The organism is Faecalibacterium hattorii (assembly GCF_003287455.1).
GTDB lineage: Bacteria > Bacillota > Clostridia > Oscillospirales > Ruminococcaceae > Faecalibacterium > Faecalibacterium hattorii.
This window is the reverse complement of record NZ_PRLC01000012.1, coordinates 1-53438: the sequence shown is the minus strand read 5'-3', so window position 1 is coordinate 53438 and position 53438 is coordinate 1. Positions and strand designations below refer to the sequence as shown.

Genomic DNA, 53438 nt, shown 5'->3' with positions numbered 1-53438 from the left:
TTCGAACTGCGCCCGCAGCTTCGAGCGTCTGCCCTGCGTGGAGGACGTGGACCTGCTGCGAAACATCCTGTATTCGGGCGTGTGGCTCAAATACAACTGCAAAAACGAGAAGCAGAAGCACAAAACCGCCTGAATTGGGCGGTTTCTCTTGATTTTTCAGGCGCAGTCCTGTACACTTAATCTTGTTTGTGTGCCCCCAGCCCGGCGGCACAAAGCCTAGTAGAGACGTGAGGAAGTTGATCCATGAAAGACCCCTATGAGGTGCTGGGCATCCAGCGCGGAGCCAGCGACGAAGAAATCAAAAAAGCGTACCGTGCCAAGTGCAAGCGCTGGCACCCCGACCTGAACCCCAACGACCCCACGGCCGAGGAACACTTCAAGGAAGTTCAGGCCGCCTACGACGCCATCACCAAGGGCGAGACCGGCCCCCAGAGCGGCGGCTATGGCAACCCCTACGGCCAGCAGAGCTATGGCGGCAGCTATTACGGCGGTTTCCAGCAGAATTACGGCCAGCAGGGCTATACCCAGCAGGACGGCGACTGGGACTTCGGCTTTGACCCCTTCGGCTTTGGCTTCGGGTTCGGCGGCTACCAGCAGCAGAGCGGCGCCAGCTATAACAGCACCGACACTCCGGAGCTGCAGGCCGCCCGCAACTTCATCGCGAACCGGCGCTACGCCGAGGCCCGCCGCGTGCTGGACGGCGTTTCGAACCGCACAGCCCGGTGGTATTACCTCTCCTCGCTGGCGAATCAGGGCCTTGGCAACAGCATCGGGGCGCTGCAGGACGCCCGCCGCGCCGCTCAGATGGAGCCGGGCAACACCGAATATCAGGTGCATCTGCGCAACCTGCAAAGCTCCGGCCAGACCTACCGCACCCAGACGACCTACGCCCAGCCGGGCGGCCTGATGCGCTGGTGCTGGAGCATGATCCTGCTGAACCTGCTGTGCAACTGTTGCTGCGGCGGCTGGGGCTGGGGCTGGCGGTTCCGGGGGATCTGAGCGACCACGCTCCCAAAACTCTTGACAACACGTCCAAAACGGATATAATGGAAATAGAAAAGGCGCTGGTCGGCAAACGGCTACCCGTTACCGGCAGTCGCTCGTTTCATGTTATGCACAAAGAAAGCAAGCAACCGTCAGTGTAGGAAGCTGAGGCGGTTACTTGCTTTTCTTGTTGTCATCGTTTGATCTGTCGTGTGCGACTTTCCACGCGATGGCGAACCCGGCTTTTGCCACTTCGACCATCAGCGCGGCTGCTGCGACCAGAAGGGTCAGCAGCGCCAGCAATTCAGACAATGTCATCCGACATTCCCCCTTTCCCGTTATACCACGAGTCCGGGGTTCGACTTCAAAAATAAGCTCGCCCCTCGGTATAACGTTCCTTCCATGATTTTTCATGAAACGAGCGTCCTACCAGTAAGAGCAGCCGCCTGTGTTTTCGACACAGCACCTTATCCACCGCCTTTTCGGCGGCATTTTTATTGTAGCATATCATTCGACGAATTACAACACAAAACGCCGCCGCACAGCATCCAAAACTGTGCGGCGGCGCGTTCTTTTTTATGGAGCGTTTACCGGATCACGATGGTCCGGCTGATCTTATCGCAGGAGTAGTTGCCCCCCACGGCGGCGGTCTGGACGTACTCGCCGGGTTCGGCGGGGAGGGTATCGTAGGTGCGGCCGAAAAGGCCGGGCTTTTTGTAAGTGTAAGTCACCTTGCCCTCCGGCACCACCTGCCCGTCCGACTCCACCACGGCGGCGAGATTGTAGTTCTGCACCTCTTCCGCGGTCATACTGGCGGGAAGCTCCTGCGCCCAGTAGGCGCGGACGCCCTCGCTCTTGGGCTTGATGCGGAACATGGCCATGCCGGCGGTGTTCATATCGCCGGACTCCAGCGCCACCGCGCCCGCGATGTAGCGGCCGGAATCGGTGGGCTGCTCATCGACGTAGATGCGGCTGAAGGCGCCCTCCGGCAGATACTTGCGGATCAACTCCAGCGCCAGCTTCAGGCCGGTGGAGAAGTCCTTGATGGTGGGCATATAGAACTGCAATACGTCCATCACGGACACCACCTCGTCCGCCACGCGGAGCAGCACGCTGACGTCGTTGCCGTCGATCAACTGCTTGAGGTAGGCGTAGAGGTTGAACTCCTCTTCCTGATCCGGGGTCGCCGACATCTTGCGCGGCAGCGGGATCATCTTGAGCAGGGTGCGGATCTTATCCGAGAGCACCAAGGTCACATAGCCCTTGGCCTCGCCCTTGATGCCAATGATCACGCCGATATACTGGGTGTCGGCGGGGCGCGTCTGCACGCTGAGGGTGAAGGGGGAACCATAAACCAGATCGCCCGACGTAGTCAGACGGATGGAAACGACATCGTTGGTTTCTTCGACGTTTGCGCTTTTTCCGGCGGCGAGCTCGCTGCCCGCCGATGCTGCAAACGCCGGGGTAACGGCCACGCTCAGCGTCAGAACAACGGCAAGCAGCAGCGAAATCATCCTTTTGGTCTTCATTTTTGCAGACCTCCTGTTTGCATCCAAAATTTGCGGTCGTGCGGCGAAGCGCCGCCGGGCCCGATCTTGCTTCGAGCCACCCTAATTTTACCGCATCCTGCGCTTTCGGTCAATAACGGGATTCAAGTGATTCAAGATTTTTACATAAAAACTGCCGCGCAGACGCGCGGCAGTTCGCTCAGCTCGTTAGATCTTGCTCAACTGCGGGCCCTGTGCCGTATCCTTGACGGCCCAGCCCATTTCGGTCAGCTGGGCGCGGATGGCATCAGCGGCGGCCCAGTCCTTCGCCTTCTTGGCGGCGGCGCGCTTCTCGACCAGTTCGGTCACTTCGGCGGGCACCTCGTCCTTCTTGCGGTTGTACATCAGGCCCAGCACATCGGTGATCTCGTCGAAGGCCTTGGCAGCAGCCTCCAGCGCTTCCTTGCTGGAAGCGGCGGACAACGTGTTGATCTCCTTGACCAGATCGAACACGGCAGCCAGCGCATCGGGGGTGTTCAGGTCGTCGTCCATGGCCTTGCAGAACTTGGTGCGGGCCTCATCGGCCTTGGCTTTCAGGGTCTCGTCGGCGCCGAACTCGCTCTTGCTCAGGGCAAAGTCGAGGTTCTCGCGGCAGGTGTACAGGCGCTCCAAGCTGTTCTTGCAGCTCTCAATGAGATCCACGGTGTAGTTCAGCGGCATCCGATAGCCCGCGGTCAGCATGAAGTAGCGGATGGGCTCGTAGCCGTAGAGGTTGGCGACATCGCGGACCGTGAAGAAGTTGTGCAGACTCTTGGACATCTTCTGGTTATCCACATTGATGAAACCGTTGTGCATCCAGTAGCGGGCGAACTCGCAGCCGTTGGCACACTCGCTCTGTGCGATCTCGTTCTCGTGGTGGGGGAAGATCAAGTCCTGACCGCCGCAGTGCAGGTCGATGGTCTTGCCCAGATGGGTGCGGCTCATGGCGCTGCACTCGATGTGCCAGCCGGGGCGGCCCATACCGTAGGGGCTTTCCCATGCGGGCTCGCCGGGCTTAGCGGCCTTCCAGACGGCGAAGTCGGCGGGGTCTTCCTTCAGGCCATCGTCCATCTGGCTGCGCAGCTCGCGGTTGCCGCTCTCCAGATCGTCCAGCTTCAGGTGGCTCAGCTTGCCGTACTCCGGGTCGCTCTTGACGCGGAAGTAGACATCGCCGTTCTTGGCGACGTAGGCGTGGCCGGTGTCGATCAGATCCTTAACGATATCGAGGATCTGCTGGATGTGCTCGGTAGCGCGGGGCTGGACGGTGGGCTTCTTGCAGTTCAGGCCGGCGGCATCCTTGAGGTACTCAGCCTCAAAATGCTGGGCAACTTTCTTCATGGAAGTGCCCTCTTCCTGCCCCTTTTTGATGAGCTTATCATCGATATCGGTGATGTTGGACACATAGATGACCTTGTTGCCGCGGTATTCCAGATAGCGGCGCAGGGTGTCGAAGACGATCAGCGGGCGGGCATTGCCGATGTGGATATAATTGTAAACGGTCGGGCCGCAGACGTAGATGCGATACTCGCCGGGCACCTGCGGGACGAACTCTTCTTTCTGACGGGTCAGGGTGTTGAAAATCTGCATAAAAACCTCTCCTTTTGTGTGGCAGACAGAAGCCGCGACCCTCACAGCCTCGCTCCGCGAAAACCGATAAGCAAAAAACCTCCGGAATCCTTACTGCTGTAAGGACTCCGAAGGCGGTTTTCGTTCAAAATCGCGGTTCCACTTCTGTTTGTCGCTCAAAGCCGGTAACGGCGGCGGCCGCACTGCGATACTATCCTTCCCGCAGTGTGCTCTCCGGGCGCACTTCACGCACCCCTCTGCAAACAGGCTCCCAGCCAACGGCCCATTCTCTCTGTGCAGACGTTCCCTGCGCTACTCTGCCCGGATCAACGCATTTGTTCTGATACAGATTTATTATAATGGCCGCCGCACCGGAAGTCAAGCAGTTTGACACTGCTCTACAGCCTGAGCGCGGCTTTTTTCTTTCCGCCCCTTTACATCTCCCCGAAGTTGTGTCATAATTTACTGTAATAAAGGGAAAGCCGTTCCGGTGCCGTGATTCGGCGGCGGGGAGCGGCAAGAGAGGGGTAAACTGCCATGAGTAAAACCATCATTCCGGCAAACTACACACCCGCGCTGAACCTGTACGACACCCAGCGCGCCATCGGCACGGTGAAGCGGCTGTTCGCAGACACGCTCTGCGCCACGCTGAACCTCTACCGCGTGTCCGCGCCGCTGTTTCTGGAGGCGTCCACCGGCCTGAACGACGACCTGAACGGCGTCGAGCGGAAAGTCACCTTCGACATCAAGGACAGCGGCACCGAAGCACAGGTGGTGCAGTCGCTGGCCAAGTGGAAGCGCAAGGCCCTGAAGGACTACGGCTTCCGGGTGGGCAAGGGCCTGTACTGCGACATGAACGCCATCCGCCGCGACGAGGAGCTGGATAACCTCCACTCCGTCTATGTGGACCAGTGGGACTGGGAAAAGGTCATCCGGGAGGAGGACCGCAACGAGGCTTACCTGAAGAATGTGGTGCGGTCCATCGTGTCGGCGGTCTGCGCCACCGAGATGAACCTCCACGCTATGTTCCCCCAGCTGCAGGACCTGCCCCTGCACACCCCCAACGTGACCTTCATCACCACGCAGGAGCTGGAGGACAAGTACCCGGACCTGACCCCGAAGGAGCGCGAGAACGCCATCGTCAAGGAGAACGGCACCACCTTCCTGATGAAGATCGGTGCCCCGCTGAAGAGCGGCAAGCCCCACGACGGCCGCGCCCCCGACTACGACGACTGGGATCTGAACGGCGATCTGCTGTTCTGGAACGAGCCGCTGCAGTGCAGCTACGAGCTGAGCAGCATGGGCATCCGCGTCAGCCCCGAAAGCATGGACAAGCAACTGACCATGGCGGGCTGCGATGACCGCCGGGTCCTGCCCTTCCACAAGGCCGTGCTGAACGGCGAGCTGCCTTACACCATCGGCGGCGGCATCGGCCAGAGCCGCCTGTGTATGCTGCTGCTGGGCAGCGCCCACATCGGCGAAGTTCAGGCAAGCGTCTGGGACGAAGCCACCCGCGAAGCCTGCGCCAAGGCTGGCATCCCGCTGTTGTAACAGCCAGCATTCTTTTCAAGGCCGCCCCATGGGTCTTCCCGTGGGGCGGCCTTTTTGCGCTGTGAAAAAATCCCCAAAAATTTTTTGCTTTTCCCTTGACAGAACGTTGTGTTCCGTCTATAATGAACGCAGTTCATTTTGAGGTGATCACATGAATCTTACCGCAACCTCCAAAGAGGATATCTTAAAAGCCAGTCGTACCCTCATCCAGCAAAATGGATGGGCTGCGGTCAACATCCGCGCCGTGGCTGCGGCCTGCGGTGTGTCGGTGGGCTGCATCTACAACTATTTTGGCTCCAAGACCGAGCTGGTGAGCGCCACGGTGGAAAGCATCTGGAACGATATCTTCCACCGCCCGGAGGACGAAGCCGTCTTCCGGGACACGCTGGCCTGTGTCCGCTGGATGTACCGGCAGTTGGAATACGGCTGCGCCCAGTATCCCGGCTTTTTCACGCACCACTCCCTTGGCTTTATGCACCAAGGCACGGCAGATGGAAAACAGCAGATGCAGCAGGCGTGGCAGCACATCCTGCGGCAGCTGCATCTCGTCCTGCAGCAGGACCCCAACGTCCGGCCGGATGCCTTCAATGACCAGTTCACCGCCGAACGGTTTGCCGGGGTCCTGTTCTCCCAGATGCTGTCCGCACTGGTGCAGCAGGATTTCGACCCGTCCATGGTGCTGGAGATCGTCCGACGAACCCTCTATTAAAAAACTTCCCACGGATGCGTGGGGATTTTTTATCCGTCAAAGTGAACATTGTTCAATCAAGGAGGTGATGTTCCGGACCCTCAGGCAGGACCCCGCTGCATTCCCCCATTCCACCCATTTCACACAACAAAGGAGATTTTTACGATGCGTGCGATCTTTGAAACGCTTTTTGACATTTTTTATCTGCTCACCGTCCTTTCCGTGGGCATCCGCATGATCCGGAACAGCAAAGGCTCCGCCCAGTTCCAGCTGTTTGGCTGGATGGCTGTGGTGCTGGGTGCCGGTGACTCTTTCCATCTGGTGCCCCGCGCACTGGCTCTGTGCACCACCGGTCTTGACAGCTATGCCTTCCAGCTGGGTCTGGGCAAGTGGATCACCTCGGTCACCATGACGGTGTTCTATGTGCTGCTGTACTACGTCTGGCGTCAGCGCTACCACATCCACGGCCAGAAGGCCGTGACCTTGGCCGTCTACACTCTGTCGGCTGCCCGTGTGATCCTCTGCATGATGCCCCAGAACCAGTGGCTCACCAACCATTCTCCCCTGTCTTGGGGCATCTACCGCAACCTCCCCTTCGCGCTGCTGGGTCTGCTGGTCATCGTGCTGTTCTACCGCAGCGCCAAAGAGAACCACGATACCGCATTCCGCTGGATGTGGCTCACCATCGTGCTGAGCTTTGGCTTCTATATCCCGGTGGTGCTGTGGGGCGATGTGATCCCGGTCATCGGTCTGCTGATGATCCCCAAGACCTGCGCCTATGTGTGGACCGTGCTCATCGGCTATGCTGCAATGAAGGCGGAATACAAGAAAGAAAACTGATTCGTCTCCCCCTGCTTCACACAAAAAAGGCCCTGTTTCCCGGCGGCATCCACCGTCAGAAAACAGGGCCTTTTTGTTGCAGTTTATCGGCGATTTCCGCCCGCCAGCCAGACGAGCCACGCATAGAACAGATTCATCAGCAGGATGCCCACGCTCCACAGCACGGTCTGCCGGGTGGTCTGCTCATAGACCAGCAGGAAGGGATACGGCCCGGTCCAGAGCCGCTGGTAGTTGGCCCAGAGCGCAATGGCTCCGTACACCGCCGTCGGCACCAGTGCCAGCGGGATGTTCCGGGCACTCAGCCGCGGTTCCCGCTCCAAGAAAACGAAGGAGACGAAGACGCACAGCGGGTTGAGCAGGTGGTGGTAGAGCATGGAACTCTCGGTCAGCAGGAAGCGGACGCCGCCCTCGTTGGGGTAGTAGGGGGCCAGCACGAAGACCACGGTCAGGAAGGTCATGGTCAGGCAGCACGCAGCCAGAAATTTCAGCCGCTTGACCCACCGGGGCAGCTCCCGCCCGGAGATCAACGCCCACACCTGACACACCGCCACCAACAGACAGACCCCCGCCGAAAAAATGTTGGAGTTCTCGGTATAGAAGGTCAGGGTCTGGTCACCCACAGCCTCCCAGCTCATTCGGATGGCGGTGGGCTCCATGTACACGACAGCCAAGTTCAGCAGGATGGAAAGCACCCGGCGCAGCTTGTCCAAAAGCGAATGTTGTTTCATGTTTCTCCAATTTGTAATCAAATTACCGCAAAAAGCTCCCCCTTTGGGAAAGACTCTCTCCGGTCGGAGGGAGATGCCGCGTATGCGACAGAGGGTGGACAGCTGGCATTGCGAAGCAATGACTGAGAGGGCTTACTTTGCGGTATTGATAAAGCTACGGTTATCCCACAGATACTTGATGCCGGAAATGGCGGTAGCCGCGGCCACCAGCCAGCACAGCCAGTGGGAGATCAGCCAGACGTCCAGATTGCCGATCATGGTGTGGCCATAGGTCAGCGAGACGCCGAAGAAGTAGAAGATGATGGTCAGCATCTGGAGCACGGTCTTCACCTTGCCCCACATGTTTGCGGCGATCACCTTGCCGTCCTTGGCACCGGCGGCCACCATCCGCAGACCGGACACCGCGAACTCGCGGGCCAGAATGATGCAGAGCACCACCGGGCTGCACACACCGTCCCGCATCATGTAGATGAAGGCGACCGTCGTCAGCAGCTTGTCGGCCAAGGGGTCAGCAAACTTGCCGAAATCGGTGACCATGTGCCACTTGCGGGCCAGATGACCGTCCAGATAGTCGGTAAAGCTGGCGATGGCGAAGACGATGCCCGCGGCCAGATACCACGAAGCGTTGAAGTTGTCGGTGCCGAGCTGGGTCATAGAGGCAAAGATCATGAAGACCGGCACCAGAATCATGCGGCTCAGAGTCAGCTTATTGGGCAGATTCATACAAAATATCCTCCTGTTTGTTATTTTGCAACCGTACCATACAGATCGTAAAGGTCGCTGTCGTCCACCAGAATGTCATAGAACTCGCCGGGGTAGAGCGGCTCCTCGCTGGAAACGCAGACGTTGCCGTCCACTTCCGGCGCGTCGCCCGCCGTGCGGCAGAGGTACAGGCCGCTCTCGTCATCGATGCCGTCGCAGATGACCCGGACGGTCTGGCCGACCTTGGCCGCCTGTTTCTGGGCCATGATGCCGGTCTGGATCTGCATCACCAGCTCGGTGCGCTTATCCTTGACCTCCTGCTCGATCTGGCCGTCCATCTTGGCGGCCACGGTGTTCTCTTCCGCCGAGTAGGCAAAGCAGCCCAAACGGTCGAACTGGACCTCCTTGACGAAGTTGCACAGATCCTCGAACTGCTCCTCGGTCTCGCCGGGGAAGCCCGCGATCAGGGTGGTGCGCAGGGTGATGCCGGGGATCTGACGGCGGAGCCTGCCGATAACGTCCAGCAGCTCGGCGCGGTTGGAGCGGCGGTTCATGTTCTTGAGGATGGTGTCGTTGCAGTGCTGGATGGGCAGGTCGAGGTAAGGCACGACCTTCTCGTTCCGCTGCATCGCCGCGATGAACTCATCGGTGATCCGCTCCGGGTAAGCGTACATGATGCGGATCCACTCGATGCCCTGCACCTTGTTCAGCTTGTCCAGCAGCTCGCAGATGCTGCCCGGCTTGCCCCAGTCCTCGCCGTAGGCGGTGGGGTCCTGCGCCACGATGATGAGCTCCTTGACGCCCTCACCGGCCAGCCAGCGGGCCTCGGCCACACAGTCGGCCATGTCACGGCTGCGCAGCGGGCCGCGGATGGCGGGGATGGCGCAGTAGTGGCAGCGGTTGTTGCAGCCCTCGGCGATCTTTAAGTACGCATAGTGGGCGGGCGTGCCGATGACGCGCTTGCCGCCCAGCGGGAAATCTTTCTTCAGGCCGTAGCTTTCGAGGTGCTCCTCACCGTTGAAGAGCCGGGCCACGATGGAGTCGATGGCCTTGTTGGAGGCGCAGCCCACCACGGCGTCCACTTCGGGGATCTCCTCCTCGATCTGGCTGCGGTAGCGCTCGGCCAAGCACCCGGTAACCACGACCTTCAGGTTCGGGTTCTGCTGCTTGTAGGAGCACGCCTCAAGGATGTTCTCGATGGCCTCGGTCTTGGCGCTCTCGATGAAGCCGCAGGTGTTGACGAGGATGACATCGGCTTCGCCCAGCTCCGCCACCGTCTCGTGGCCGGCGGACAGCAGGATGTGGACCATGCCGTCCAGATCGACCTGATTCTTCGGGCATCCAAGGGAAATACATGCAATTTTCATAAAGGGGATATACTCTCTTTCTATTCTTCTTCCACTCTTTTGATGGCTTCTTTGATCACCGCATACGCGAACCCGCGCCGCATCAGGGCGGCCACCACAAGGTCGCGGCGGCCCGCTTCCAGCTTTTTGCGGTAGCGGCCCTCCACCAGCGCGGCGGCGGCTTCCAGCTCCGGGTCCTCACCGCCTTCCTCCGGAGTGTAGACCACTTCCAGCGCCTGTTCGATCTGCTGGGTGCTCAGGCCCTTCTGCCGCAGATTCTGCGCGGCGGCGCGGCGGCTCTTTTTCGCCGCCAGCAGCCCGTGGGCGCGGGCCTCGGCGTAGCGCTCGTCGTTGACGTACTCCCGCTCCACCATCTCGGCCACCACCGCCGCCGAGGTCTGCTCGGTGAAGCGGCGGTTCAGCCGCTCGTACAGGATGCCGGAGGACAGTTCCTGCCCCGCCAGAAGCTCCATCGCGCGGGCGCGGGCCTTGGCGGCGTCGGTGGATTTTTCCTCCTCCGCCAGCGGGCGGCGGTTGTGCGTAAAGGCCATTTACTCTTCCACCATGATGTCCAGCTCGCTCTCGCTGCTGCGGGTGGGAGCCTTGACCACCGGCTCCTTGGCCGGGGCCTTTTCGCCGGATGCTTCGGCGGCAGGGGCAGCAGCCTTGGCGGTGCGGCGGCTGGCATAGAGCTTGTCGGCGTTGGCGCGGATCTGGCCCTCGATGTCGTTGGCCAGCTCCGGGTTATCGCGCAGGAACTGTTTGGCGTTGTCGCGGCCCTGACCCAGACGGATATCGCCGTAGTTGAACCATGCGCCGCTCTTCTGCACAATGCCCAGCTTCACGCCGAGGTCGATGAGCTCGCTCATCTTGGAAATGCCCTCGCCGAACATGATGTCGAATTCGGCCTCACGGAACGGAGGCGCCACCTTGTTCTTGACGATCTTGGCGCGGGTGTGGTTGCCGATGAATTGGCCGGAGGAGTCCTTCAGGCCCTCCACGCGGCGGATGTCGATCCGGACGGAGGAATAATACTTCAGTGCGCGGCCGCCGGTGGTGACTTCGGGGTTGCCGTAGACGACGCCGACCTTCTCACGCAGCTGGTTGATGAAGACGCAGACCGTATTGGTCTTGCCGATGACGCTGGTGAGCTTGCGCATGGCCTGACTCATCAGGCGGGCCTGCAAGCCCACATGGCTGTCGCCCATCTCGCCCTCGATCTCGGCGCGGGGGACCATAGCGGCCACCGAGTCCACCACGATGGCGTCGATGGCACCGGAGCGCACCAGCGCCTCACAGATCTCCATGGCCTGTTCGCCGGTGTCCGGCTGGCTGACGAGGAGGTTGTTGATGTCCACGCCCAGCGCCTCGGCATAGACGGGGTCCAGCGCGTGCTCGACGTCGATGAAAGCAACTTCGCCGCCCTGCTTCTGGGCTTCGGCCAGAATGTGCAGCGCCAGCGTGGTCTTACCGCTGGATTCCGGGCCGTACACCTCGATGATGCGGCCGCGGGGCACGCCGCCCACGCCCAGCGCCATATCCAGACCCAAGCTGCCGGTGGAGATGGCGTCCACCTGCATGGCGGTGTTGTCGCCCAGCTTCATGACGGCGCCCTTGCCGAACTGCTTTTCGATCTGGGCCAGCGCGGTCGCCAGCGCATCTTTTTTTGCGCCGGGCTCGATCTTCTGGGTGGCCGAAACCACCGTGTTCTGATTCTTTGCTGCCATAGTCTTCTCCTTTGCTGTCCATCCCGGCGCAGCCTGTCCGGCCTTGGCGCGGGTCAATTCTGATTCTTTCCCTAATAGTATATCACAAATTCAGAACATTACAACAGGAAGTTGTTCTATTTTTCAATTATTTTTATGCCGCGTTCCGCTGTTACTTGCAGCTTCTGCGGGCAGTCACAGCTCTATCATTCCCGCCGTAGTCTTTTTGACAGGCAATGTCCACCCAGCCGTTTTCTGCCAGCAGGGCGGTGACAGCTTCCCGCTGCTGCCAGCCGATCTCCAAAGCGAGGGCACCGCCGGGGCGGAGGGCTTGTTGGTAGTCTTCCGCGATGGTGCGGTAAAATGCAAGGCCGTCCTCCCCTGCTGCCAGCGCCATGGCGGGTTCCTTGGCCACTTCGGGCTGGAGCTGAGCCATCTCGGCGGCGGTCAGGTAGGGCGGGTTCGACACGATGAGGTCCAGCTGCCCCTCCGGCAGGGTCTGCCAGTAAGTGAACAGATCTCCCTCCACCGGCGTGATCTCCAGCCCGCCGGGAAGGCGGGCGTTCCGCTTCAGGTAGACCAGCGCATCCGGGCTTTTTTCAAGGCTCGTGACAGCGGCATCGGGGCAGAACCGCTTGACGCCGAGGCCGAGGCAGCCTGTTCCGGCGCAGAGGTCCAGCACCTTCGGGTGGGGGACCTCCTTCAGCAGCCCGGCTGCCGTTTCGGCCACCACCTCGGTGTCCGCCCGCGGGCAGAGCACACCGGGGCCGACGGCCAGTTCAAAGTCGAGGAAGGGCCAGCTCCCGCAGAGGTATTGCAGCGGCTCCCGGTCTGCCCGCCGGGCCGTCAGCTCTTCCAGCCGGGCGGCCTGTTCCGCCGTCAGCGGGGCAAAGGCCAGCCGGACGTCCACGCCGAGGACCAGCCGCAGCAGCTCTGCCGCGTCGAAATCGGCGTCGGGGCAGCCCGCAGCTGTCAGCCGCTGTTCCACCTGCCGCAGTGCGTCGCGGGGCAGGGTGCCTTCCGTTACCATTTGCCATCCTCCGGTTTTTCGGGCAGAACGGGGGTCACCGCCGCAATGGCGACTTCGATCATGCTGTCGTCCGGCTCAAAAACGGTCAGGTGCTGCACCCAGATGCCGGGCTGGCGGATGATCCGGGTGGCGATGTTGTCCGACCGGCCGCACCACTTCAGCAGCTCATAGCTGATGCCCATGACCACCGGGAGCAGCAGCAGCTTGAACACCACCCGCAGCCCGGTGCTGGACCACGGCAGGACGCTGTACAAAAACACGCTGACGATGACCACCAAGATCAAAAAGCTGGTGCCGCAGCGGGGGTGGAACCGGGTATATTTGCGGACATTCTCCACGGTCAGCTCGTCCCCCGCCTCGTAACAGGCAATGGTCTTGTGCTCGGCACCGTGGTACTCGAAGACGCGGTGGATCTCCTTCATCTTCGAGATGGCGGCCATGTAGCTCAGGAAAATGGCGACCTTGAGCAGCGCTTCCAGAATGACCTTGCTCCAGCGGCCCAGCGGCACCAGATGGTTCACACCGCCCACCAGAACCGTGGGCAGCACCGTGAAGAGCAGGATCGCGAACAGGCCGCCGATGAGGGCAGCCGCCCCCAGCAGCACGTCCTCCGCCTTTTTGCCGAGGTGGTCTCCCACCCATTTTTCAAAGGCGGTCTCCTCCTCTTCGGGGTCGTAGTCGTCGCCCATGCTCACCTGTGCGGAGTACATCATGTACCGGTAGCCCATGATGAGACTTTCCACCATTGAGATAGCACCCCGCACGAGGGGAATCTTGGTCCAGATGCCATGCTTGGGGGTAGGCTCGATCTTGGTCTCGATGGTGCCGTCCGGCTTGCGCACCGCGCAGCAGATCTTCTCCGGGCCGCGCATCATGATTCCTTCCATCAGGGCCTGACCGCCCACACTGGTTTTGAAACGTTCTTGCTTCGGTTGATTCATTGGGTTCTCCTGTCCCCGCACGCGGAGTACCGGGCGGGTGATTTTTTACAGCCTTTATTGTACCGCAGAATTGTGTCTAAATCTTCTTAGCGCTTATAAATAGGCAGCCCCAGCGTGACCACAGTGCCGCGGCCAAGGGTGCTCTTGAGGTCAAGGGTGCCGTCCAACGCCGTCATGATGGAATCCACCAGCGCCAGACCGATGCCGCTGCCCCGCACCGAGTTGCTGCCCTTGTAGAACTTGGTCTTCACGTTTTCGAGGTCTTCGGGCGGGATGCCCCGGCCTTGGTCGATGATCTCGATGAAGGCCTTGTACTCGCCCTGCCAGATCTTGACGGTGATCCGCCCGCCGGGAGCCGAATACTTGATGGCGTTGTCCAGAATATTGATGAACACCTGCCGCAGACGATTCGGGTCAGCATAGACGGGGATCATCTCCTCCGGCTCGCTGTAAGAGAGCAGCAGCCCCTCCCGCTGGATGCGGGCTTCGCAGAAGAGGACCGCGTCGGTCAGCTCGGCCACGAGGTCGAGAGGGTGGCAGCTCATCTTGAGCCGCCCGTTCTGCAAGCGGCTGAAGTCCAGCAGCTCCTCCACCATGTTGTAGAGGCGGGCCGTCTCGTTGTTGATGATCTCCAGCCCCTTGCGGTAGTTTTCGTCCTCCGGGTCGTCGAGGGTGCGCAGGGTCTCCACCCAGCCCCGGATGGAGGTCAGCGGCGTGCGCAGCTCATGGGAGACCGAGCTGATGAATTCATTCTTCATCTTTTCGGTCTCTTCCAGCCCCTCGGCCATCCGGTTGATGGTGCCGCGCAGCCGGTCTACCTCGTCGCGGGCGTCGCCGGTCACGGGCAGACGGACGTCCAGCTCACCCCGCGCGATACTGGCGGCGGTGCGCTCCACCTGCCCCAGCGGCACCACGATGCTCCGCACGAAATACAGGCCGGACGCCACCGTAAAGCCCAAGATGGTGATGACCACCACGATGCTGATGAGGAAGACATTTTTCAACTGGTTCTGCACCAGTGTCAGGCTGGTGACCAGCCGCATGGCGGCCACATCCTCGGCCGCATAGGGCACAAGGCAGCAGACCGCCATGACCATTTCGCTGCTGTCGGTGTGGTAGATGGCCACCCCCATGCCGTCGCCGGTCTCCTGCGCCTGTTCGAAGTCAGCACTGGTCAGGATGCCCTCGGCGTCGGTGCCACTGGAGGAGGCAATGACGCTGCCGTAGCTGTCCAGCAGCATGAACTCGTATTTGTCCTTATCGGAAAACTGCTCCACCATCCGGCGCAGAGCCACGCTCCGGCTGGCAGAAGCTTTCTGGGCCGTGTCGCCGGTGTACATTTTCAGCTGGCCGCTGATGGAGGAAAAGCGGCGGTACATGGTCTGCTGGACGCTGTTGTAATAGCTGCGGGTGCAGCTGTACAGGAACATCCCCTCCACCAAGAGCACCAGCAGCACCGTCATCAGCAGACTGCCGCAGAGCCACCGCCGGGTGATGCCGCTCCTCATTCTTCCCACCGGTAGCCGTAGCCCCACACCGTCATGATGTGGGTGGGGTGGCTGGGTTCATCCTCTATCTTCATCCGCAGCCGGCGGATGTTCACATCCACGATCTTCACATCGCCGAAGTAGTTCTCGCCCCAGACACCCTTCAGGATCTTTTCACGCACCAGCGCGACGCCGGGATTGTGGAAGAAAAGTTCCATGATCTGAAACTCCACCTGCGTCAGCTCAATGGGCTTGCCCGCCTTGAGCAGGACGCGGCGGTTCTCGTCCAGCACAAAGTCGCCGCTGACGAGGGCGGCAGGGCTGTGGGCCGCGCCGCTCTCCCCGCCCGCCGAACGGCTCACGCGGCGGCAGAGGGCCTCCACGCGGGCCAGCAGCTCGCTGACGCTGAAGGGTTTTGTCATATAGTCGTCCGCGCCGATGGACAAGCCGCGGATCTTGTCCTGCTCCTGCCCCTTTGCGCTCAGGATGATGATGCCGATCTTCTGGTCGGTGCGGCGGATGGTCTCGCAGAGCGAAAAGCCGTTCATCCCCGGCAGCATCACATCCAGAATGGCCGCATCGCAGCCGGGCTTCTGTTCCAGCAGCGGGAGGGCGGCCTCGGCGCTGTCGGCCTCCACGGCCTCCATGCCGGCCAAGCGCAGGTTCAGCGCGATCATCTCGCGGATGCTGGCTTCGTCCTCCACAACAAGTACTTTGACCATGGGTACCTCCGTTAAAATTTTTTATGCCTGAGAGGGCTAATTCAATCGATACAGTGACCGGGACAGCCGATAGGTCTGGTCCGTGATGACGGCCCCCTCCCCCAGTTTTGCCTGCATCTGGCGGGACGCCACCACGCCGAGGCGGGTCCAGCCCGCCGCGCTGGCGCTGGCCGACACCAGCCGCAGGGTGAGCACCAACTCGTTCTCGTCCACGGTGCGCAGCTCCACGGCGGCGTCGATCTCGGTGCTGTCAGTGAGCAGCAGGTTCCCCTCCCACTCGGCGGGCAGCTCGATGTAGCAGTTGGTTTCCTCGTCCAGCAAGCCGAAGCTCTTTTCCGGCGTCGGGCTGGTGTAGTCCATCCAGACGATGAAATCCATCCGGCGGCTCTGGCTCATGTTCAGCAGACCCGCCTCGTCCGGCTGGGTGGGGATCTCCACCGTGCCGTCGCCGTCCAAGTCCCGGCTGACGAGGTTCGGCACGTTCCGCAGCGAAGCGCTGTACAGTTCGCTCGTACTGATCTGGTCGGCGGGGATCATCTGCTGGCTCTCCTCGTCGAACCGAAGCAGCACCGTGGCCAGATTGTTGCCGGAGATACCGGTCCAGCCGTCCAGCACCAGATAGTGTTTGCCGTCGGCCCCAAGGCCCGCCGCCACCGAGGCGCAGCCGGAGAATTTATCCGCCGAAAGGCCCATGACCGCGACCTGTTGGAAGCTGCCATCCCGGTCCACGGTCAGCAGCTCGATCTGCACCCCGCCGTCCTCCAGCGTGGACATCAGGATCAGGTCCTGATTGCCGCCGCCGGTGATGTCCTCCACCAGATACTGCTCATAGGACTGCTCCAGAATCGCGCTGACCTGCCCGTTTTCGTAGGAGTAAACGGCCAGATAACTGTCCCCTTGTGCGGCGAGGTAACCCACCACCATCTGCATGGAGCTGCCGTCCTGCAATTGGGCCAGCCGAACATTGTCCACCGTGTCCGCAAGGCCCTCGATGCTCTGGCACACCTTCCACCGGTTCTCCTCGTCCCGCTGCAAAAAGGCGATGCAGACGTTGGAGGACTGGGCGGTGGTATAAAGAACCGCCGCATCCTGCTCCCCGTCGCCGTCGAGGTCCTGTAACAGGAACGGCGAAAGCAGGTCGCCCTGCATGGGGTACTTGAGCTGGGCGCTCTCGCCCAGCCAGTCGTTCAGGGCGTTCTGCAAAGCCCCGTAATCGCCCGAAAGCCGGGGCGCCCGGAGAAGCTCTTCCACCTGCATGTTCTCCGTCATCGGAAAACTGCATCCCGGCAGCAGCCCCGCAAGGCAGCACGCCGCCAGCAGCAGGAAGTGTCGTCTTTTCAACCGTCGTCCCTCCTTCCGGTGGAAAATCAGCTTGGTTACACAGAATTAAGTATATCACGAATTGCGCCCATGGGCAACAAAAAACGCCCTCTCCCAAAGGGAAAGAGCGTTTTGTTACACTGTTTTTACAGTCAGAGTCGATCAGACGAGCTCCAGAACTGCCATCTCAGCAGCGTCGCCGCGGCGAGCGCCGATCTTGATGATGCGGGTGTAGCCGCCGTTGCGGTCAGCGTACTTGGGGCTGATCTCATCAAACAGCTTCTTTGCAACATCTTCCTTGGTGATGTAGGCATAAACCTGACGCTTGGTGTGCAGGTCGCTTGCCTTGCCAAGGCTGATCATCTTCTCGGCCATGGAACGAACGTCCTTAGCGCGAGTGACAGTGGTCTCAATCTTGCCATTCTCCAACAGGTAGGTAACCATAGCGCGCATCATAGCGTTGCGGCTGTCGCTGGTTCTACCGAGCTTTCTGGTACCGGGCATCCCGTTTCACTCCTTAATTATTTTAGTTATTCATCGTCTGTGTTCAGCTTGAAGCCGAGAGAGTCCAGCTTTGCCATGACTTCCTCAAGGCTCTTGCGGCCGAGGTTGCGAACCTTCATCATTTCGTCCTCGCTCTTGCTGACCAGATCCTCGACCGTGTTGATACCGGCACGCTTCAGGCAGTTAAAGGAACGGACGCTCAGATCCAGCTCTTCGATGGTCATCTCCAGAGCCTTCTCTTTATCGTCGTTGGTCTTCTCCACCATGATCTCGGTGCCAGCTGCCTCGTCGGACAGGTTGACGAACAGGTTCAGGTGCTCGGTCAGGACGCGGGCAGCCAGAGAAACGGCTTCCTGCGCGTTGATCGTGCCATCGGTCCAAACCTCAATGGTCAGCTTGTCGTAATCGATCGCTTGGCCAACACGGGTGCTCTCAACGTTGTAATTCACCTTGAGCACAGGGGTGTAAATGCTATCGACGGGAAGCGTATTGATATCGTTCTTCTCGACGATGGCCTGCTTGTTGCGCTCTGCGGGCACATAACCGCGGCCTTTATCGAAGGTGAGCTCCATGACGAGCTTGCCGCCCTCGCCCAAGGTTGCGATGTGCCATTCAGGGTTCAGGATCTCAATGTCGTCGCCCTGCTTGATGTTGTCGGCGGTGACCTCACAGGGGCCAACTGCCTCAACACGCACTGTCTTCGGACCATCGGTGTACAGCTTTGCAGCGATACCCTTCAGGTTCAGGACAATTTCGGTAACGTCTTCCTTGACGCCCTCAATGGTGGAGAACTCGTGAACCACGCCGTCGATCTTGACGCTGGTCACGGCGACACCGGGCAGAGAGGAAAGAAGCACACGACGCAGGCTGTTGCCCAGTGTGATGCCAAAGCCACGTTCCAGAGGCTCCGCGACGAATCTGCCGTAGCGGCCGTCCGGGGACAGGCTTGCCGTTTCGATTTTGGGACGTTCAATCTCCATCATATCTATGCCCTCCTTGTCAAACCGGCGTGAAGTGCCGGCCCATTATTAAATTCTTTCAAAGAAAAGAATGCGAAAGCGAACCATCCAGAAAGGAGGTCCGGCCTTCTTAATGGATTACTTGGAGTACAGCTCGACGATGAGGTGCTCTGCAACTTCGTAGTCGATGTCGCTGCGCTCAGGGAGCTTGGTGACAACGCCCTTCAGGGTGCCAGCCTCGCGATCCAGCCAAGAGGGCAGTGCCACAACGGGAGCCTCAGGGCCAGTCAGCTTAGCAAACTTAGCAGAAGAACGGCTGGACTCACGGACTTCGATCACGTCACCGGCCTTGATCTGATAAGAAGGAATGTTGACCTTCTTGCCGTTGACGGTGAAGTGAGCGTGGCTCACCAGCTGGCGAGCGTCGCGGCGGGTCTGAGCGAAGCCCAGACGGAACACGACGTTGTCCAGACGGCACTCCATGATCTGCAGCAGGTTCTCACCGGTCTTACCGGGGCGAGCCTCAGCACGCAGGTAAGCATTGTGGAACTGCTTCTCCAGAACGCCGTAGATAAACTTGACCTTCTGCTTCTCCTTCAGCTGAGATGCGTACTCAGACTGCTTCTTGCGCATGTTGCCATTGGAGTTGCGGGTGGTATTCTTCTTTGCATAGCCCATGACCGCGGGAGAAATGCCCAAGGCCTTGCAACGCTTTGCGATAGGCTGCGTATTCTTTGCCATAATTCAATTTCCTCCTTCGATCAGACACGACGGCGCTTCGGGGGGCGGCAGCCGTTGTGGGGGATGGGAGTCACGTCCTTGATCAGGGTGACTTCCAGACCGGTAGCCTGAAGCGCACGGATAGCGGACTCACGGCCAGCGCCGGGGCCCTTGACGTAGACCTCAACGGTCTTCATGCCATGCTCGATAGCAACCTTGGCTGCGGTCTCAGCAGCAGACTGGGCTGCGAACGGGGTGCTCTTGCGGCTGCCGCGGAAGTTCAGGGAGCCGGAGGAGCACCAAGACACTGCATTACCCTGCAGGTCGGTGATGGTAACGACAGTATTGTTGAAGGTAGACTGGATATGAGCCTGACCAGCAGCAATATTCTTGCGCTCTTTCCGCTTCATGCGGACATTTGCGCCCTTCTTGGCATTATTTGCACTTGCCATTTCTCAAATCCTCCTTACTTCTTCTTGTTAGCGACCGTGCGCTTCGGGCCCTTGCAGGTACGTGCATTGGTCTTGGTGCGCTGGCCACGGCAGGGCAGATTCTTGCGATGGCGGGTGCCACGGAAGGACTGGATCTCGACCAGACGCTTGATGTCCAGAGCAACGTTGCGGCGCAGGTCGCCCTCAACGATGATGTTAGCCTGATCGATGTAGTCACGGATCTTAGCCTCTTCTTCCAGAGTCAGGTCCTTGACGCGGGTATCGGGGTTGATGCCAGTTGCCTCCAAGATCTTGTTGGCAGTGGTCTGACCGATACCGTAAACGTAGGTGAGACCCACCTGAACGCGCTTCTCGCGGGGCAGGTCAACGCCGGCAATACGTGCCATAGTAGTTTCCTCCAAAAATCATCCCATGTCAGTGTCAGGGTCTGCGCCGGGACTCTACGCACTTGACCCTCAGGCGCCCGAATTAGCCCTGGCGCTGCTTATGCTTGGGGTTCTGGCAGATGACCATCACGCGGCCTTTGCGGCGGATGACCTTGCACTTTTCGCAGATGGGTTTCACGGAAGGCTTGACCTTCATGATGTTGAACCTCCTTTTGAATGATGCCTTGACGCTTATTTGGAGCGCCAAGTGATGCGGCCCTTCGATAAATCGTAGGGCGACATTTCTACGGTGACCTTGTCCCCGGGCAGGATACGGATGAAATTGGTCCGGAGCTTGCCGGAGATGTGCGCTAAGAGGATGTGGCCGCTGGGAGTGAGCTTCCCGGTGTTCTTATCCTCGCTCAACATTTCCACCTTAAAGATGGCGTTGGGCATGGCTTCACGCACAATGCCTTCGATTTCGATGACGTCTTCTTTAGACAAGCTATTTGCCTCCTCATTGGATCTGCTCAGTTTGCCATGAATTGACGGACAGGCGGCGATAACCGCCACATACTTCTTCTCCTGCGGCACAAAATCCGCAAAGTGGGCAGAAAATCCCTGTCCACCGAGAAAGCATCTGGCTGCCACGGCCATTTATAGATTATACACCTTTTGCATCTATTTTGCAAGTTCTTTTTTCCGTATTTCCGATAAAAATTTCTTCAAAATCAAAAGCGGCTGTTTTTCGCTCCGGGTTTCGGGCGTCTCCACCGGTAGGATGAAACTTTTTCACCAAAACTTGTCGGAATTGCACAAATTACAGGTCTGGAAGCCAAAAAGACCTCCCCGAAGGGAGGTCTCAAAGGGTTTCCGCTTACTTCAGGCTGAAGGTCTCCGGGTCAAAATCCGGGTCGTCCCAGAAGCGGGTCATGATCTCGGTGTGATCCTTCAGGATCGCATTGGAGTGCTCGAAGTGCGCAGCCAGACCGCCGTCCTTGGTCTTGACGGTCCAGCCGTCCTTGGACTGGGTGATCTTGCAGTCGTACTGGCAGATCATCGGCTCGATGGCGATGGTCATGCCGGGCACGAGACGCGGGCCGCGGCCCTGATGGCCGTAATTGGGCACTTCGGGGTCCTCGTGCAGCTCGCGGCCGGTGCCGTGGCCCACGAACTCGCGGACGACGGAGAAACCGGCATCCTCGCAGTAGCTCTGCACAGCGTAGCCGATATCACCGATGCGGTTGCCCGCCTTGGCCTGTTCGATGCCCTTGTACAGAGCCGCCTTGGTCACGTCCAGCAGACGCTGGGCTTCGAGGTCGATCTTGCCCACCCCATAGGTGCAGGCGTTGTCGCCATTGAAGCCGTCCACCTTGGCACCGGTGTCGATGCTCACGATGTCGCCCGGACGGATCACGATGTCATGCGACGGGATGCCGTGGATGATGGTATCATTCAGGCTGATGCAGGCCGTTCCCGGAAAACCGTACAGGCCCTTGAAGTTCGGGATGCCGCCGTGCTTCACGATGAAGTCATAGATCAGCTTATCCAGCTCCCAAGTGGTCATGCCAGCTTCGATGTGCTCGCCGCCGTACTTCAGGGCAGCTGCGCTCAGGGCGTTGGCCCGACGCATTCCGTCCAGTTCTTTCGCATTCTTGATCTGAATCATGCTTACGCCTCCAAAGCCTTCATGATCTCAGCCGTCGTCTCTTCGATGGAGGGGCAGAACGGGATGGCAGCCAGTTTTCCGCGGGTACGGTAGAACTCCACCAGCGGCTCGGTCTGCTCGTGGTATGCCTTCAGGCGGTCCAGCACGGTTTCGGGCTGGTCGTCCTTGCGGATGACCAGCTTGCCGCCGCAGCAGTCGCACACGCCCTCGACCTTGCTCTTCTTGTTGAGGACGTGGTAGCTTGCGCCGCACTTCTCGCAGACGCGGCGGCCGCCCATGCGTTCCACGATCACCTTGTCCTCGACCTGCAGCTCCAGCACCTTGTCGATGCGGATGCCCATGGTCTCGATGGCCTCTGCCTGAGCAATGGTACGGGGCACACCGTCGAGGATGAAGCCGTTTGCGCAGTCTGCCTCGGACAGGCGGTCCTTCAGGATGCCGATGATGACCTCATCGGGCACCAGCGCGCCGGCGTCCATGAAGCTCTTGGCCTTCTTGCCCATCTCAGTGCCTTCCTTGACGGCAGCGCGCAGGATGTTGCCGGTGCTGATGGAAGGAATGTTCAGCTTTGCGCAGATGATCTCCGCCTGCGTGCCCTTACCGGCGCCGGGTGCGCCCAACAGAATCAGATTCATAGGGTTGCTCCTTTCCTTTTACAAGAGGACAGTGTATTTTTGTTTGAACCAGCTAACGGCCCACCAAAGCAAAAAAGCACTGAAAAGTCCGAGCGTGCTCTCCTTTCCAGTGCTTTCTCACATCAGTGCTTTAATTTTAGATCAGCCGAGGAAGCCCTTATGGTTGCGCATCGTCATAAAGCTGTCGAGGCTGCGGGTGGTATCAAGTGCCACACCGACAACGATCAGCAGGCTGGTACCGCCCAGCTGGATGCTCATACCGGTCAGGTTGCCGAGGATGATCGGCAGTACAGCCACCGCAGCGAGGAAGATCGCGCCGATGAGGGTGATCTTGTTCAGGGTGCGGGTCAGGAAATCGCTGGTCGGCTTGCCGGGACGGAAGCCGGGGATCGAGCCGTTGTTGCGGCGCAGATTGTTGGCGATTTCCACGGGGTTGTACTGGATGGCCACATAGAAGTAGTTGAAGGCCAGAATCAGCAGCAGGTAGATGACCACGTACAGCGCAGACGTATAATTGAAGGTATGGAAGAACGCATACCAGAACGGATGTGCTGCCTGATCGATCTGCAGGAAGCTGCCGATCGTGCCGGGGATCGAAACCAGAGCGGAAGCGAAGATGATGGGCATGACGCCGCTCATGTTCAGCTTCAGCGGCAGATAGCTGTTCTGCCCGCCCATCTGCTTGCGGCCCACCACGCGCTTTGCATACTGGATGGTGATGCGGCGCTCAGCATTCGTCATGATGATGATGAACACGATCACGACCAGTGCCAGCACGACCAGCAGGGGCAGCAGAATGTAGAACTTGGCCTCACCGGCCGCGGCGCGGGTCAGCAGACCCGTGACCGTGGTGTAGATGCTGGACCAGTTGGAAACGATCGAGGAGAAGATCAGAAGGGAGATACCGTTGCCGATTCCCTTGTCATCGATCTGCTCACCACACCAAGTGATCAACTGAGCACCGGCGGTGAAGGCGGCGATGATGACCACGGCGGTAAAGATACCGGCCGCGCCGTTCGTGTACTTCAATGCACCCATATTGCGGACCACGAAGTAGTAGCCGAGGCTCATCACCAGAGCGATGACGCCGCCGGCGTACCGGGTGATCTGCTGCAGCTTGCTCTGGCCGTCCGGCTCCTTCGCGATGTTTTCCAGCGAAGGGATCGCAACGGTGAGCAGCTGCACAATGATGGAGGCGTTGATATAAGGTGTCACACCTAACGCGAAGAGTGTGCACCGGGACAACGCGCCGCCGCTCATCATATCGAGATACGAGAGCATATTGCCGTTCGAGAACATCTGGCTCAGTGCAGAGCCGGTGATGAACGGAACGGGGATGGCGCAGCCCAGACGATACACCACGAGGATCGCCAGCGTGAACAGGAGACGATTTCTCAGTTCAGGAATCTTCCATGCGTTACGGAATGTCTGAAACACCTTACATCACCTCAGCCTTTCCGCCTGCCTTCTCGATTTTCTCTTTGGCAGAAGCGGAATAGGCTGCGGCCTTGACGGTCAGAGCCTTGGTCAGCTCGCCGTTGCCAAGCACCTTAACGCCGTCCAGAGTCTTCTTGACCAGACCCTTAGCCTTCAGAGCCTCAGTGTCAACAACAGCACCGGCCTCAAAAGCTGCTTCCAGATCTGCCACGTTAACGATGGCGTACTGGGTAGCAAAGATGTTGTTAAAGCCAACCTTCGGCAGACGACGTGCCAGAGGCATCTGGCCGCCTTCGAAACCAGCGTGCTTCACGCCGGAACGGGCCTTCTGGCCCTTGCTGCCGAAACCGGCAGTCTTGCCATTACCGGAGCCAATGCCGCGGCCCTTACGGGTCACAGCCTTGTTTGCGCCGGGAATCGCGTGCAATTCATGAAGTTTCATTATGCGTATACCCCCTGCTATTAGGCTTCGGTGACGCTGAGCAGGAAGCCGATCTTAGCGATCTTGCCCTGCGTAGCGGCATTGTCAGGCTGAACGGTAACGTCGCCCGGCTTCTTCAGGCCCAGAGCCTCGGCGGTAGCGATCTGCTTCGCGCCGCGGCCGATCAGGCTCTTCTTCAGCTCGATTTTGAGCATCTTCTCTGCCATGGTGTGTTACCTCCTTAACCCAGAATTTCTTTCACGGTCTTGCCGCGCTTCTCAGCGACGGACTCCGCGCTGACCAAGCCGCACAGACCTGCGAAGGTAGCAGAAACAACGTTGATGGGGTTGTTGGAGCGCATAGACTTCGCACGGACGTCCTTGATGCCAGCAGCCTCAATGACGGCACGCACAGGGCCGCCGGCGATCATGCCGGTACCGGGTGCAGCCGGCTTGAGCAGAACAGCGCCTGCGCCGTACTTGCCGACGATCTCGTGGGGGATGGTGGTGCCCTTCATGGCAACCTTGTGCATGTTCTTCTTTGCAGCAGCTTCGCCCTTGCGGATTGCCTCAGGCACTTCGCCGGACTTGCCGATGCCGTAACCGATGGTGCCCTTGCCGTCGCCCACAACGACCAGAGCAGCAAACTTCATGATGCGGCCGCCCTTGACCGTCTTGGAAACGCGGTTGATGGAGACAACCTTGGTGATCATGCCGTCGTCTTCACGGTTTCTCATAGCCATAATGTGTTTCCTCCTCTCATTACAGCTTCAGGCCGCCCTCACGGGCGCCATCAGCCAGGGCCTTAACACGGCCATGATAAACGTAACCGCCACGGTCGAAAACGACCTCGGTGATGCCCTTTTCCAGAGCCTTTGCTGCGACCTTCTTGCCGATCTCAGCAGCGGCCTCGACGTTGCCGCCGAAACCGTTGAAGTCCTTGTCCATGGTGGAAGCCGACACCAGAGTCACGCCCTGCTCATCATCGATGATCTGAGCGTAAATGTGCTTGGCGGAGCGGAAAACATCCAGGCGAGGACGTGCTGCGGTGCCGCTGATCTTGTTGCGAACACGGCGATGACGACGAAGACGAGCTTCGTTCTTGTCGATCTGCTTAACCATTGTCTTTCACTCCTTACCTTATTTCTTGCCCTTGCCGGCTTTGCCTTCTTTGTGCTTGACAACCTCGCCCTCGTAGCGGATGCCCTTGCCCTTGTAAGGCTCAGGCGGCTTCTTGGCGCGGATCTCGGCGGCGTACTGGCCGACCTTCTGCTTGTCAATACCGGTAACAGTGAAGTGGTTGGGATCCTGCCAAACGATGGTGCAATCCTCGGTATCGGGGATGTTCACCTGATGAGAGAAGCCCAGATTCATCACGAGGTTGGAGCCCTGCTTCTGGCAGCGCAGACCAACACCGACGATCTCCAGCTTCTTCTCATAGCCGTTGACGACACCGTTCACCATGTTGGCGATGTTGGTGCGGGTCAGGCCATGCAGGCCGCGTGCTTCGGGCTCGTCATTGGGGCGGGTAACCAAAACCTCATTGCCCTCGACCTTGACGGTCATGAGGGGATGATAGTTGGAATTCAGGCTGCCCTTGGGGCCCTTGACGGCGACGGTGTGTGCTGCCTCATCGACAGTGACAGTGACGCCGGCAGGAATGACGATGGGTTTTCTTCCAATTCTCGACATTGTCTTTTACCCCTTTCTTACCACACAAAGGCGAGGACCTCGCCGCCAACGTGCGCAGCACGAGCAGCCTTATCGGTCATGATGCCCTTGGAAGTGGAAATGATTGCGGTACCGAGGCCCTTCATGACCTTCGGCATATCCTCGCAGTTGGTGTAGATGCGCAGGCCGGGCTTGGACACACGGCGCAGGCCGGCGATAACGGACTCGCCGTTTGCCTGATACTTCAGGGTGACAACGATGGTGCCCTGAACGGTATCGTTCTTGATCTGCATGCCCTTGATGTAGCCCTCGTCAACCAGAATCTGGCAGATAGCCTTCTTCATGTTCGATGCGGGGATCTCCACAGAAGGGTGTTTGGCAGTGCTTGCGTTGCGGATGCGAGTCAGCAGGTCCGCGATAGGATCAGTAATCTGCATTTGCCACTAACCTCCTAAGATTAGCTCTCATTTGTTTTATAATGATACCGCTCCGAAACATCTTTGCCCCGGAGCGGATATCCGACCATTTATCCGGCTGCTGGGTCAATTACCAAGAAGCCTTCTTGACACCGGGAATCTCGCCCTTGTAGGCCAGCTCACGGAAGCACACACGGCACACGCCGTACTTGCGCAGCACGGAGTGGGGGCGGCCGCAGATGCGGCAGCGGGTGTATGCACGGGTAGAGAACTTAGCAGGACGAGACTGCTTCAGCTTCATAGACAGTTTAGCCATTGTATCAATCTCCTCCTTAGTTATTCTCGGTAGCGAACGGAGCGCCCAGAGCCTTCAGCAGCTCCTTGCCCTCTTCGTCGGTCTTAGCGGTGGTAACGAAGCAGACATCCATGCCGCGGACTGCATCGACCTTATCGAAGTCGATCTCCGGGAAGATGATCTGCTCCTTGATGCCGCATGCGAAGTTGCCGCGGCCGTCAAAGCCGTTGCCGTTGATGCCGCGGAAGTCGCGGACACGGGGCAGAGCGACGTTGAAGAAACGATCGACAAACTCGTACATACGCTCACCACGCAGGGTGACCTTGCAGCCGATGGGAGTGCCCTGACGCAGCTTGAAGTTTGCAACGCTCTTCTTGGCACGGCAGACGACTGCCTTCTGGCCAGTGATCTGGCCCAGATCCTTCATGACTGCCTCAAGGATCTTCTCGTTGTCCTTCGCTTCGCCGCAGGCAACATTGATGACGACCTTGTCCAGCTTGGGGATCTGCATAACGCTCTTGTAACCGAACTTGGAGTTCAGAGCAGGAGCAATTTCATTGACATACTGTTCTTTCAAACGAGCCATTGTTCCATACTCCTTTCTTACAGCTCAGCGCCGCACTTCTTGCAGACGCGGACCATCTTACCGTCCTTCTCGACGTGGCCCACACGCACGGCCTTGCCGCACTTGGGGCAGATGGGCATGACCTTGGATGCGTACATAGCACCCTCAGCCTTGACGATACCGCCCTGCTCGCCCTGACGGCGGGGCTTGACGTGCTTGGTAACCATGTTCTGGCCCTCAACGATGACCTTGTTCTCAGAGGGGCTGACCTGCAGGACCTTACCAGTGTGGCCCTTGTCCTTGCCGCTGATGATCATAACGTTGTCGCCGGTTTTAACATGAAGATTATTCATTTTTAAAACCTCCTTACAGCGATTCCGGAGCCAGGCTCAGGATCTTGGTGTAGCCGGCATCACGCAGCTCGCGAGCAACGGGTCCAAAGATACGGGTACCCTTGGGGCTCTTGTCGGCCATAACGATAACGGCGGCGTTCTCATCGAAACGGATGTAGGAACCGTCGTCGCGGCGGACGCCATGCTTGCTGCGCACGATGACAGCCTTGACGACGTCGCCCTTCTTAACGGAGCCGCCGGGGGCTGCCTTCTTGACAGAGCAGACCACGACGTCACCAATGTTTGCGTATCTCTTGCGGGTGCCGCCCAGCACGCGGAAGCACATCAGCTCCTTGGCACCGGTGTTGTCGGCAACTTTGAGATAAGTTTGCATCTGAACCATTTCAGATATCTCCTTTCAAACTGTTCAAAGCAGCGGGCAAAGATTACTTTGCCTTCTCAACGATACGGACCAGGCGCCAGCGCACATCCTTGCTCAGGGGGCGGCACTCCATGATCTCAACACGGTCACCGATGCCGCATTCGTTCTTCTCGTCACGAGCCTTGAACTTGGCGGTACGCTTCAGGATCTTCTTGTACAGGGGGTGCTGCACGCTATCCTTAACGGCAACCACGATGGTCTTATCCATCTTGTCGGACACGACAACGCCGACGCGGGTCTTTCTCAGATTACGTTCTTCCATCGTTTAACCTCCTTACTGCTTCTCAGCCAGAACGGTCATCACACGGGCGATGTCCTTCTTGACTGCTTCGATGCGGCCGGGGTTCTCCAGCTGGTTGATGGCATGCTGGAAGCGCAGGTTAAACAGCTCAGCCTTCAGATCTGCCAGCTTGCTGGTCAGCTCTGCGGTCTGCATCTCGCGGAGTTCATTAGCCTTCATTGGTGCCATCCTCCTTCACGGAGTCCTCACGGACCACAAATTTGCACTTGATGGGCAGCTTGTGCATTGCCAGACGCAGAGCCTCGCGAGCAGTTGCCTCATCGACATCTGCCAGCTCGAACAGAACGCGGCCGGGCTTCACAACAGCGACCCAGTATTCGGGAGAGCCTTTACCGGAACCCATTCGGGTCTCAGCGGGCTTCTCGGTAACGGGCTTATCGGGGAAGATCTTGATCCAGACCTTGCCGCCACGCTTGATGTAACGAGTCATCGCAACACGGGCAGCCTCGATCTGAGTGGAAGAGATCCATGCCGGCTCCAGAGCAACAAGGCCGTACTGGCCCTGGCACACCACGTTGCCGCGGGTAGCCTTGCCGGTCATGCGGCCGCGCTGGACGCGGCGGTACTTAACACGCTTAGGCAGTAACATTACTTGTTGCCTCCTTCCTTCTTCTGAGCGGTCTTAGCGCTCTTCAGGACCTCGCCCTTGTAGACCCACACCTTAACGCCGATGCGGCCGTAGGTGGTGGCAGCCTCTGCAAAGCCGTAGTCAATGTCAGCACGCAGAGTCTGCAGGGGGATGGTGCCCTCATGATAGCTCTCGGTACGAGCGATATCAGCGCCGCCCAGACGGCCGGAGCACATTGCCTTGATGCCCTTTGCGGGAACGGTAGAACGATCGCGGGGGCTCATGGCGTTGCGCATGCACTGCTTCATCGCACGGCGGAAGGTCACGCGGTTCTCCAGCTGACGAGCGATATCCTCTGCAACCAGCTGAGCGTTGGTGGAAGCGCTCTTGACCTCGATGACATTGACGATAACGGTCTTGCCATACTCTTTGGTCAGCTTGTTCTGCAGAGCAACGCGCTCTTCGCCGCCCTTGCCGATGACCATGCCGGGCTTAGCGCAGTAGATGTTAACGGTGACGCGGGGAGCGGAAGTGGAAGGATCCACAGTGCGCTCGATCTCGATCTTGGGGACGCCAGCGTCCTTCAGCTGAGCCTTCAGCTCAGTGCGGATCTTGTGATCCTCGACGAGGTTGTCGCTGAAATCCTTCTTGGAGGCAAACCAGCGGCTGTCCCAGTCTTTAATAACGCCGACACGAATGCCGTGCGGATTTACTTTCTGGCCCATTGTTTTCCCTCCTTACTGTTTCTCTTTCAGAACAACGGTCATGTGGCTGGTGCGCTTCAGGATGCGGTAGCCGCGGCCCTGTGCACGAGGCATCATGCGCTTCAGCGTCGGGCCGGGGCAGACGTAGCACTCGGCGACGTAGAGGTTGTTCTTGTCCATATTGAAGTTGTTTTCCGCATTTGCGGCTGCAGACTTCACCAGCTTCAGAAGGGGCTCACAAGCGGCCTTCGGGGTGTACTGCAGGATTGCCAGCGCTTCGTCCAAGGGCTTGTTACGGATCAGATCCATAACGATGGACACCTTACGAGGACTAATGCGGGCATAACGAAGAATTGCCCGAGCTTCCATGTTGTGTTCCTCCTTCTCTTACTTCGAATTACCGGTGTGGCCCTTAAAGGTACGGGTGGGAACGAACTCACCCAGCTTGTGGCCAACCATGTCCTCGGTCACGTACACAGGCACATGCTTGCGGCCGTCGTGGACGGCAAAGGTGTGACCAACGAATTCGGGGAAGATCGTGGAGGCACGGCTCCAAGTCTTAATGACCTGCTTCTTGCCGGAAGCGTTCATCGCTTCAACGTGCTTCAGAAGAGCAGCTTGGACGAAAGGTCCTTTTTTAATGCTTCTACCCATTGTCTTTAACTCCTCTCTTACTTACCTGCACGCTTCACGATCAGCTTATCGGAGCGCTTATGATGCTTGCGAGTCTTGAGACCCAGAGCGGGCTTGCCCCAAGGAGTCATAGGACCGGAGTGACCAACAGGTGCGCGGCCCTCGCCACCGCCGTGGGGGTGGTCGCAGGGGTTCATGACGGTACCACGGCTGCCGGGACGGACGCCCATGTGGCGCTTACGGCCAGCCTTGCCGAGGTTGACGTTCTCGTGGTCGATGTTGGAGACCTGACCGACGACTGCAGTGCAGTTGACGGGCACGTTGCGCATCTCACCAGAGGGCAGACGGACCAGAGCGTAACCGTTCTCCTTAGCCATCAGCTGAGCCATGTTGCCAGCGGAACGAACCAGCTGAGCGCCGCGGCCGGGATACAGCTCGATGTTGTGGATGATGGTACCGACGGGGATGTTCTCGAAGGGCAGGCAGTTGCCGGGCTTGATGTCGGCGCCCTTGCCGCTCAGGATCACATCGCCGACCTTCAGGCCGTCGGGAGCGATGATGTAGCTCTTGACACCGTCAGTATACTCGACCAGAGCGATGAATGCGCTGCGGTTCGGATCGTACTCCAGAGTCTTGACGGTAGCGGGCATATCGGTCTTCTGACGCTTGAAGTCGATGACACGATACTTGGTGCGGTTGCCGCCGCCCTGATGGCGGACGGTGATACGACCGGTGTTGTTGCGGCCGCTGTGCTTCTTCATGGGCTCCAGCAGGCTGCGCTCAGGAGCGACCTTGCTCAGGACGCTGTAATCCGTGACGGTCATGCCGCGGCGGCCCGGAGTAGTGGGGCCATACTTCTTGATAGCCATAATGCTATTCTCCTTTGTTTATCTTATGAATTATTATCGGGGTCATATCCCCATAGAGGAACCCTCGGTGGGTTCGATTAGACCATGCTGTTGAAGAACTCGATTTCCTTGGAGTCCTTGGTCAGGGTCACGATCGCCTTTTTGGAAGCGGCGGTGTAACCAGCATGCATACCCTGACGGCGGAAGCGGCCGCGCACGGAAATGGTGTTGACCTTTGCGACCTTAGCGCCGGGGAACAGGGTCTCGACAGCCTGAGCGATCTCGACCTTGGTAGCGTCGGTAGCGACCTTGAAGGTGTACTTCTTGTCGGCGATGCCAGCCATGGAGTTCTCGGTAATGACCGGCTTCAGGATGATATCATGTGCGGTTTTCATTAGCCAAGCACCTCCTCAAGCTTCTTTGCTGCGTCGACGCTGATGATCAGCTTGTCGGCGTTCAGCACGTCATAGGTGTTCACGCTGCCAGCGAAGGTGGTCTTCACACCAGCAATGTTGCCGGCGCTCTTGACGAACTTTGCATCGACAGTCTCATTGACCAGCAGGTTCTTCTTGCCAGCGCCAACGGCGTTCAGCATTGCAACCACAGTCTTGGTCTTGTACTCGTCGCAGGCGAACTTATCAACAACGACCATGTTGCCATTGGCAGCCTTGTCGGACAGGACGCTCAGCAGAGCCAGACGCTTGACCTTGTTGTTGATGTGGTAGTTGTAGCTGCGGGGCTTGGGGCCCAGAGCAACACCGCCGTGGGTCCACTGCGGAGCGCGGATGGAACCCTGACGAGCGTGGCCGGTGCCCTTCTGACGCCAAGGCTTCTTGCCGCCGCCGGAAACTTCCATGCGGATCTTGGTGTTCTGGGTGCCCTGACGCTGATTAGCGAGGAAGTTCACCACAGCAATGTGGACAGCCTTCTCGTTCGGGGTGATACCGAACACGGCGTCGGAAAGCTCGATCTCGCTAACATGCTGACCGTTCATATCGACTACATTAAACTTTGCCATTGTAGCTTTCCTCCTTACGCCTTCACGCTGTTGGCCAGAGTGACGATGGTGCCCTTGGAGCCGGGAACCGCACCCTTGACAGCGATCAGATTGTTCTCGGTGTCAACCTTGACAACGGTCAGGTTCTGCACGGTGACGCGCACAAAGCCCATGTGGCCGGGCAGACGCTTGCCGGGGAACACGCGAGAGGGGGTAGAAGTGGAACCGTTAGAACCAGCATGACGAGCAACAGGACCGGTGCCGTGGCTCTCACGCAGACGGTGCTGACCATAACGCTTGATAACGCCCTGATAGCCCTTGCCCTTGGAAACGCCGACCACGTCGACCTTGTCGCCGGCTGCGAAGACATCAGCCTTCAGCACGTCGCCAACGTTCATAGCGGAAACATCTTCCAGACGGAACTCGCGCAGGGTCTTCTTGGGGGCAACGTTTGCCTTCTTGAAGTGACCTGCTGCTGCCTTGTTGACCTTCTTGGCGGAAACCTCGCCGAAGCCCAGCTGAACAGCCTGATAACCATCGCTCTCGACGGTCTTCTTCTGCACGACGGTGCAGGGACCAGCCTCGATGACGGTCACGGGGATGACCTTGCCGTTCTCATCGAACAGCTGGGTCATACCGACTTTCTTGCCGATAATGCCTTTAACCATTTTCTTTTCCTCCTGTAAAGGTTATTGGTTGGCGGCGCACGTCACCGCCAACATGACCCCTCGGGAAACGAGGGCATCGAATGATCGATCTGTTACAGCTTGATCTCGATGTCCACGCCAGCGGGGAGCTGGAGGCTCATCAGAGCCTCGACCGTCTTGTTAGACGGCTTCAGAATGTCGATCAGACGCTTGTGAGTGCGGCTCTCGAACTGCTCGCGGCTATCCTTGTACTTGTGGGTAGCACGCAGAACGGTCACGATCTCGCGATCGGTGGGCAGGGGGATGGGGCCGGACACGCGGGCACCAGTGTGCTTTGCGGTCTCCACGATCTTCTCTGCTGCGGCATCGATCAGCTGAGCATCATAGCTCTGCAGACGGATTCTGATTTTCTCTTTGACTGCCATTGCTTACGCCTCCTGAAAAAATTGATTTTGCCCTAGGCGAGCCGATAAATTGCTCTACACAGTTCCGGGTGTTCCTCGATTTGGCACTAGAAAAACCGGTGAACCGCTCGGCAGTTCTCCCGGATAAATATTAGCAAATCAAATCCGAACATTGGTTCCGCCCGTTTCGCAGGTCGCCCTGCCGAGGGAACGTATTCCATCGCTGTCAGTAATTCTTTCGCCCGGTTCTAAGATCGGACATACTCCGCGGAAATAACCCATCACAGCTATCGCCGGATGACAACCTCCCGCATCTACGCATATCGCTGGCCTGCACGACTTGTATCGCACAAGCCTTTTGCAGCCGAGAGATATTTTATCACATCTGCGTGCATTTGGCAAGTGTTTTTTCGCGATTTTTCAGAAAAAATCCGATTTTTCTTTTTTATTTTCTTCTTTTGATGTCCCGGCCCAAATTTTGTGCAGAACGCACAATTCCAAGAGGCTCTTTTCGGTTGAAAACCTTATCAGCCCTTTTAGGATGCCCCATTCCCCCGGCTTTTATTCCTTCCCGCAGAAAAAGCCCTCCCGGAGGGTCCTGTTTTCACAGGCGGGAGGGCGCGGCATTTCTGCCTTTTATTATAATGGGAGGATGGCAGTTCGTTACAGGGTCAGCTGGATGCCGTCCAGCCGGACGGTGTCATCGTTTTCTTCTTTCGCAAGGCCTGTCTGGATCTGCGCCACATTCTTTGAAACGGCACTCACCGCATTTTGCTGCAATTCGGTGCAGAAGACCATCGCGCAGCCATCAAAAACGAACTTCTTCGCGATGGTGTCCGGCTCCAATGCTTTATCCAGCTTTACCATTGCGCAGTCCACGCAGGTCACGCCGTCCGGGTAAAGGTCCAGCATCTCTTTGCCTAGCCAGAGCATCGGCTTGCCGATAAGGGTGTGTCCGTGCAGGACACGAAGCTCCTGATATTCAAGTTCAGGGATGACATCGACGGCCTCTTCCAGCGTATCGGGCAGGAAGATCGTTCCCTCTGCGTGCAGATACTCGATCTTCTCCAGCAGCTCCCCTGCCTTTTCGGGAATTGTCACATCGCCCATGACATAGAGACGGTCTCCGTTCCGGCGCAGCGCCGATGCACTCAGTTCGAGGTCGTCATCCAGAAACGCCGTGCCGTCCGGCAGGATCACCAACTCGGTTTCCTCGGTGAAGAGGGGCGCAAGGGTCTCGGCGTTGCTCTCGGTCAGGATGGCTTTCGGGGCCGCGAACCGCGCCCCCTTTGCCGCCAGTGCTTCGGCGTCCAGCTTCGGGTCAACGGCCACGAACATCCTTTCTGCCCAGTAGAGCTTCGCCTGCGCCCGGAGCAGGAAGGTCTTGTCCAGCTTGGTCGTGCTGTTCAAAATCACCGCATCATCCGGATAGATGCAGACCTTGCCGTTGACGGTGCATTTTGCCGTGACCGCCGACACAAGCGACTCCGGGCAGTAAAGCTTGCCGTTGACGACGATGCCGCAATACTGTTCCAGAGCCTTCACGCCGTCCGGCTTCATATAAAGCTTGCCGTTGACGACCATCGCCCGTTTCTTGTCCGGGATGGAAGTTCCGTCCAGCGTCGCCTTGCCGTTGATGGTGCTGACATCCACATCGTCCTCGCCGTTGATGCTCTGCACCACATCCAGTTTGACGCCGTACTGATTCAGAAGTGCCTGTGCGTGGGGATTCATCAGGGCAAAAACAGCTTCCATCTCGCACTTGTCATACGCGGCAAGCGTCTCTTCGGTCAGGTGGCGCAGGTCAAGGACAACAGCATCGACTTTCAGTTTTTTCATCGTTCATTCCTCCAACAGTTCGTGTTTCAAAAGAGTTCGTGCTTTCATCAGGCGGGCACGGACGGTTCCGGGGGGCAGATGGAATATTTTGCTCAGCTCACTGGCGTTATAGCCTTCTTCATAACGCAGCGTAAACATCGCCCGGTCCAAAGGGTCCAGCAATTCCAGCAGCGTTTCCAGATCCACGGTGCCCAGCGCCGCTTCTGCCGTTTCGTCCGGCGGTTCCTCGTCCCCCTCCGGAAGCATTTCTCTCATGAGGCTTTCCTCTTTCATTTTCCGGCGGAGCTGGTCGCAGTACAGGTTCCGTGCCGTGGCAAACAGCCACGCCTTGCACTGCCGTTGGTTGAAGCTGTCCAGCAGCTCCCGGTTCTGCAGTGCTTTCAGGAAAACTTCCTGCGTCAGGTCCTCGGCCCGGCTTTCCTCCCGGCAGAGCTTGTAACAAAAGTGTTCCAGCTTGTCCCAGAATCCCTCGTACATCCACTCCCACATGGGCCTTCCTCCTTTCTCCTCAGCGGGCTTCTGTCTGTAAGACGAATGGCAGGGGCCAAGTGTTTTTCCCTTCCAAAAAAATTCGGAGCCATCTTTTTCCGATGGCTCCGGTGGTTTACGTTTTCTGTTTCAGCATCTCCGCCAGATCTTCCCTCGGCGTGACGTACACGGTGGTGTACACCTCATACAGCACCATGCCGGGCTTGGCGCCGTTGGCCTTCCAGATGTTCTTCACCTCGGTGGTGTCCACCGCGACCTTTGCGCCGGTGCCCGCCTTGAAGGTGCTGGAATAGAGCACAGCCAGCTCTGCCGCTTCCTGCTTGGTGGTGTCGGGGATGTCCTCGCCCCGGCTCATGACGACCACATGGCTGCCGGGGGCTTTCTGCACATGGAACCACAGGTCCTTGCCGCGGGCGGTGTGGAGGGTGAGCTTATCGTTCTGGGCATTGTTCCGGCCCACCAAGATCTCAAACCCGTCGCTGGACACAAAGCGCAGGAAATCCGCCGGTTTCTGGCGCTTGTCCCGCTGCTTGTAGTATTTCAGGTAGCCTTGGCTCTTGAGTTCGGCGCGGATCTCGTTCAGCGCCGCCTCGCCGGAGGCCGTCTCCACCTCGTACAGAACGGTTTCGAGGTAGGCGATCTCCTTTTCGCCCTCGGCCAGCAGGTCCACCAGCATCCGCGCAGCAGTCTGCTTCTTCTTATAGTTCTTGAAGAAGTTCTGGGCGTTCTGGCTGGGAGTGAACCGCAGGTCCAGCGGGATGGTGACCTCTTTCCCCTCGTCGTACCAGTTGGGCACGGTGATGCTCTTCATCCCCTTCTGGGCCATATAGAGGTTGGCGGAGAGCAGCTCGCCGTAGAGCCGGAGCTTTTCGCTCTTGCCGCTGGCGGCCAGTTCTTCCTGCCGGGCCGCCTGTTTGCGGACCGCGCGCTCGTACATATTGTGCACCGCTTTGTGGAGTTCTTTGCTCTTGGTGCGCAGCCGCTCGGCGCGGTCTTTCTCGGCGTAGTAGCCCTCCAGCATGGCATTGAAGGAGGGCCATTCCTTTATACGGTACGTCTCGCCGTACTGCTGAGGCCGGAAGAAGGTGAACTCCACCGGCTTGCCGTCCGGGGCAGTGACGCTGCAGGGGCAGCCGCCTTGGTCGTGGAGTTCCTTCAGCTCATCGATGGCGGCCATCAGCTTCCGTTTCTGATCCTCGGTCAGCCCGTCGGCCAGCAGGTGTTCGCCGTTGAAGGCGCGCCATGCGGCCTCCCGGCAGACCACCGGGCCGACCCCTGCAACGGTCTTGTTCAGCGCATCCGCCACCGGCAGGTCGCGCTCGCACGCCGCCGCCACGATAGACGCCGAGCTCACCGCGAGGAAGTCCGGGCGGGCCGGTTTGGGCGGCACCGTGTAGGGCAGACCCGGCAGGAGCTGCCGGATGTCGCTGTCCTCAAAATCCACCCGCTTGAGGGCGTCGATGATCTTGCCGTTCTGCACCAGCACCAGATTGGAGTAGCGGCCCATCAGCTCAGCGCAGAGGGTGTTTCGGACGAGGTCACCCATCTCGTTGGTGCACTGGAACTCGAAGTATACGATGCGGTCGCCCGGTTCCATTCGGACATCCAGCAGCTTGCCGCCGGTCAGGTGCTTCCGCATCAGCATACAGAAGGAGGGCGGCGTCTCCGGGTTCTCGAAGCTCTCTTCGGTCAGGCAGACCCGCGCGGAACCGCTCCGGGCCGACAGCAGCAAGCTGTAGGTCTCGGTGCGGGTGCGGAGCGTCAGCACCAGCTCGTCGCGAGTCGGTTCAAATAATTTTGCGATCTTCGCCTCGGTCAGCGTTGCTTTCAGCTCCGCCGCCGTCAGCGCCAATGTCGCAGCATCCAAAGCCATTGATCTTATTACCTCGTCAATCGTTCTCTGCTCATTATACAATATAAGTATAGGGGTCCCGGTTTTGGGTGCTGACCAGCACCTCCACCTCCGGGAATGCAGCCCGCAGCTTTTCGGCCACGGCGGCCGTCACCGGGAATTCGGTGGCGTAGTGCCCTGCCGCGATCAGCGAAAAGCCCAGCCGCGCCGCGTCACAGGCGTGGTGGTGGTTGGCTTCGCCGGTCAGCAGACAGTCTGCGTCCATCGCGATGGCATCCTCGAACAGACTGCCGCCCGCGCCGCTGATGACGGCCAGCCGCCGCACCGGCATCCCGCTGTCGGTGTACTTCACCTGAACAGCCGGACCTTCGGCGGGCAGATTGCACCGCTTGGCCAGCTCCTGCTGGGCCTTTTTCGCCAGTTGGGGCACCGTGATGGGGTCGATCTCGCCCACACGGCCGCAGCCGCCCGCAAAGGTCTCCCAGTTCCGCATCCCGAAAATGCCCGCCAGCACCTCGTTGACGCCGCCCTCGGCTGCGTCCAGATTGGTGTGCATACAGATGGCGGAAATGCCGCTCTGCACCAACTGGAAGGGCACATCCCTGCTGCCCAGCTTCTTGAGCGGGCTGAAGATGACCGGGTGGTGCGCCACGATGAGGGAGCAGCCCTTGGCGGCGGCCTCCTCCACCACCTCCGGGGTGATGTCCAGCGTGACCAGCACTTTTTCCACCGGCCCGCCGCAGTCCACCAGCAAGCCGGGGTTGTCCCAGCTCTCTGCCAGCTCCAGCGGGGCGATGCGCTGCATCCCTTCGTAGATCTGATGTGTTGTTGTCATAACGTTCACCGTCCTCGCTCTCTCCGTCATCGCTCACGCGATGCCACTGTCCCCACTCTGTCGCAATTGCGGCATCTCTCCCTGACCGGGGAGAGTCTTTCCCAAAGTGGGAGGCTTTATCGCGGCAAACCCGCCAGCAAATCGTCAATTTCCTGTGCTAAAAGGGAACCGTCGGGAACACCCAGCCGGAACCGGGGGAGCTTGGCTTTCTGCCAAGCAGCGTAGCCTTCGCCCTCCGGCCATTCGCCGGTGCGGCCGAACAGGCACTCGGTAAAGGTCGGGGTCTTCTTCTCGCCGGTGTACTCCGCCGCCATCACGGCATACCAGCGGCCCGCCGCCTGTACCGGACGGTCCACCGCAAGAGTGAAGCCGTGTTCCCACAGCCAGCGGCGCAGTTCGCTGTGGCGGGTAGCGGGCACCATGACCAGCCGAGGTCCGCCGGGCTGGGAGACCCACGGGGCCTTATCGATGATCTCCCACGTCGTCTGGGCAGAAACGCCTGCCAGCACGATGGTGCCGACCTCCCCCGCCGACAACACAGAAAGACCGTCGCCGAGCCGGAGCTCAGCGCGGTCTTCGCATCCTGCATGTTCCAGCGTCTGCTTGGCCTTGGCCAGCGGGCCGGGGCGCAGGTCAGCCCCGATGACCTTCGGGTATCTGCCCGAAGCCGCCAGCACCGCCGTCAGCTTGCCGTGGTCGCAGCCGATGTCGGCCACCGGCTTGCCGGGCAGCACCAGCTCCGCCGCCGCCGTCAGACGCGCATCCAGTGTGGGCAGCATCAGGCCTTCTTGGCGGCCAGATGCTCGTTCAGCTTCTCGATCAGCTCGTCGCAGTCCACACCGTGCACCTCACAGGCCTCCTCGATGCTCTCGCCGCGGGATGCCGGGCAGCCGAGGCAGTGCATACCGATCTCCATGAAGTAGGGAGCGGTGGTCTGATCCATATCCAGAATGTCGCCGATGATGGTCTCGCGGGTGACCTGCTTCATCTCGGCCTTCTTCTCGTCCTTCTTGAGCATATCAAAAATATCAAACATGATGGGTGTTCCTTTCTGTTGTGGGTGTTCCGGCGGCAGAAATGCCGTCTTCCTATACTATACCCTATCGCTCGGTATTTTTTCAAGTATTCTTGTAAATTTTCAAGCTTCGTCTTCCTACAGCCTCTCCGTCGGGCTTGCGCCCGCCAGTACAAAAAGCCCCCTCCATCTTCCGACGGAGGGGGCCAAGCGATTCAGATCGTAAAATCAGCGCTTAGTTCTGCTTCATGCGAGCGAAGCAGTCAGAGCAGTAGACCGGACGGTCCTCACGGGGCTGGAAGGGAACCTTGCAAGCCTTGCCGCAAGCTGCGCAGACAGCATCGAACATCTGACGCTCACCGCCGTTGTTGCCGCCACGGACGCCGTTCTTGCGGGCGTCACGGCAGGGCTTGCAGCGCTGGGGCTGATTCTCAAAGCCGCGAGATGCGTAGAACTCCTGCTCACCAGCAGTCCAAACAAACTCCTTGCCGCAGTCTTTGCAAACTAAAGTCTTGTCTTCGAACATAGTAGTATCTCCTCTTTGTTTAGTTCTTGCCCACGGAAGGATTGTAACCATACCTTTGGTTTTTAGGGACCATCGCGCTGATCGTAAGCTACCAGGGGCTTGAATGATAGAACATCCTCTGGCTGAGGACTCCCTTATTGTACCGTTCTTTTTTTGATTTGTCAACCAAAAAACAACCCTTCGCCTAGGATTTTGTGGATTCCGCCCAATAAGACAGACTTTGCATCGTTCAAAACAGCAAAAGAGCCGCGCTCCCTTGGCAGGAGCGCGGCTCTCGGAAAGCGCTTTGGCAGGTCGATTACTTCTCGATGACTTCCTTGGTGTCGCGGGCGATCATCAGCTCCTCGTCGGTAGCGATGACCAGCGTGCGGACCTTGGCACCCCAAGCGGTGATCTCGCAGACATCGCCCTGCGGATGCTTGTTCTTGTCGGTGTCGATGCGGATGCCCAGCCAATCCATGTGGTGACAGATCTTTGCGCGGGCGATGGCGTCATGCTCGCCGATGCCGCCGGTGAAGACGATGGCGTCCACGCCGCCCATGGCTGCGATGTAGCTGCCGATGATCTTCTTGATCTGGTAGTTCAGCATATCGGAAGCGAGCTGTGCGCGCTTGTTGCCGGCAGCAGCAGCCTCCTCGACGTCACGCTTGTCGCTGGAAACGCCGGAGATGCCCAGCAGACCGGACTTCTTGTTCAGGATCTCGTCCAGCTGGTGACCGGTGATGTTCAGGGTGTACTTCAGGTAGTTGACCACAGAGGGGTCCAGATCGCCGCAGCGGGTGCCCATCATCAGGCCGGCCAGCGGGGTCATGCCCATGGAGGTATCGACGACCTTGCCCTGATCGACTGCAGCGATGGAAGAACCGTTGCCCAGATGGCAGGTGATCAGCTTCAGGCGCTCAATGGGCTCCTCCAGATACTCGGCAGCCTTGTAAGCCACGTACTTGTGGCTGGTGCCGTGGAAGCCGTAGCGGCGGACGCCGTACTTCTCATAGTACTCGTAGGGGATGGCGTACATATAAGCCTTCGGGGGCATGGTGCTGTGGAAAGCGGTATCGAAGACAGCGACCATCGGGATATCCGGGCCAAAGACCTTGCGGGCAGCCTCGATGCCGAGGATGCCCGCGGGGTTGTGCAGAGGAGCCAGCGGGCTCAGCTCGCGGATGGTGTTGATGACTTCGTCGGTGATCAGGCAGCTGGCCTTGAACTTCTCGCCGCCATGGACGACGCGGTGGCCAATGGCGTCGATCTCCTTGACATCGTTGATGCACTTGCCCTCGCCGGTGGTCATCTTCTTGACGACCTCAGCAAAAGCCTCGGTGTGGGTGGGGAAGATCGCCGGAGTGGTAGCCTTGTGGCCGTTGGCCTCGTGGGTAATCATGCTGCTCTCCATGCCGATGCGCTCGCACAGGCCCTTGCACAGAACCTTCTCGCCATCCATATCGATCAGCTGATATTTCAGGGAAGAAGAACCGCAGTTAATAACCAGAACTTTCATCTTCTTGTGCCTCCATATTGTTTTTCAGCCCACAAAAGCGGGCAGAATTTTACAGATTCCTAAAAATATTATATAATAGGTTCAGCCGCTTTTCAAGCCGCAAACGAGGCAAAGGGTTCTACAAAGTATCCCTGCTTTTTTGTACACCCTGCCCAGAATCCGCAGTATATTGCCATTTTTTGTTGTTAGTCTGACAGATTTTTCACAAACTGTCCCGTTGCCGCATTCTGATTTGAGATCCCCCTCTCCGTCCGCGCTTTGGTGCGGCCGGCTCCTCTATTCGGGGAGCCAACGAGAGGGAGCCGAGGTAAACGCCCATGAAACTAGCTGGTATCATCGCTGAATACGATCCTTTTCACAACGGCCATGCGTGGCAGCTGGCGCAGGCAAAAGCGCTGGGGGCCGGGCGGGTGGCCGTGGCCATGAGCTGCGGGCTGACCCAGCGGGGCGCGCTGCCGCTGCTGCCGGAGGCCGTCCGGGTGCGGGCCGCGCTGACCTGCGGGGCCGACCTCGTCTTCGCCCTGCCCGCGCCCTGCGCCTGTGCCGGGGCCGAAGCGTTTGCCCGCGCGGGGGTGCGGGTCCTTTCCGCCGCCGGGTGCGATGGGCTGGTCTTCGGGGCCGAGACACCGGACGCTGCCCTGCTGATGGAAGCCGCCCGCGTCCTGTGCAGCGAAGCTTACCGCGCCGCCCTCAAGGCACAGCTCGCCGCCGGGGCCCGCAGCTTCGCCGCCGCCCGGCAAGCCGCCGTGGAGGCTCTCTGCCCCGGCACAGAGCTGGCGGCCCTGCTGGACAAGCCCAACAACAACCTTGCCGTCGAATACTGCAAGGCCATCCTCGAACTGGGCGTTTCCATGACCCCCGTTCCCCTGCCCCGCCAAGGCGCGGGCCACGGGGAGGCGCTCTCCCCGGACGCCGTGCAGTTCGCCAGTGCCAGCGCCCTGCGCCAGCTCTGGCAGAGCGGCGGGGCCGACGCCGCTGCCCCCTACGTGCCCGCCGCCGTCCTGCCCCTTTATCGGGAAGCCTACGCCGCCGGGCGGTACACCGATTTCGATGCCGCGGGCCGCTGCGAGCTGGCCCTGCTCCGGGCCAAGTGCACCGGGCCGGAGCCTTTTGCCAACCTGCGGGGCGTCTCGGAAGGGCTGGAACACCGGCTGGAGCACGCCGTGCGCACCAGTTCCACCCACCAAGAGCTGCTGGACGCCCTGACCACCGTGCGCTACCCCCGCGCCCGGATGCGCCGCCTTGCCATGGATGCCGCGCTGGGCTATGACGCCGCCCTACCCCCGCTGCCGCCCTATCTGCATCTGCTGGGGGCCCGGCGGGAGGCCCTTTCCTTATTAAAAGGGGCAGTCCTCCCCGTTTCGCATTCGCTGATGCGTCTGCGGGAAGAGGATCCCTCCTGCGCCCGGATGGCAGACGCTCAGCTCACCGCCAGCGACCTCGGCGCCCTTTGCCGCAAAACGCCGGAGCCCATGGGCGGCTTACTTCGTCAAAAAATTGTCTTTTTGACGAAGTGACAAAATTTTTCAGATAAAAATCGGCAAATAGGCTCTTGTATCACGGGAGCGGTTCGGTGTAAAATAAAAAGAGCATTGGATACAACGAAGCGTCCCCAGTATGGGGCGCAAGAGGAGGAACTGCATGGCACTTCACGTTCTGGACGAAGCGAACCGCTGCCTCGGCTGCAAAAAGCCGATGTGTCAGCAAGGCTGCCCCATCCACACCAACATCCCGGAGGTCATCCGTCTGCTCAAGGCAAACCAGCTGGACGATGCGGGCCGGATGCTCTTTGAAAACAACCCTCTGACCACGGTCTGCGCGCTGGTGTGCAACCACGAGAACCAGTGCGAGGGCCACTGCATCCGCAACCGGATGCCCAGCCACGACCCCGTCCACTTCTCGATCATCGAGGACTATATCTCCACCACCTACGCCAACAAGATGGTGGCCGGCCCTGCCCCCAAGAACGGCATGAAAGCCGCCGTCGTCGGCGCGGGCCCTGCCGGCCTGACCATCGCGGTGCTGCTGGCACGCTGGGGGTATGACATCACCATCTTCGACGCCCGCGATAAGATCGGCGGCGTGATGCGGTACGGCATCCCCAACTACCGTCTGCCTGACAGTGTGCTGGACGATTTCCAGTATCACCACCTCGACCTCAAGGGCATCCACTTCCGCCCCAACACCACCATCGGCAAGACCATCACCATTGACGACCTCTTCCGCGACGGTTACAAGAGCGTCTTCATCGGCGCTGGCCTGTGGAAGGCCAACGCCATGCACATCAAGGGTGAGACGCTGGGCAACGTAGCGTTCGGCATCGACTACCTCGCCAACTCCAAGGCGTTCCGCCTCGGCGACGACATCGCCGTGATCGGCGTGGGCAACTCCGCCATGGACTGCGCCCGCACCGCCATCCGGAACGGTGCCCGCCATGTCACCTGCTACGCCCGCCGCGACGAGGACTGCATCAGCGCCTCCGAGTACGAAGTCCGCTATGCCAAGCTGGAAGGCGTGGGCTTCCGCTTCTGCAAAGCTCCGGTGGAGATCCGCGAGAACGGCCTGATCTGCCGCGACACCGTCAAGGGCGAGGACGGCAAGTTCACGCAGGTGGAAGGCAGCGAGACCTTCTACCCCCACACCGGCGTCATCGTCTCGGTCAGCCAAGGCTCCGAGAGCAACCTCGTCAAGACCACCACCGGCATCGAGACCAACCAGCGCGGTCTGCTCACCGTCAGTGAGGACGGCAGCACCACCCGCCCCGGCGTCTTCGCGGGCGGCGACGCCGTCATGGGTGCCCGCACCGTCGTCGAGGCCGTGGCCATCGCCAAGCAGGTGGCCGAGTCCATGGACAGCTATATGAAGAGCCTCCCCGCCGACACCACCCCCGACCCCTACGCCAACATCCCCGCCTTCCAGACGCCCACCTCGGACGTCCTCGGCAAGCAGAACATCGAATAAACTCTTTCGGCGCCCGCTCTGCATCCTGCACGGCGGGTGCTTTTTGTTTATGAGCGATTTGTAAACTTTGGTTGGAAAAGTAATCTTTGCCGGTTCTTAGTTGCCCTGTTTCGGCATTTTCTGTATACTAGAATCAAATCATTGTATGATTATTCCAATTCGGAAAGGTCGGTGGACGACATTTTAAAAGGTTCGCTTCCCAAACTGCGGGAAAAGCTGCTGGAGTCCCTGCAGGCGGTGCTGCCCATCGTGGCCATCGTGCTGGTGCTCTGCTTTTCCATCGCCCCCGTCTCCCCCAGCATCCTGCTCTGCTTTCTGCTGGGGGCGGCGATGATCATCGTGGGCATCATGTTCTTCACCCTTGGTGCCGAGATGAGCATGAGCCCCATGGGCGAACGGGTCGGCGCGGTGCTGACCAAGAGCCGCAGCGTCCCCCTCATCATCGGGGTGGGCTTCGTGCTGGGCTTCCTCATCACCATCTCCGAGCCGGACTTACAGGTGCTGGCCAATCAGGTTCCCTCCATCCCCAACATGACCCTGATCCTCTCGGTGGCCGCAGGCGTAGGTTTCTTCCTTGTGGTGGCCTTTCTGCGTATGCTGCTGAGCATTGCGCTGCCCAAGCTCCTCGTGGTGTTCTATGCCCTCATCTTCGTACTGGCGGCCTTTGTGCCCAAGGAGTTCCTCGCCGTGGCGTTTGACTCCGGCGGCGTGACCACCGGCCCCATCACGGTCCCCTTCATCATGGCGCTGGGCGTCGGCGTCGCTGCCATCCGCAGCGACCGTCATGCCGCCGACGACAGCTTCGGCCTCGTCGCCCTCTGCTCGGTGGGGCCCATTCTGGCGGTGCTTGTGCTGGGCATCCTCTTTCAGGCCAGCGACAGCACCTACATCCCGCCCGTCCTGCCCGATGTCGGCGATTCGGTGGAGCTGTGGCAGCTGTTCCACGTCAGCCTCCCCACCTATCTGAAGGAGATCGCCACCTCCCTGCTGCCCATCGTGCTGATGTTCGGCATCTTCCAGCTCGTCGCCCTCAAGCTCGACCGCCGGTCGCTGGGGCGGATCGGCGTGGGGCTTTTGTACACCTACATGGGCCTTGTGCTATTCCTCACCGGCGCAAACGTTGGTTTTATGCCAGCCGGTAATTATTTAGGTCAGGTTCTGGCGGGCCGTTCCTTCCGCTGGGTGCTGGTCCCCATCGGAATGCTCATCGGCTACTTCATCGTCAAGGCCGAGCCCGCCGTCTACGTGCTGAACAAGCAGGTCGAGGAGATCACCGACGGTGCCATCTCCGCCGGGACGATGGGAGCCGCCCTCTCGGCTGGCGTCTCCCTCTCGGTGGGGCTTGCCATGGTGCGGGTGCTGACCGGCATCTCGATCCTCTGGTTCCTCATCCCCGGCTACACCTTTGCCATCGGCATCTCCTTTGTGGTGCCCAAGCTCTACACCGCCATCGCCTTCGACGCGGGCGGCGTCGCTTCCGGCCCCATGACGGCCACCTTCCTGCTGCCGCTGGCGCAGGGCGCGTGCGTGGCCGCGGGCGGCAATATCGTCACCGATGCCTTCGGCGTGGTGGCCATGGTGGCCATGACGCCCCTCATCACGGTGCAGCTCATGGGCCTGATGGCGCAGTTCAAGCAGCGCCGCGCCCGCAAAGCGCAGCCGGTGCCCGCCGCCGCGCTGGCCTTTGCTGACCTGCCGGATGACGCCATCATTGAGCTGTAAGGAGGTCTTGCTGTGAATTCGCTTTACTGGCTGGTCACCATCACCGACCGACGCTCCACCGACGCCTTTCTGGCCCTGTATGCCGAATTCGGCGTCACGGTCAGCTTACGCACCGTAGGCTCCGGAACCGCCGTGCAGGAGACCCTTTCCACCCTCGGCCTTGAGCGGACGGAAAAGGCCGTCCTCTTCTCGATGATCACCGCCGACACATGGCCCAAGCTCCAAAAGGAGCTGCGCCACCGGCTGCGCATCGATGTGCCCGGCACCGGCATCGCGTTCATCATCCCGCTCAGCAGCATCGGCGGCAAGCGGGCGCTCCAGTTTTTGACCGAACATCAGACCTTCACCTTAGAGGAGGAGAGCACCTTGAAAGATACCCGCTATGAGCTGCTGCTCGTCATCGCCAATCAGGGCCACACCGGCTCCATCATGGACGCCGCCCGCGCCGAGGGGGCCGGCGGCGGCACCGTCGTCCACGCCAAGGGCACCGGCATGGAGGGCGCGGCGCACTTCATGGGGGTGGAGCTTGCCAACGAAAAGGAGCTGGTCTTCATCGTCAGCCGCACGGCCCAGAAGAACCAGATCATGAAAGCCATCATGACCGGAGCCGACCCCAAGGCGGGGGCCATCGTTTTTTCGCTTCCCGTCACCGACACCGCCGGTCTGCGGCTGATCGACGAAGATTAAGTGTGGATTTTTCCCTCCTTTTCTTGTATCATAGGAAAGGAGGGATTTTTTATGAACCGATCTTATCGCCGTCACTTCATCTTGAACAGCGCCGCCATCGTATTCGGCAACGCGCTGTATTCGCTGGCCGTCGCGCTGTTTCTGGAACCCGCCGGGCTCATCACCGGCGGTGCCACCGGCATTGCGCTGGCCTTTGGCCGCCTGACCGGCCTGTCCGTTTCCGGCTTTCTGCTGGCCTTCAACATTGCCATGCTGGTCTGGGGCTGGGTGGTGCTGGGGCGTGCCTTTGCGCTGAACACCCTTGCCAGCAGCATCCTGAGCCCCGCCTTCCTCGCGCTGTGGGAGGGGCTGCTCCATGGCCGCGTCCTCACCGAGGACATCTTCCTGTGCACGGTCTTTGCGGGCCTTGGCATCGGCGCGGCCCTCGGCATGGTCATCCGGGCCGGGGCTTCCACCGGCGGCATGGACATCCCGCCGCTGGTGCTGCAAAAGTGGTTCCGGCTCCCGGTCTCCCTTACCATGATGGTCTTTGACATCGCCATCCTGCTGGTACAGGCCCTGTTCAGCCAGTCGGATCAGGTGCTGTACGGCATCGTACTGGTCATCCTGCACACCATCGTCATGGACAAAATGCTTCTGATGGGTGACAGCCGCACGCAGGTCAAGATCATCAGCGCCCGGTCCGACGCCATCCGCGAGGCCATTCTGGAGCAGCTCGACCGCGGCGTGACCATCTTCCACGGCGAGGGCGGCTACACCCGCGACCCCAGCGAAGTGCTGTTGAGCGTTGTTTCCAACCGTGAACTGCCCAAGCTGGAAAAGCTCGTCCATTCCATCGACCCGGAGTGCTTCCTCATCGTCAGCCGCGTCACCGAAGTCAGCGGCCGCGGCTTCTCGCTGGAAAAGCACTATCAATAAACTATGGACCCGTTCCCCCTTCCGGCGGGCTGCCGCCCTCCATGAGGCGCTGGCCAAACGCAACGGATCGCAAAACAAAAGCTGTTGTTACTCCCCCAGTCACCTACGATGCCAGCGGTGACGGAAGGAGTTCCAACAGCTTTTTCTTATCATTATAGCAGCGGTGCAATGACTTTGAGCAGCATTCCCACGGCACGGAAAAGGAACCGCCCCTGCCAGATGCTCTTCGGGTTGTTCTCCACGGTGCGGCACTGTTCCAGCGTCGCCTGAAAATCCTCTTCGATGTCCCGGATGCAGGGGGCGTTCGTCAGCCAGACCGCATTTTCAAAATGGTGGTACAGGCTGCGGTAATCGAGGTTGATGGTTCCCACCACGGCCTCCCGGTCATCCACCACAAAGACCTTTGCATGGACGAAGCCCGGCGTCCACTCGCTGATCTTCACGCCGGAATCCAGCAGGGCCGAGTAGTGGGTCTTTGCCAGCGCATTTGGGAACTTCTTGTCCGCGATGCCCGGCAGGATCAGGTGGACATCCACGCCCCGCTCGGCGGCGAATTTCAGCGCCGTTTCCAGCTCGCCGTCCAAGATGAGGTAGGGCGTCATGATGTGGATGTACTCCCGTGCCCGGTTGAGCAGGTCGATGTAGACCATCTCGCCCACCCGTTCGCCGTCCAGCGGACAGTCGCCGTACGGGGCTGCGGTGCCCTGCGTGTGTTCCGGCACCGGGATGGGGTCCGCAAGGAAGGCTTCGAACTCCGGCTCCTTCAGCACGCTCCACATCTCCAAGAACAGCGCCGTCAGCGAGCGGACGGCCTCGCCCTCCAGCATGATGGCCGCATCCTTCCAGCGGCCGTACTTCTCCACATGGTTGATGTACTCATCCGCCAGATTCACGCCGCCGGTAAACCCGACCCGCCCATCGATGACGAGGATCTTCCGGTGGTCGCGGTAGTTGTAGTGGGTCGAGACAAAGGGCTGCACCGGGCTGAACACCTTGCATTGGATGCCCAGCGCTTCCAGCCGCTTGGGGTAGTCCCGCGGCAGGGTCGAGAACTCGCAGGTGCCGTCGTACATCACCCGTACGTCCACGCCCTCGGCGGCCTTGCGGGCCAGAATCTCCAGCACCCGGCCCCAGAACAGCCCCTCGTCGATGATGAAATATTCGACGAAGATGTACTTTTCCGCCGTATCCAGCTGCCGCAGCAGCTCGGCAAACTTGGCTTCGCCGCTGGGGAAATAGGTCATGGCGGTGTTCTCATACACCGGGAAGCCGCCGCCCGGCCCATGCAGATACTTTGCCAGCGACGCCGCGCCGGGCTCGGCCCGGCGCAGCCGCTCCACCACCTCCCGGTTCTGGGGCAGCTGGGGGCGGAGGGTATTTTCCAGCTCCATCAGCCGCTTGCGCAGCAGGTTGTGGCCCGCATTGCTCTTGACGTAGAAAAAGAGCGGCACGCCCACCACGGGCAGGATGGCAACGACCACCATCCATGTGATCTTCGCGCTGTTGTCCATCTTGCTGTTGAGCAGATAGACGACCATGGCTGCCGTCACGACCACGCTGCCGCCGAAGTAATGGGGCAGCAGGTTGCCGAACCACCGGAAGATGCTGAACAGCAGCCCCACTTGGAGCAGCAGAAGCACCAGTACCAGCCCGAAGCGGCTGAAGATGGCGTGGACGATCCCCTTCTGGCCCTTTTTCAGCAGCCGCAGCCCGCCGTCCTCAAACTTCTGGGCGTAACCCCGGACATTCTCTTTCAGTTCCTCTTTTTTCATGGCGGCTCACCTTCTCCGCAGGGTCACGGCGAACATCCCCTGCGCGGCGTGGCACTGCTCCGCCAGCGCCTTCGGCTGGCGGCACAGGCCGTGGTCGTGCCACGGGTCATTGAACCAGTAGTGGTCCTCGTCGTAGCCCACCAGCAGCAGACAGTGCTCGTTGCACTTCCACGCAAAGTCGGTGCCGTCCGCCAGCAGCCAGTGGTCCCGCTGTTCGGGCACGGGCTGGAAGTCCAGCGTCGCCCAGAAGACCACCGGCATTCCCTCGTCGATATACCGGCACAGCTCCGCCGCCGTCTTTCCGCTCTCGTCCACCACCTCGAACCGGTCGGCGGCGCCCTCGTGCACCAACGCGCTGTTCAGCGCCTCCACGATGCAGGGCGCATAGCAACCATAACCGGTGTGATCGTGGGGGTCGCCGGGGTAAACGTGCCACGGATCCGGCCCGTAGAGTTTTCCGTCCTGCTCCCAATAGGGGGCGTGGGGCAGGTCCCGCTCGATGAAGGTGTCCGGGGCGATGGAAATGCCCATCGCTTGCAGCAGCATCACCGCGCTGATGCTCTCACAGCCGTTCACCCAGCGCTCGGTCTGGTCAATGTAGGGTGCCGATATGATTTTTTTCATCCAGTTTCCTCCCAGAGCCTTGTTTGCTCTGTCAAAAAAAGCGTTTTTGTGTTATGATATGCAGTAAGAAGGATTTACTTTTATATTATAACTGAATTTGACCGGTTTTTCTACCGAAATCGGCAGACGGGAGGATTTTGGAACATGAACAATCTGATCATCGGCATTGCGGGCGGTTCGGGCAGCGGCAAGACCACGCTGGCTCTCCGGCTCAAGGAGCGTTTCGGGGAGGACGAGGTGCGCCTCATCTCCCACGACAGCTACTATAAGCGCCACGACGAGCTGCCGTTTGAGGAGCGCTGCAAGCTGAACTACGACCATCCAGATGCCTTTGATAATGACCTGCTCATCGAGCATCTGCGGGAGCTGAAGGCGGGCAGCGCCATCGACTGCCCGGTTTACGACTACGCCGACCACAACCGCAGCAGCGAGGTGCAGCACATCGAACCCGCCCCCGTCCTCATCGTGGAGGGCATCCTGCCCTTGGCCGAGCCGGAACTGTGCAAGCTGTTCGATTATAAGATCTATGTGGACACCGACGCCGACGAGCGCATCCTCCGCCGCATCCTGCGGGACGTCAAGGAGCGCGGCCGCTCGCTGGACAGCGTCATCACCCAGTACCGCACCACGGTCAAGCCCATGCACGAGGCCTTCGTCGAGCCCAGCAAGCGCAATGCGGACATCATCATCCCCAACGGCGGCGAGAACGGCCCCGCCATCGAGATGCTGGCCCACCACATCCGCAGCCTGATCCAGAAGGCAAATATGCAGTGACATTTTCCGATACCGCACAGCCGCCCCGCCGCGTTGAGAGAACAACGCAGCGGGGCGGCTGTTGTTATGTTCTTCGCTTGTATTTCAGAGGCGTCTGCACCTCAGCGCGGATGCGGGTCAGATAATTCCGCGTCTCTCCGGTGCTGCGAAGGATGGCGTCGAGCTGGGCCTTCTGTTCCCCGGTCATGCCCTCATCCTCGGCCAGAAGCTCGGCATTGCCCTGAATGACCGTCAACGGCGTCTTCAGCTTGTGAGACAGCTGGATGATGCTCTCCCGCTGCCGGTGCTCCATTTCCCATTGGGCCTGCAGGCTGTCGGTCAGTTCCTCACCCATCAGCTGCAGCGCGCGCAGAGCCTCATCGTACTCCCGCACCTTTGCCCCGGTAAAGTCGATGTCCTCGATGCCCCTTTTTTCGGCCACCTGCCGGGACGCCTCCGTCAGCCGAGCCGTCTCCCGTCTCAGAAACGCACCGGAACGGTGGGTGCTCCACGCGACCACCCCCACCAGCAGGAAAATACCCAAAATCAAGTGCATCGTCTGCACATCCGGCAGAATATCGCGCAGAGTTGGGTCTGCATAGGGCACTGCGTAGTCAAATTGCAGCAGACAAACCGTCCCGTCCTGCAATCTCGCGCGCAGATAATACTGTTCGTATCCAATCTCCCAGCGAAGATCCCCCGCCCACTCCCGCATTGCTTTTTGCAGATGGGAACGGTCCATGTTGGTGGCAAGCACCGTATTCCCCTCTGCATCAAACAGCACATACCGGCACAGCGGGTCCAGCTCAGCCGGGTCAAATGTTTTTGCCGTCCGGTACGGCAGAATGTTCTGTACTGCCTCGTTCGAGACCCGCGCCGCCCGGTTGGCCGGAAGAAGCCATCCGCTGTCGATGCACAAGAAAAACAGCAGGAACCAAAGCACCGCTGCCACAATGCAGCTCACCGCTGTCTGCACAAGATACCCCAGCAGCACGGCCCGCAGCGAGATCAGTTTTCGCTTTTCCATTGATAGCCCACTCCCCACACCGTCTTCAAAAGCGTCTCCGGTGCCCCGGCGGCCCGCAGCTTGACCCGGATGTTTTTGATATGCTGGGTGATAGCGGTGTCGTCCGCTGTTCCATCCACGCCAAACACGGCTTCGTAGATTTGTTCCTTGGTGAAGGTCTGCCCAGCATGAAGCGCCAGATACTCACAGATCGCGTACTCCGAGCGGGTCAGCGGCAGTTCTTTTTCTGCGTAGGACGCCGATTTTCCCTTCATATCAAAGCTCACCCCGCCACGCACCATCCGGTACACCGGAACACGGTTCTGCCGCCGCAGATGGGCCGCGACCCGCGCCCGCAGTTCGCTCACCCGGAAGGGCTTGGTCAGGTAGTCATCTCCCCCAATGCCCAGCCCCTCCAGCACGGATGCCTCATCGGTCCGGGCCGTCAGAAACAAAATGGGTGCATCCGTCTGCTCCCGGATCCGGCGGCAGACAGCAAAGCCGCTTTCGTTTGGCATCATCACATCCAGCAGGATGCAGTCCGACCAGCGGCAGAGTGCTTCGGTCAGGTCTGCCCCGGAGCTGCATGTCACCACCCGGTGACCATCCCGCTCCAAGGCCGTCTTGAGCAGGATGCACAGGTCCGGGTTGTCGTCCACCGCCAGAATGTTTGCCACACGATCACCTCATCACATTGTAAAGCAGACAGGACGCCCCATACAAAAGATAGATATGGGCCGGATAGAACCCGTAAAACAGCTGCTTGTGCCCGCTGCCCCGCCTGCCGTTGTAGAGTCCCATCAGTACCGCTGCCGCCACGCCGAACCACTCGTAATAATCCGTAAACATCTGGGTCCAGACGAAATTTGCCTGAGCGTGAAACATCGCAAAGGGCAGCACCAAATCCCACAGAAGCGCATTCAGCGCCCACACGCCCAGCTGCACCGGGCGATGCCCCCGCAGCGCATACAGCAGCACCCCGCCCAGCAAAAAGCCCCAGCTACCGTCTGTGATAGCCGTCCACATGGGCAGCGGACTCGTCATCAGGAACGCCACCACCGCAGAGGCAATGGGCATATCTTGCACTTGGGGGAAAACCAGCAGAAAGGCCATGACCATATACGGCCAGCACAAAACGGCGGCAATGGCGCCAATGCCCTTTGCGAATTTTTTCTCCCGCAGCCAGTCGATGCCTTGCCAGACCACGCACAACAGCACAAGATCCTGAAAGATGGCATTCTGCGGATAAAAGCCGTCTCCACGCCGGAAGGCACCGGCATAGATCATGAAAAATTCCAGTGCCGCCATCGCTGTTCCGATTGCCCAGATGCGGAGAACGTAGCGCTTCCGGTCATGGGTGTGCGCAAAGCCTTCCACCGTGCAGAACAGAAACAGCGGCGCACTGAGCCGCCCCAGCATACTGAACCATGTGGGCACCCAGCCCGTAAATTCAAAGAAATAATGAATGTGATCCAACACCATCAGCACCAGCGCGACGGTCTTGAGCTGAGTCCCATCCAGCCCTTTTTTCATCAATTGTTCCATACAGATACTCCTCTCCTTGTACTGCATCCAGTGTAGCAGGAATATCTGTAGAAACTATAAGTTTCTGCCTTTTATGATACTATTTTTCGCTCCAAAGTGCAACAAAAAACGCCCTAAGATCTCTCTTAGAGCGTTTTGATCAAGTCGGCGACTACCTATTTTCACGCGCCGTTTCCAGCGAACTATCTTGGGCACGAGTGAGCTTAACTTCTGTGTTCGGAATGGGAACAGGTGGAACCTCACCGTCATCGTCACCGACCATATGACTGGTTCAG

68 protein-coding genes and 1 rRNA gene (1 of these 69 running past the window's edge) are annotated in these 53438 nt (G+C 59.5%); 11 read left to right on the top strand and 58 right to left on the bottom strand.

Features of this window, described 5'->3' with window-relative positions; all coding sequences use genetic code 11:
* Both C4N23_RS09330 and C4N23_RS09325 read left to right on the top strand, forming a co-directional pair.
* Window positions 1-133, top strand: the final stretch of a protein-coding gene (locus C4N23_RS09330) for a DUF5685 family protein (protein WP_112145573.1). The gene continues 707 nt to the left of window position 1, outside the view; the window shows 133 of its 840 coding nt (coding positions 708-840); its start codon lies beyond the left edge, outside the window; it ends in the stop codon at window positions 131-133.
* Between the two features lie 110 nt (window positions 134-243).
* A complete protein-coding gene (locus tag C4N23_RS09325) occupies window positions 244-999 on the top strand; it encodes a J domain-containing protein (protein WP_112145572.1) in 756 nt (251 codons plus the stop codon).
* A 159-nt stretch (window positions 1000-1158) separates the two neighbouring features.
* On the opposite strand, the gene C4N23_RS14050 is transcribed toward C4N23_RS09325, so the two are convergent.
* From C4N23_RS14050 to cysS, 3 genes are all read right to left on the bottom strand, one after another.
* Window positions 1159-1302, bottom strand: a complete 144-nt coding sequence (locus C4N23_RS14050) for a hypothetical protein (RefSeq protein WP_181567105.1) — start codon at window positions 1300-1302, stop codon at window positions 1159-1161.
* 269 nt (window positions 1303-1571) lie between these two features.
* Window positions 1572-2513, bottom strand: coding sequence for a hypothetical protein (locus C4N23_RS09320; protein ID WP_112145570.1), 942 nt, complete (start codon window positions 2511-2513; stop codon window positions 1572-1574).
* 186 nt (window positions 2514-2699) lie between these two features.
* The gene (gene cysS / locus C4N23_RS09315; protein ID WP_112145568.1) at window positions 2700-4097 is read right to left on the bottom strand and encodes a cysteine--tRNA ligase; all 1398 of its coding nucleotides are present in this window, start codon (window positions 4095-4097) and stop codon (window positions 2700-2702) included.
* A gap of 516 nt (window positions 4098-4613) precedes the next feature.
* On the opposite strand from cysS, the gene asnA reads away from it, so the two are divergent.
* From asnA to C4N23_RS09300, 3 genes are all read left to right on the top strand, one after another.
* Complete coding sequence (asnA, locus tag C4N23_RS09310) at window positions 4614-5627, top strand: aspartate--ammonia ligase (RefSeq protein ID WP_097839901.1); 1014 nt, start codon at window positions 4614-4616, stop codon at window positions 5625-5627.
* 151 nt (window positions 5628-5778) lie between these two features.
* On the top strand, window positions 5779-6336 hold the full coding sequence (locus C4N23_RS09305) for a TetR/AcrR family transcriptional regulator (protein ID WP_055190725.1): 558 nt from the start codon (window positions 5779-5781) through the stop codon (window positions 6334-6336).
* A gap of 144 nt (window positions 6337-6480) precedes the next feature.
* Window positions 6481-7155 (top strand): hypothetical protein, encoded by a 675-nt coding sequence (locus tag C4N23_RS09300; protein WP_112145567.1) that lies wholly within the window; start codon window positions 6481-6483, stop codon window positions 7153-7155.
* Window positions 7156-7238: 83 nt separating this feature from the next.
* Here the strand turns inward: C4N23_RS09300 and C4N23_RS09295 are convergent, their stop codons facing one another.
* From C4N23_RS09295 to C4N23_RS09055, 49 genes are all read right to left on the bottom strand, one after another.
* Window positions 7239-7883 carry a hypothetical protein gene (locus tag C4N23_RS09295; protein WP_097839898.1) on the bottom strand — a complete coding sequence of 215 codons (645 nt, stop codon included), beginning with the start codon at window positions 7881-7883 and terminating at the stop codon, window positions 7239-7241.
* Window positions 7884-8015: 132 nt separating this feature from the next.
* Window positions 8016-8606, bottom strand: coding sequence for a CDP-diacylglycerol--glycerol-3-phosphate 3-phosphatidyltransferase (gene pgsA, locus C4N23_RS09290; RefSeq protein ID WP_112145565.1), 591 nt, complete (start codon window positions 8604-8606; stop codon window positions 8016-8018).
* 20 nt (window positions 8607-8626) lie between these two features.
* On the bottom strand, window positions 8627-9952 hold the full coding sequence (gene rimO / locus C4N23_RS09285; RefSeq protein WP_112145563.1) for a 30S ribosomal protein S12 methylthiotransferase RimO: 1326 nt from the start codon (window positions 9950-9952) through the stop codon (window positions 8627-8629).
* Window positions 9953-9972: 20 nt separating this feature from the next.
* Window positions 9973-10482 (bottom strand): regulatory protein RecX, encoded by a 510-nt coding sequence (locus C4N23_RS09280; RefSeq protein WP_112145561.1) that lies wholly within the window; start codon window positions 10480-10482, stop codon window positions 9973-9975.
* Entirely contained in the window at window positions 10483-11658 is a 1176-nt protein-coding gene (gene recA, locus C4N23_RS09275; protein ID WP_112145559.1) for a recombinase RecA, read from the bottom strand.
* Window positions 11659-11809: 151 nt separating this feature from the next.
* Window positions 11810-12667, bottom strand: coding sequence for a peptide chain release factor N(5)-glutamine methyltransferase (gene prmC / locus C4N23_RS09270; protein ID WP_055190714.1), 858 nt, complete (start codon window positions 12665-12667; stop codon window positions 11810-11812).
* Complete coding sequence (locus tag C4N23_RS09265; RefSeq protein WP_055190712.1) at window positions 12661-13608, bottom strand: DUF1385 domain-containing protein; 948 nt, start codon at window positions 13606-13608, stop codon at window positions 12661-12663. The genes prmC and C4N23_RS09265 overlap by 7 nt, the downstream gene beginning before the upstream one ends.
* Before the next feature lie 86 nt (window positions 13609-13694).
* The gene (locus tag C4N23_RS09260) at window positions 13695-15116 is read right to left on the bottom strand and encodes a sensor histidine kinase (protein WP_112145557.1); all 1422 of its coding nucleotides are present in this window, start codon (window positions 15114-15116) and stop codon (window positions 13695-13697) included.
* Window positions 15113-15817 carry a response regulator transcription factor gene (locus C4N23_RS09255; protein WP_055190708.1) on the bottom strand — a complete coding sequence of 235 codons (705 nt, stop codon included), beginning with the start codon at window positions 15815-15817 and terminating at the stop codon, window positions 15113-15115. The genes C4N23_RS09260 and C4N23_RS09255 overlap by 4 nt, the downstream gene beginning before the upstream one ends.
* 36 nt (window positions 15818-15853) lie before the next feature.
* Window positions 15854-17158, bottom strand: coding sequence for a hypothetical protein (locus tag C4N23_RS09250; RefSeq protein ID WP_242852822.1), 1305 nt, complete (start codon window positions 17156-17158; stop codon window positions 15854-15856).
* A 141-nt stretch (window positions 17159-17299) separates the two neighbouring features.
* Window positions 17300-17641, bottom strand: a complete 342-nt coding sequence (gene rplQ / locus C4N23_RS09245; RefSeq protein WP_005921819.1) for a 50S ribosomal protein L17 — start codon at window positions 17639-17641, stop codon at window positions 17300-17302.
* 26 nt (window positions 17642-17667) lie between these two features.
* Window positions 17668-18624 (bottom strand): DNA-directed RNA polymerase subunit alpha, encoded by a 957-nt coding sequence (locus tag C4N23_RS09240; RefSeq protein WP_035394747.1) that lies wholly within the window; start codon window positions 18622-18624, stop codon window positions 17668-17670.
* A gap of 114 nt (window positions 18625-18738) precedes the next feature.
* Complete coding sequence (gene rpsD, locus C4N23_RS09235; protein ID WP_055190706.1) at window positions 18739-19341, bottom strand: 30S ribosomal protein S4; 603 nt, start codon at window positions 19339-19341, stop codon at window positions 18739-18741.
* A gap of 20 nt (window positions 19342-19361) precedes the next feature.
* The gene (rpsK, locus tag C4N23_RS09230; RefSeq protein ID WP_005934894.1) at window positions 19362-19772 is read right to left on the bottom strand and encodes a 30S ribosomal protein S11; all 411 of its coding nucleotides are present in this window, start codon (window positions 19770-19772) and stop codon (window positions 19362-19364) included.
* A gap of 14 nt (window positions 19773-19786) precedes the next feature.
* Window positions 19787-20158, bottom strand: a complete 372-nt coding sequence (gene rpsM, locus C4N23_RS09225; protein ID WP_005937976.1) for a 30S ribosomal protein S13 — start codon at window positions 20156-20158, stop codon at window positions 19787-19789.
* A gap of 82 nt (window positions 20159-20240) precedes the next feature.
* Window positions 20241-20354, bottom strand: coding sequence for a 50S ribosomal protein L36 (gene rpmJ / locus C4N23_RS09220; RefSeq protein ID WP_005921832.1), 114 nt, complete (start codon window positions 20352-20354; stop codon window positions 20241-20243).
* Between the two features lie 35 nt (window positions 20355-20389).
* Entirely contained in the window at window positions 20390-20641 is a 252-nt protein-coding gene (gene infA / locus C4N23_RS09215; protein WP_005937979.1) for a translation initiation factor IF-1, read from the bottom strand.
* Between the two features lie 373 nt (window positions 20642-21014).
* Entirely contained in the window at window positions 21015-21806 is a 792-nt protein-coding gene (gene map / locus C4N23_RS09210; protein WP_055190704.1) for a type I methionyl aminopeptidase, read from the bottom strand.
* Window positions 21807-21808: 2 nt separating this feature from the next.
* The gene (locus tag C4N23_RS09205; protein WP_055190702.1) at window positions 21809-22441 is read right to left on the bottom strand and encodes an adenylate kinase; all 633 of its coding nucleotides are present in this window, start codon (window positions 22439-22441) and stop codon (window positions 21809-21811) included.
* Between the two features lie 141 nt (window positions 22442-22582).
* Complete coding sequence (gene secY / locus C4N23_RS09200; RefSeq protein ID WP_055190700.1) at window positions 22583-23878, bottom strand: preprotein translocase subunit SecY; 1296 nt, start codon at window positions 23876-23878, stop codon at window positions 22583-22585.
* 1 nt (window position 23879) lies between these two features.
* A complete protein-coding gene (gene rplO, locus C4N23_RS09195; protein ID WP_055190698.1) occupies window positions 23880-24320 on the bottom strand; it encodes a 50S ribosomal protein L15 in 441 nt (146 codons plus the stop codon).
* A 20-nt stretch (window positions 24321-24340) separates the two neighbouring features.
* On the bottom strand, window positions 24341-24526 hold the full coding sequence (gene rpmD / locus C4N23_RS09190) for a 50S ribosomal protein L30 (protein ID WP_055190696.1): 186 nt from the start codon (window positions 24524-24526) through the stop codon (window positions 24341-24343).
* A 14-nt stretch (window positions 24527-24540) separates the two neighbouring features.
* Window positions 24541-25041 (bottom strand): 30S ribosomal protein S5, encoded by a 501-nt coding sequence (gene rpsE, locus C4N23_RS09185; RefSeq protein ID WP_097839894.1) that lies wholly within the window; start codon window positions 25039-25041, stop codon window positions 24541-24543.
* Window positions 25042-25060: 19 nt separating this feature from the next.
* Window positions 25061-25420 carry a 50S ribosomal protein L18 gene (rplR, locus tag C4N23_RS09180; RefSeq protein ID WP_005934906.1) on the bottom strand — a complete coding sequence of 120 codons (360 nt, stop codon included), beginning with the start codon at window positions 25418-25420 and terminating at the stop codon, window positions 25061-25063.
* 18 nt (window positions 25421-25438) lie between these two features.
* On the bottom strand, window positions 25439-25990 hold the full coding sequence (gene rplF / locus C4N23_RS09175) for a 50S ribosomal protein L6 (protein ID WP_055190691.1): 552 nt from the start codon (window positions 25988-25990) through the stop codon (window positions 25439-25441).
* Between the two features lie 17 nt (window positions 25991-26007).
* Window positions 26008-26406 carry a 30S ribosomal protein S8 gene (gene rpsH, locus C4N23_RS09170; RefSeq protein WP_055190689.1) on the bottom strand — a complete coding sequence of 133 codons (399 nt, stop codon included), beginning with the start codon at window positions 26404-26406 and terminating at the stop codon, window positions 26008-26010.
* Window positions 26407-26515: 109 nt separating this feature from the next.
* A complete protein-coding gene (locus C4N23_RS09165) occupies window positions 26516-26701 on the bottom strand; it encodes a type Z 30S ribosomal protein S14 (RefSeq protein WP_005921866.1) in 186 nt (61 codons plus the stop codon).
* Window positions 26702-26717: 16 nt separating this feature from the next.
* Window positions 26718-27266 (bottom strand): 50S ribosomal protein L5, encoded by a 549-nt coding sequence (gene rplE / locus C4N23_RS09160; protein ID WP_005934909.1) that lies wholly within the window; start codon window positions 27264-27266, stop codon window positions 26718-26720.
* A 17-nt stretch (window positions 27267-27283) separates the two neighbouring features.
* Window positions 27284-27598: a 50S ribosomal protein L24 gene (rplX, locus tag C4N23_RS09155; protein ID WP_005934911.1), complete on the bottom strand. Its 315-nt coding sequence runs from the start codon at window positions 27596-27598 to the stop codon at window positions 27284-27286.
* A 13-nt stretch (window positions 27599-27611) separates the two neighbouring features.
* Entirely contained in the window at window positions 27612-27980 is a 369-nt protein-coding gene (gene rplN, locus C4N23_RS09150) for a 50S ribosomal protein L14 (protein WP_005938014.1), read from the bottom strand.
* A 43-nt stretch (window positions 27981-28023) separates the two neighbouring features.
* Window positions 28024-28281, bottom strand: a complete 258-nt coding sequence (rpsQ, locus tag C4N23_RS09145) for a 30S ribosomal protein S17 (RefSeq protein ID WP_055190687.1) — start codon at window positions 28279-28281, stop codon at window positions 28024-28026.
* A gap of 12 nt (window positions 28282-28293) precedes the next feature.
* Window positions 28294-28479 (bottom strand): 50S ribosomal protein L29, encoded by a 186-nt coding sequence (gene rpmC / locus C4N23_RS09140; RefSeq protein WP_005921879.1) that lies wholly within the window; start codon window positions 28477-28479, stop codon window positions 28294-28296.
* A complete protein-coding gene (gene rplP / locus C4N23_RS09135) occupies window positions 28469-28909 on the bottom strand; it encodes a 50S ribosomal protein L16 (RefSeq protein ID WP_005938020.1) in 441 nt (146 codons plus the stop codon). The genes rpmC and rplP overlap by 11 nt, the downstream gene beginning before the upstream one ends.
* Window positions 28909-29613 carry a 30S ribosomal protein S3 gene (gene rpsC / locus C4N23_RS09130; protein WP_005934914.1) on the bottom strand — a complete coding sequence of 235 codons (705 nt, stop codon included), beginning with the start codon at window positions 29611-29613 and terminating at the stop codon, window positions 28909-28911. The genes rplP and rpsC overlap by 1 nt, the downstream gene beginning before the upstream one ends.
* A gap of 12 nt (window positions 29614-29625) precedes the next feature.
* Entirely contained in the window at window positions 29626-29961 is a 336-nt protein-coding gene (gene rplV / locus C4N23_RS09125; RefSeq protein ID WP_055190686.1) for a 50S ribosomal protein L22, read from the bottom strand.
* Between the two features lie 18 nt (window positions 29962-29979).
* Window positions 29980-30246 (bottom strand): 30S ribosomal protein S19, encoded by a 267-nt coding sequence (rpsS, locus tag C4N23_RS09120; RefSeq protein ID WP_005934915.1) that lies wholly within the window; start codon window positions 30244-30246, stop codon window positions 29980-29982.
* Window positions 30247-30263: 17 nt separating this feature from the next.
* Window positions 30264-31094 (bottom strand): 50S ribosomal protein L2, encoded by an 831-nt coding sequence (gene rplB / locus C4N23_RS09115; protein WP_055190684.1) that lies wholly within the window; start codon window positions 31092-31094, stop codon window positions 30264-30266.
* Between the two features lie 77 nt (window positions 31095-31171).
* A complete protein-coding gene (gene rplW, locus C4N23_RS09110; protein WP_005934919.1) occupies window positions 31172-31468 on the bottom strand; it encodes a 50S ribosomal protein L23 in 297 nt (98 codons plus the stop codon).
* Window positions 31468-32091, bottom strand: coding sequence for a 50S ribosomal protein L4 (rplD, locus tag C4N23_RS09105; RefSeq protein ID WP_005938033.1), 624 nt, complete (start codon window positions 32089-32091; stop codon window positions 31468-31470). Before rplD ends, rplW begins: the two co-directional genes overlap by 1 nt.
* A gap of 14 nt (window positions 32092-32105) precedes the next feature.
* Window positions 32106-32738: a 50S ribosomal protein L3 gene (gene rplC / locus C4N23_RS09100; protein ID WP_055190682.1), complete on the bottom strand. Its 633-nt coding sequence runs from the start codon at window positions 32736-32738 to the stop codon at window positions 32106-32108.
* Between the two features lie 92 nt (window positions 32739-32830).
* Entirely contained in the window at window positions 32831-33142 is a 312-nt protein-coding gene (rpsJ, locus tag C4N23_RS09095) for a 30S ribosomal protein S10 (protein WP_005934923.1), read from the bottom strand.
* A gap of 642 nt (window positions 33143-33784) precedes the next feature.
* The gene (locus tag C4N23_RS09090) at window positions 33785-34960 is read right to left on the bottom strand and encodes a hypothetical protein (RefSeq protein WP_112145555.1); all 1176 of its coding nucleotides are present in this window, start codon (window positions 34958-34960) and stop codon (window positions 33785-33787) included.
* Between the two features lie 3 nt (window positions 34961-34963).
* Complete coding sequence (locus tag C4N23_RS09085; RefSeq protein ID WP_112145553.1) at window positions 34964-35449, bottom strand: RNA polymerase sigma factor; 486 nt, start codon at window positions 35447-35449, stop codon at window positions 34964-34966.
* Between the two features lie 115 nt (window positions 35450-35564).
* Window positions 35565-37322, bottom strand: coding sequence for an Rqc2 family fibronectin-binding protein (locus C4N23_RS09080; RefSeq protein WP_055190677.1), 1758 nt, complete (start codon window positions 37320-37322; stop codon window positions 35565-35567).
* Between the two features lie 34 nt (window positions 37323-37356).
* A complete protein-coding gene (locus tag C4N23_RS09075) occupies window positions 37357-38136 on the bottom strand; it encodes a Nif3-like dinuclear metal center hexameric protein (protein ID WP_112145551.1) in 780 nt (259 codons plus the stop codon).
* A gap of 116 nt (window positions 38137-38252) precedes the next feature.
* Window positions 38253-38915: a class I SAM-dependent methyltransferase gene (locus C4N23_RS09070; protein ID WP_112145549.1), complete on the bottom strand. Its 663-nt coding sequence runs from the start codon at window positions 38913-38915 to the stop codon at window positions 38253-38255.
* Window positions 38915-39172, bottom strand: a complete 258-nt coding sequence (locus tag C4N23_RS09065; RefSeq protein ID WP_172678640.1) for a DUF1858 domain-containing protein — start codon at window positions 39170-39172, stop codon at window positions 38915-38917. Before C4N23_RS09065 ends, C4N23_RS09070 begins: the two co-directional genes overlap by 1 nt.
* Before the next feature lie 214 nt (window positions 39173-39386).
* Window positions 39387-39677 (bottom strand): zinc-ribbon domain containing protein, encoded by a 291-nt coding sequence (locus C4N23_RS09060; protein ID WP_055190671.1) that lies wholly within the window; start codon window positions 39675-39677, stop codon window positions 39387-39389.
* A gap of 298 nt (window positions 39678-39975) precedes the next feature.
* Window positions 39976-41175 carry an acetate/propionate family kinase gene (locus C4N23_RS09055; RefSeq protein WP_055190669.1) on the bottom strand — a complete coding sequence of 400 codons (1200 nt, stop codon included), beginning with the start codon at window positions 41173-41175 and terminating at the stop codon, window positions 39976-39978.
* A 317-nt stretch (window positions 41176-41492) separates the two neighbouring features.
* Here C4N23_RS09055 and C4N23_RS09050 point away from each other — a divergent pair, with 317 nt between their 5' ends.
* The 5 genes from C4N23_RS09050 to C4N23_RS09030 all read left to right on the top strand — a co-directional run bounded on the left by C4N23_RS09050 (window position 41493) and on the right by C4N23_RS09030 (window position 47463).
* On the top strand, window positions 41493-42692 hold the full coding sequence (locus tag C4N23_RS09050) for a nucleotidyltransferase family protein (RefSeq protein ID WP_112145547.1): 1200 nt from the start codon (window positions 41493-41495) through the stop codon (window positions 42690-42692).
* A gap of 124 nt (window positions 42693-42816) precedes the next feature.
* Window positions 42817-44136 carry an NAD(P)-dependent oxidoreductase gene (locus tag C4N23_RS09045; protein ID WP_112145545.1) on the top strand — a complete coding sequence of 440 codons (1320 nt, stop codon included), beginning with the start codon at window positions 42817-42819 and terminating at the stop codon, window positions 44134-44136.
* Window positions 44137-44307: 171 nt separating this feature from the next.
* Window positions 44308-45858 carry a DUF1538 domain-containing protein gene (locus C4N23_RS09040; RefSeq protein WP_112145543.1) on the top strand — a complete coding sequence of 517 codons (1551 nt, stop codon included), beginning with the start codon at window positions 44308-44310 and terminating at the stop codon, window positions 45856-45858.
* A 12-nt stretch (window positions 45859-45870) separates the two neighbouring features.
* On the top strand, window positions 45871-46545 hold the full coding sequence (locus C4N23_RS09035; RefSeq protein ID WP_112145541.1) for a P-II family nitrogen regulator: 675 nt from the start codon (window positions 45871-45873) through the stop codon (window positions 46543-46545).
* 51 nt (window positions 46546-46596) lie between these two features.
* Entirely contained in the window at window positions 46597-47463 is an 867-nt protein-coding gene (locus tag C4N23_RS09030; RefSeq protein WP_112145539.1) for a YitT family protein, read from the top strand.
* Between the two features lie 152 nt (window positions 47464-47615).
* On the opposite strand, the gene C4N23_RS09025 is transcribed toward C4N23_RS09030, so the two are convergent.
* Both C4N23_RS09025 and C4N23_RS09020 read right to left on the bottom strand, forming a co-directional pair.
* Window positions 47616-49235: a phospholipase D-like domain-containing protein gene (locus tag C4N23_RS09025; protein WP_112145537.1), complete on the bottom strand. Its 1620-nt coding sequence runs from the start codon at window positions 49233-49235 to the stop codon at window positions 47616-47618.
* Between the two features lie 6 nt (window positions 49236-49241).
* Window positions 49242-49859 (bottom strand): C39 family peptidase, encoded by a 618-nt coding sequence (locus C4N23_RS09020; RefSeq protein ID WP_112145535.1) that lies wholly within the window; start codon window positions 49857-49859, stop codon window positions 49242-49244.
* 144 nt (window positions 49860-50003) lie between these two features.
* On the opposite strand from C4N23_RS09020, the gene udk reads away from it, so the two are divergent.
* Window positions 50004-50633: a uridine kinase gene (gene udk / locus C4N23_RS09015; RefSeq protein ID WP_055190654.1), complete on the top strand. Its 630-nt coding sequence runs from the start codon at window positions 50004-50006 to the stop codon at window positions 50631-50633.
* A gap of 64 nt (window positions 50634-50697) precedes the next feature.
* Here the strand turns inward: udk and C4N23_RS09010 are convergent, their stop codons facing one another.
* The 4 genes from C4N23_RS09010 to rrf all read right to left on the bottom strand — a co-directional run bounded on the left by C4N23_RS09010 (window position 50698) and on the right by rrf (window position 53422).
* Window positions 50698-51639 (bottom strand): histidine kinase dimerization/phospho-acceptor domain-containing protein, encoded by a 942-nt coding sequence (locus tag C4N23_RS09010; RefSeq protein ID WP_112145533.1) that lies wholly within the window; start codon window positions 51637-51639, stop codon window positions 50698-50700.
* On the bottom strand, window positions 51621-52295 hold the full coding sequence (locus C4N23_RS09005) for a response regulator transcription factor (protein WP_097839879.1): 675 nt from the start codon (window positions 52293-52295) through the stop codon (window positions 51621-51623). Before C4N23_RS09005 ends, C4N23_RS09010 begins: the two co-directional genes overlap by 19 nt.
* Before the next feature lie 4 nt (window positions 52296-52299).
* The gene (locus C4N23_RS09000; protein WP_112145531.1) at window positions 52300-53163 is read right to left on the bottom strand and encodes a TraX family protein; all 864 of its coding nucleotides are present in this window, start codon (window positions 53161-53163) and stop codon (window positions 52300-52302) included.
* A 142-nt stretch (window positions 53164-53305) separates the two neighbouring features.
* A 5S ribosomal RNA gene (gene rrf, locus C4N23_RS08995) occupies window positions 53306-53422 on the bottom strand.
* Between the last annotated feature and the right edge of the window lie 16 nt (window positions 53423-53438).

What these genes read in the sequence shown, in the direction of transcription:
- C4N23_RS09325 (WP_112145572.1), top strand. Translation starts at nt 244, where the DNA reads ATGAAAGACCCCTATGAGGTGCTGGGCATCCAGCGCGGAGCCAGCGAC.
- C4N23_RS14050 (WP_181567105.1), bottom strand. Translation starts at nt 1,302, where the DNA reads ATGACATTGTCTGAATTGCTGGCGCTGCTGACCCTTCTGGTCGCAGCA.
- C4N23_RS09320 (WP_112145570.1), bottom strand. Translation starts at nt 2,513, where the DNA reads ATGAAGACCAAAAGGATGATTTCGCTGCTGCTTGCCGTTGTTCTGACG.
- cysS (WP_112145568.1), bottom strand. Translation starts at nt 4,097, where the DNA reads ATGCAGATTTTCAACACCCTGACCCGTCAGAAAGAAGAGTTCGTCCCG.
- asnA (WP_097839901.1), top strand. Translation starts at nt 4,614, where the DNA reads ATGAGTAAAACCATCATTCCGGCAAACTACACACCCGCGCTGAACCTG.
- C4N23_RS09305 (WP_055190725.1), top strand. Translation starts at nt 5,779, where the DNA reads ATGAATCTTACCGCAACCTCCAAAGAGGATATCTTAAAAGCCAGTCGT.
- C4N23_RS09300 (WP_112145567.1), top strand. Translation starts at nt 6,481, where the DNA reads ATGCGTGCGATCTTTGAAACGCTTTTTGACATTTTTTATCTGCTCACC.
- C4N23_RS09295 (WP_097839898.1), bottom strand. Translation starts at nt 7,883, where the DNA reads ATGAAACAACATTCGCTTTTGGACAAGCTGCGCCGGGTGCTTTCCATC.
- pgsA (WP_112145565.1), bottom strand. Translation starts at nt 8,606, where the DNA reads ATGAATCTGCCCAATAAGCTGACTCTGAGCCGCATGATTCTGGTGCCG.
- rimO (WP_112145563.1), bottom strand. Translation starts at nt 9,952, where the DNA reads ATGAAAATTGCATGTATTTCCCTTGGATGCCCGAAGAATCAGGTCGAT.
- C4N23_RS09280 (WP_112145561.1), bottom strand. Translation starts at nt 10,482, where the DNA reads ATGGCCTTTACGCACAACCGCCGCCCGCTGGCGGAGGAGGAAAAATCC.
- recA (WP_112145559.1), bottom strand. Translation starts at nt 11,658, where the DNA reads ATGGCAGCAAAGAATCAGAACACGGTGGTTTCGGCCACCCAGAAGATC.
- prmC (WP_055190714.1), bottom strand. Translation starts at nt 12,667, where the DNA reads ATGGTAACGGAAGGCACCCTGCCCCGCGACGCACTGCGGCAGGTGGAA.
- C4N23_RS09265 (WP_055190712.1), bottom strand. Translation starts at nt 13,608, where the DNA reads ATGAATCAACCGAAGCAAGAACGTTTCAAAACCAGTGTGGGCGGTCAG.
- C4N23_RS09260 (WP_112145557.1), bottom strand. Translation starts at nt 15,116, where the DNA reads ATGAGGAGCGGCATCACCCGGCGGTGGCTCTGCGGCAGTCTGCTGATG.
- C4N23_RS09255 (WP_055190708.1), bottom strand. Translation starts at nt 15,817, where the DNA reads ATGGTCAAAGTACTTGTTGTGGAGGACGAAGCCAGCATCCGCGAGATG.
- rplQ (WP_005921819.1), bottom strand. Translation starts at nt 17,641, where the DNA reads ATGCCCGGTACCAGAAAGCTCGGTAGAACCAGCGACAGCCGCAACGCT.
- C4N23_RS09240 (WP_035394747.1), bottom strand. Translation starts at nt 18,624, where the DNA reads ATGATGGAGATTGAACGTCCCAAAATCGAAACGGCAAGCCTGTCCCCG.
- rpsD (WP_055190706.1), bottom strand. Translation starts at nt 19,341, where the DNA reads ATGGCAAAGAATACGCAGCCTATCGCAAAGCGTTGCAAGGCCTTGGGC.
- rpsK (WP_005934894.1), bottom strand. Translation starts at nt 19,772, where the DNA reads ATGGCAAGTGCAAATAATGCCAAGAAGGGCGCAAATGTCCGCATGAAG.
- rpsM (WP_005937976.1), bottom strand. Translation starts at nt 20,158, where the DNA reads ATGGCACGTATTGCCGGCGTTGACCTGCCCCGCGAGAAGCGCGTTCAG.
- rpmJ (WP_005921832.1), bottom strand. Translation starts at nt 20,354, where the DNA reads ATGAAGGTCAAGCCTTCCGTGAAACCCATCTGCGAAAAGTGCAAGGTC.
- map (WP_055190704.1), bottom strand. Translation starts at nt 21,806, where the DNA reads ATGATTCAGATCAAGAATGCGAAAGAACTGGACGGAATGCGTCGGGCC.
- C4N23_RS09205 (WP_055190702.1), bottom strand. Translation starts at nt 22,441, where the DNA reads ATGAATCTGATTCTGTTGGGCGCACCCGGCGCCGGTAAGGGCACGCAG.
- rplO (WP_055190698.1), bottom strand. Translation starts at nt 24,320, where the DNA reads ATGAAACTTCATGAATTGCACGCGATTCCCGGCGCAAACAAGGCTGTG.
- rpmD (WP_055190696.1), bottom strand. Translation starts at nt 24,526, where the DNA reads ATGGCAGAGAAGATGCTCAAAATCGAGCTGAAGAAGAGCCTGATCGGC.
- rpsE (WP_097839894.1), bottom strand. Translation starts at nt 25,041, where the DNA reads ATGGCTATGAGAAACCGTGAAGACGACGGCATGATCACCAAGGTTGTC.
- rplR (WP_005934906.1), bottom strand. Translation starts at nt 25,420, where the DNA reads ATGGTTAAGCAGATCGACAAGAACGAAGCTCGTCTTCGTCGTCATCGC.
- rplF (WP_055190691.1), bottom strand. Translation starts at nt 25,990, where the DNA reads ATGTCGAGAATTGGAAGAAAACCCATCGTCATTCCTGCCGGCGTCACT.
- rpsH (WP_055190689.1), bottom strand. Translation starts at nt 26,406, where the DNA reads ATGCAGATTACTGATCCTATCGCGGACCTGCTGACTCGCATCCGCAAC.
- C4N23_RS09165 (WP_005921866.1), bottom strand. Translation starts at nt 26,701, where the DNA reads ATGGCTAAACTGTCTATGAAGCTGAAGCAGTCTCGTCCTGCTAAGTTC.
- rplE (WP_005934909.1), bottom strand. Translation starts at nt 27,266, where the DNA reads ATGGCTCGTTTGAAAGAACAGTATGTCAATGAAATTGCTCCTGCTCTG.
- rplX (WP_005934911.1), bottom strand. Translation starts at nt 27,598, where the DNA reads ATGAATAATCTTCATGTTAAAACCGGCGACAACGTTATGATCATCAGC.
- rplN (WP_005938014.1), bottom strand. Translation starts at nt 27,980, where the DNA reads ATGGTTCAGATGCAAACTTATCTCAAAGTTGCCGACAACACCGGTGCC.
- rpsQ (WP_055190687.1), bottom strand. Translation starts at nt 28,281, where the DNA reads ATGGAAGAACGTAATCTGAGAAAGACCCGCGTCGGCGTTGTCGTGTCC.
- rpmC (WP_005921879.1), bottom strand. Translation starts at nt 28,479, where the DNA reads ATGAAGGCTAATGAACTCCGCGAGATGCAGACCGCAGAGCTGACCAGC.
- rplP (WP_005938020.1), bottom strand. Translation starts at nt 28,909, where the DNA reads ATGTTACTGCCTAAGCGTGTTAAGTACCGCCGCGTCCAGCGCGGCCGC.
- rpsC (WP_005934914.1), bottom strand. Translation starts at nt 29,613, where the DNA reads ATGGGCCAGAAAGTAAATCCGCACGGCATTCGTGTCGGCGTTATTAAA.
- rplV (WP_055190686.1), bottom strand. Translation starts at nt 29,961, where the DNA reads ATGGAAGCTCGGGCAATTCTTCGTTATGCCCGCATTAGTCCTCGTAAG.
- rpsS (WP_005934915.1), bottom strand. Translation starts at nt 30,246, where the DNA reads ATGGGTAGAAGCATTAAAAAAGGACCTTTCGTCCAAGCTGCTCTTCTG.
- rplB (WP_055190684.1), bottom strand. Translation starts at nt 31,094, where the DNA reads ATGGCTATCAAGAAGTATGGCCCCACTACTCCGGGCCGCCGCGGCATG.
- rplW (WP_005934919.1), bottom strand. Translation starts at nt 31,468, where the DNA reads ATGAAAACCGCACATGATATCATCCTGAAGCCGGTCATTACCGAGAAC.
- rplD (WP_005938033.1), bottom strand. Translation starts at nt 32,091, where the DNA reads ATGGCAAAGTTTAATGTAGTCGATATGAACGGTCAGCATGTTAGCGAG.
- rplC (WP_055190682.1), bottom strand. Translation starts at nt 32,738, where the DNA reads ATGGTTAAAGGCATTATCGGCAAGAAAGTCGGTATGACCCAGCTGTTC.
- rpsJ (WP_005934923.1), bottom strand. Translation starts at nt 33,142, where the DNA reads ATGGCAGTCAAAGAGAAAATCAGAATCCGTCTGCAGAGCTATGATGCT.
- C4N23_RS09090 (WP_112145555.1), bottom strand. Translation starts at nt 34,960, where the DNA reads ATGAAAAAACTGAAAGTCGATGCTGTTGTCCTTGACCTGCGCCACCTG.
- C4N23_RS09085 (WP_112145553.1), bottom strand. Translation starts at nt 35,449, where the DNA reads ATGTGGGAGTGGATGTACGAGGGATTCTGGGACAAGCTGGAACACTTT.
- C4N23_RS09080 (WP_055190677.1), bottom strand. Translation starts at nt 37,322, where the DNA reads ATGGCTTTGGATGCTGCGACATTGGCGCTGACGGCGGCGGAGCTGAAA.
- C4N23_RS09075 (WP_112145551.1), bottom strand. Translation starts at nt 38,136, where the DNA reads ATGACAACAACACATCAGATCTACGAAGGGATGCAGCGCATCGCCCCG.
- C4N23_RS09070 (WP_112145549.1), bottom strand. Translation starts at nt 38,915, where the DNA reads ATGCTGCCCACACTGGATGCGCGTCTGACGGCGGCGGCGGAGCTGGTG.
- C4N23_RS09065 (WP_172678640.1), bottom strand. Translation starts at nt 39,172, where the DNA reads ATGTTTGATATTTTTGATATGCTCAAGAAGGACGAGAAGAAGGCCGAG.
- C4N23_RS09060 (WP_055190671.1), bottom strand. Translation starts at nt 39,677, where the DNA reads ATGTTCGAAGACAAGACTTTAGTTTGCAAAGACTGCGGCAAGGAGTTT.
- C4N23_RS09055 (WP_055190669.1), bottom strand. Translation starts at nt 41,175, where the DNA reads ATGAAAGTTCTGGTTATTAACTGCGGTTCTTCTTCCCTGAAATATCAG.
- C4N23_RS09050 (WP_112145547.1), top strand. Translation starts at nt 41,493, where the DNA reads ATGAAACTAGCTGGTATCATCGCTGAATACGATCCTTTTCACAACGGC.
- C4N23_RS09045 (WP_112145545.1), top strand. Translation starts at nt 42,817, where the DNA reads ATGGCACTTCACGTTCTGGACGAAGCGAACCGCTGCCTCGGCTGCAAA.
- C4N23_RS09030 (WP_112145539.1), top strand. Translation starts at nt 46,597, where the DNA reads ATGAACCGATCTTATCGCCGTCACTTCATCTTGAACAGCGCCGCCATC.
- C4N23_RS09025 (WP_112145537.1), bottom strand. Translation starts at nt 49,235, where the DNA reads ATGAAAAAAGAGGAACTGAAAGAGAATGTCCGGGGTTACGCCCAGAAG.
- C4N23_RS09020 (WP_112145535.1), bottom strand. Translation starts at nt 49,859, where the DNA reads ATGAAAAAAATCATATCGGCACCCTACATTGACCAGACCGAGCGCTGG.
- udk (WP_055190654.1), top strand. Translation starts at nt 50,004, where the DNA reads ATGAACAATCTGATCATCGGCATTGCGGGCGGTTCGGGCAGCGGCAAG.
- C4N23_RS09010 (WP_112145533.1), bottom strand. Translation starts at nt 51,639, where the DNA reads ATGGAAAAGCGAAAACTGATCTCGCTGCGGGCCGTGCTGCTGGGGTAT.
- C4N23_RS09000 (WP_112145531.1), bottom strand. Translation starts at nt 53,163, where the DNA reads ATGGAACAATTGATGAAAAAAGGGCTGGATGGGACTCAGCTCAAGACC.